At 62.5% G+C, this 57,671-nt stretch carries 41 protein-coding genes (1 of these 41 running past the window's edge); 16 read left to right on the forward strand and 25 right to left on the reverse strand.

The features are described from left to right. Positions 1-147 precede the first annotated feature (147 nt). From AB7F41_RS08450 to AB7F41_RS08495, 10 genes are all read right to left on the reverse strand, one after another. The gene (locus AB7F41_RS08450) at positions 148-1,338 is read right to left on the reverse strand and encodes an isochorismate synthase (RefSeq protein WP_428383125.1); all 1,191 of its coding nucleotides are present in this window, start codon (positions 1,336-1,338) and stop codon (positions 148-150) included. 64 nt (positions 1,339-1,402) lie between these two features. Further along, a complete protein-coding gene (gene entS / locus AB7F41_RS08455; RefSeq protein ID WP_428383123.1) occupies positions 1,403-2,809 on the reverse strand; it encodes an enterobactin transporter EntS in 1,407 nt (468 codons plus the stop codon). Beyond that, the gene (locus AB7F41_RS08460) at positions 2,806-10,011 is read right to left on the reverse strand and encodes an amino acid adenylation domain-containing protein (RefSeq protein WP_428383121.1); all 7,206 of its coding nucleotides are present in this window, start codon (positions 10,009-10,011) and stop codon (positions 2,806-2,808) included. Before AB7F41_RS08460 ends, entS begins: the two co-directional genes overlap by 4 nt. A 43-nt stretch (positions 10,012-10,054) precedes the next feature. After that, the gene (locus AB7F41_RS08465) at positions 10,055-10,279 is read right to left on the reverse strand and encodes an MbtH family protein (RefSeq protein ID WP_428383120.1); all 225 of its coding nucleotides are present in this window, start codon (positions 10,277-10,279) and stop codon (positions 10,055-10,057) included. Between the two features lie 4 nt (positions 10,280-10,283). After that, entirely contained in the window at positions 10,284-13,250 is a 2,967-nt protein-coding gene (gene fes, locus AB7F41_RS08470; protein ID WP_428383118.1) for an enterochelin esterase, read from the reverse strand. Between the two features lie 15 nt (positions 13,251-13,265). Beyond that, on the reverse strand, positions 13,266-13,550 hold the full coding sequence (locus AB7F41_RS08475; protein WP_428383117.1) for a hypothetical protein: 285 nt from the start codon (positions 13,548-13,550) through the stop codon (positions 13,266-13,268). Then, positions 13,547-13,834 carry a hypothetical protein gene (locus tag AB7F41_RS08480; RefSeq protein WP_428383116.1) on the reverse strand — a complete coding sequence of 96 codons (288 nt, stop codon included), beginning with the start codon at positions 13,832-13,834 and terminating at the stop codon, positions 13,547-13,549. The genes AB7F41_RS08475 and AB7F41_RS08480 overlap by 4 nt, the downstream gene beginning before the upstream one ends. Before the next feature lie 14 nt (positions 13,835-13,848). Beyond that, a complete protein-coding gene (locus AB7F41_RS08485; RefSeq protein ID WP_428383114.1) occupies positions 13,849-16,275 on the reverse strand; it encodes a TonB-dependent siderophore receptor in 2,427 nt (808 codons plus the stop codon). Between the two features lie 683 nt (positions 16,276-16,958). Continuing rightward, positions 16,959-18,359 carry a sensor histidine kinase gene (locus AB7F41_RS08490; RefSeq protein WP_428383113.1) on the reverse strand — a complete coding sequence of 467 codons (1,401 nt, stop codon included), beginning with the start codon at positions 18,357-18,359 and terminating at the stop codon, positions 16,959-16,961. Beyond that, positions 18,356-19,033, reverse strand: a complete 678-nt coding sequence (locus AB7F41_RS08495; RefSeq protein ID WP_428383111.1) for a response regulator transcription factor — start codon at positions 19,031-19,033, stop codon at positions 18,356-18,358. Before AB7F41_RS08495 ends, AB7F41_RS08490 begins: the two co-directional genes overlap by 4 nt. A gap of 932 nt (positions 19,034-19,965) precedes the next feature. On the opposite strand from AB7F41_RS08495, the gene AB7F41_RS08500 reads away from it, so the two are divergent. The 8 genes from AB7F41_RS08500 to AB7F41_RS08535 all read left to right on the forward strand — a co-directional run bounded on the left by AB7F41_RS08500 (position 19,966) and on the right by AB7F41_RS08535 (position 29,909). Next, positions 19,966-22,242 carry a TonB-dependent siderophore receptor gene (locus AB7F41_RS08500; RefSeq protein WP_428383107.1) on the forward strand — a complete coding sequence of 759 codons (2,277 nt, stop codon included), beginning with the start codon at positions 19,966-19,968 and terminating at the stop codon, positions 22,240-22,242. A gap of 114 nt (positions 22,243-22,356) precedes the next feature. After that, complete coding sequence (locus AB7F41_RS08505) at positions 22,357-22,692, forward strand: hypothetical protein (RefSeq protein WP_428383106.1); 336 nt, start codon at positions 22,357-22,359, stop codon at positions 22,690-22,692. A 9-nt stretch (positions 22,693-22,701) separates the two neighbouring features. Beyond that, on the forward strand, positions 22,702-24,141 hold the full coding sequence (locus AB7F41_RS08510) for a PepSY-associated TM helix domain-containing protein (protein ID WP_428406505.1): 1,440 nt from the start codon (positions 22,702-22,704) through the stop codon (positions 24,139-24,141). A 481-nt stretch (positions 24,142-24,622) separates the two neighbouring features. Next, on the forward strand, positions 24,623-26,635 hold the full coding sequence (locus AB7F41_RS08515; RefSeq protein WP_428384648.1) for a hypothetical protein: 2,013 nt from the start codon (positions 24,623-24,625) through the stop codon (positions 26,633-26,635). Between the two features lie 190 nt (positions 26,636-26,825). Next, on the forward strand, positions 26,826-27,695 hold the full coding sequence (locus AB7F41_RS08520; protein ID WP_428384647.1) for a xanthine dehydrogenase: 870 nt from the start codon (positions 26,826-26,828) through the stop codon (positions 27,693-27,695). A 17-nt stretch (positions 27,696-27,712) separates the two neighbouring features. Next, a complete protein-coding gene (locus tag AB7F41_RS08525; protein WP_428384645.1) occupies positions 27,713-28,321 on the forward strand; it encodes a DUF2478 domain-containing protein in 609 nt (202 codons plus the stop codon). Next, on the forward strand, positions 28,318-29,058 hold the full coding sequence (locus tag AB7F41_RS08530) for a YkgJ family cysteine cluster protein (RefSeq protein WP_428384643.1): 741 nt from the start codon (positions 28,318-28,320) through the stop codon (positions 29,056-29,058). Before AB7F41_RS08525 ends, AB7F41_RS08530 begins: the two co-directional genes overlap by 4 nt. Positions 29,059-29,069: 11 nt before the next feature. Beyond that, complete coding sequence (locus AB7F41_RS08535; protein WP_428384641.1) at positions 29,070-29,909, forward strand: hypothetical protein; 840 nt, start codon at positions 29,070-29,072, stop codon at positions 29,907-29,909. A 45-nt stretch (positions 29,910-29,954) separates the two neighbouring features. On the opposite strand, the gene AB7F41_RS08540 is transcribed toward AB7F41_RS08535, so the two are convergent. Genes AB7F41_RS08540 through AB7F41_RS08555 form a run of 4 tightly spaced genes read right to left on the reverse strand, consistent with a single transcriptional unit; the run spans position 29,955 to position 33,767 of the window. Then, entirely contained in the window at positions 29,955-30,683 is a 729-nt protein-coding gene (locus AB7F41_RS08540) for an ABC transporter ATP-binding protein (RefSeq protein WP_428384639.1), read from the reverse strand. A 44-nt stretch (positions 30,684-30,727) separates the two neighbouring features. After that, a complete protein-coding gene (locus AB7F41_RS08545) occupies positions 30,728-31,729 on the reverse strand; it encodes a FecCD family ABC transporter permease (protein WP_428384638.1) in 1,002 nt (333 codons plus the stop codon). Between the two features lie 3 nt (positions 31,730-31,732). Continuing rightward, a complete protein-coding gene (locus tag AB7F41_RS08550; protein ID WP_428384636.1) occupies positions 31,733-32,764 on the reverse strand; it encodes an ABC transporter substrate-binding protein in 1,032 nt (343 codons plus the stop codon). A 4-nt stretch (positions 32,765-32,768) separates the two neighbouring features. After that, positions 32,769-33,767 carry an LLM class flavin-dependent oxidoreductase gene (locus AB7F41_RS08555; RefSeq protein ID WP_428384634.1) on the reverse strand — a complete coding sequence of 333 codons (999 nt, stop codon included), beginning with the start codon at positions 33,765-33,767 and terminating at the stop codon, positions 32,769-32,771. 348 nt (positions 33,768-34,115) lie between these two features. On the opposite strand from AB7F41_RS08555, the gene AB7F41_RS08560 reads away from it, so the two are divergent. Together AB7F41_RS08560 and AB7F41_RS08565 are read left to right on the forward strand one after the other, a co-directional pair. Next, positions 34,116-36,479: a TonB-dependent receptor gene (locus tag AB7F41_RS08560; protein ID WP_428384632.1), complete on the forward strand. Its 2,364-nt coding sequence runs from the start codon at positions 34,116-34,118 to the stop codon at positions 36,477-36,479. A 347-nt stretch (positions 36,480-36,826) separates the two neighbouring features. Continuing rightward, on the forward strand, positions 36,827-37,858 hold the full coding sequence (locus AB7F41_RS08565) for an adenylate/guanylate cyclase domain-containing protein (protein WP_428384630.1): 1,032 nt from the start codon (positions 36,827-36,829) through the stop codon (positions 37,856-37,858). 159 nt (positions 37,859-38,017) lie between these two features. Here AB7F41_RS08565 and AB7F41_RS08570 read toward each other — a convergent pair whose 3' ends face one another. Next, complete coding sequence (locus AB7F41_RS08570; RefSeq protein ID WP_428406506.1) at positions 38,018-38,188, reverse strand: hypothetical protein; 171 nt, start codon at positions 38,186-38,188, stop codon at positions 38,018-38,020. 88 nt (positions 38,189-38,276) lie between these two features. On the opposite strand from AB7F41_RS08570, the gene AB7F41_RS08575 reads away from it, so the two are divergent. After that, the gene (locus AB7F41_RS08575; RefSeq protein ID WP_428384628.1) at positions 38,277-39,074 is read left to right on the forward strand and encodes a hypothetical protein; all 798 of its coding nucleotides are present in this window, start codon (positions 38,277-38,279) and stop codon (positions 39,072-39,074) included. A gap of 86 nt (positions 39,075-39,160) precedes the next feature. Here AB7F41_RS08575 and AB7F41_RS08580 read toward each other — a convergent pair whose 3' ends face one another. Continuing rightward, positions 39,161-42,190 carry a tetratricopeptide repeat protein gene (locus AB7F41_RS08580; RefSeq protein WP_428384626.1) on the reverse strand — a complete coding sequence of 1,010 codons (3,030 nt, stop codon included), beginning with the start codon at positions 42,188-42,190 and terminating at the stop codon, positions 39,161-39,163. A 652-nt stretch (positions 42,191-42,842) separates the two neighbouring features. On the opposite strand from AB7F41_RS08580, the gene wecB reads away from it, so the two are divergent. Both wecB and AB7F41_RS08590 read left to right on the forward strand, forming a co-directional pair. Next, positions 42,843-43,919 (forward strand): non-hydrolyzing UDP-N-acetylglucosamine 2-epimerase, encoded by a 1,077-nt coding sequence (wecB, locus tag AB7F41_RS08585; RefSeq protein WP_428384624.1) that lies wholly within the window; start codon positions 42,843-42,845, stop codon positions 43,917-43,919. Between the two features lie 105 nt (positions 43,920-44,024). Next, a complete protein-coding gene (locus AB7F41_RS08590; RefSeq protein WP_428384622.1) occupies positions 44,025-45,482 on the forward strand; it encodes a glycosyl transferase family protein in 1,458 nt (485 codons plus the stop codon). Between the two features lie 56 nt (positions 45,483-45,538). Here the strand turns inward: AB7F41_RS08590 and AB7F41_RS08595 are convergent, their stop codons facing one another. Further along, positions 45,539-46,675 carry an NAD(P)/FAD-dependent oxidoreductase gene (locus tag AB7F41_RS08595; RefSeq protein ID WP_428384620.1) on the reverse strand — a complete coding sequence of 379 codons (1,137 nt, stop codon included), beginning with the start codon at positions 46,673-46,675 and terminating at the stop codon, positions 45,539-45,541. 148 nt (positions 46,676-46,823) lie between these two features. Next, complete coding sequence (locus tag AB7F41_RS08600) at positions 46,824-47,489, reverse strand: class I SAM-dependent methyltransferase (protein ID WP_428384619.1); 666 nt, start codon at positions 47,487-47,489, stop codon at positions 46,824-46,826. Between the two features lie 497 nt (positions 47,490-47,986). Between AB7F41_RS08600 and nikR the strand changes: the two genes are divergently transcribed. Continuing rightward, positions 47,987-48,454: a nickel-responsive transcriptional regulator NikR gene (gene nikR, locus AB7F41_RS08605; protein WP_428384618.1), complete on the forward strand. Its 468-nt coding sequence runs from the start codon at positions 47,987-47,989 to the stop codon at positions 48,452-48,454. Between the two features lie 138 nt (positions 48,455-48,592). On the opposite strand, the gene AB7F41_RS08610 is transcribed toward nikR, so the two are convergent. Beyond that, on the reverse strand, positions 48,593-48,820 hold the full coding sequence (locus AB7F41_RS08610) for a BrnA antitoxin family protein (RefSeq protein WP_428406507.1): 228 nt from the start codon (positions 48,818-48,820) through the stop codon (positions 48,593-48,595). Between the two features lie 34 nt (positions 48,821-48,854). Beyond that, positions 48,855-49,295 (reverse strand): BrnT family toxin, encoded by a 441-nt coding sequence (locus tag AB7F41_RS08615; RefSeq protein WP_428384614.1) that lies wholly within the window; start codon positions 49,293-49,295, stop codon positions 48,855-48,857. Between AB7F41_RS08615 and dnaG the strand changes: the two genes are divergently transcribed. After that, the gene (dnaG, locus tag AB7F41_RS08620) at positions 49,294-51,204 is read left to right on the forward strand and encodes a DNA primase (protein WP_428384612.1); all 1,911 of its coding nucleotides are present in this window, start codon (positions 49,294-49,296) and stop codon (positions 51,202-51,204) included. The two genes, AB7F41_RS08615 and dnaG, sit on opposite strands and share 2 nt — an antisense overlap. A gap of 205 nt (positions 51,205-51,409) precedes the next feature. Continuing rightward, positions 51,410-53,425: an RNA polymerase sigma factor RpoD gene (gene rpoD, locus AB7F41_RS08625; protein WP_428384610.1), complete on the forward strand. Its 2,016-nt coding sequence runs from the start codon at positions 51,410-51,412 to the stop codon at positions 53,423-53,425. 6 nt (positions 53,426-53,431) lie between these two features. Here the strand turns inward: rpoD and AB7F41_RS08630 are convergent, their stop codons facing one another. The 5 genes from AB7F41_RS08630 to AB7F41_RS08650 form a co-directional block, all read right to left on the reverse strand. Next, on the reverse strand, positions 53,432-53,647 hold the full coding sequence (locus AB7F41_RS08630) for a hypothetical protein (protein ID WP_428384608.1): 216 nt from the start codon (positions 53,645-53,647) through the stop codon (positions 53,432-53,434). A gap of 4 nt (positions 53,648-53,651) precedes the next feature. Beyond that, the gene (locus AB7F41_RS08635) at positions 53,652-55,148 is read right to left on the reverse strand and encodes a S8 family serine peptidase (RefSeq protein WP_428384606.1); all 1,497 of its coding nucleotides are present in this window, start codon (positions 55,146-55,148) and stop codon (positions 53,652-53,654) included. Positions 55,149-55,222: 74 nt separating this feature from the next. After that, positions 55,223-56,527, reverse strand: coding sequence for an MFS transporter (locus AB7F41_RS08640; protein ID WP_428384604.1), 1,305 nt, complete (start codon positions 56,525-56,527; stop codon positions 55,223-55,225). Between the two features lie 8 nt (positions 56,528-56,535). After that, positions 56,536-57,213, reverse strand: coding sequence for a DUF1345 domain-containing protein (locus AB7F41_RS08645; RefSeq protein WP_428384602.1), 678 nt, complete (start codon positions 57,211-57,213; stop codon positions 56,536-56,538). A 49-nt stretch (positions 57,214-57,262) separates the two neighbouring features. Next, positions 57,263-57,671 carry the end of a polyprenyl synthetase family protein gene (locus AB7F41_RS08650; RefSeq protein WP_428384600.1) on the reverse strand. Its footprint extends 524 nt past the window's final position, so only the last 409 of its 933 coding nucleotides appear in the window; its start codon lies off the right edge, out of view — the gene reads right to left on this strand; its stop codon occupies positions 57,263-57,265.

Genomic DNA, 57,671 nt, shown 5'->3' on the forward strand with positions numbered 1-57,671 from the left:
ATTTGAAATGTCGATCGCCGCAAAACCGCGCGATCGGGGGGGGGGCGCGCCGGCGCGCGGACTGAAAAAACTCCGTCCGCGGCGCGCCGCGCCAATAGCCCTGTTCGCGATATTTTCGGACGAACGCTTCGGGCCAGGGGGTGAACTCTATTGGCATGGAGGGCGCTCGCCGGTCTCAATGCCAAAGGCGCGCAGCATGGTCCCGAGCTTGGCTTCGGTTTCCGCCCATTCGGACTCGGGATCGGACGCCTCGACGATGCCGGCGCCGGCGAAGAGTCTGATCGTATTTTCCCTGACCGTGCCGCATCGAATCGCGACCGCCCATTCGCCATTGCCCTCTGAATCGCACCAGCCGACCGCGCCGCTGAAAACGCCGCGATCGAATGGCTCAAGGTCGCAGATCAGCGAGCGCGACTCGGCGGTGGGCGAGCCGCAAACGGCGGGCGTCGGATGCAATCGACAGGCAAGTTGAAGCGCCGACGTCTGCCGGTTCACAAGCTCGCCGGTGATCAAGGTCGAGAGATGCCACATCGTCGGCGTGTTCATGAGCGCCGGTTCTGCGGGCGCGGTGAGCGCTTTGCACACAGGCTCCAGCGCTTCCTGTATGTCCTCGACGACGAGCCGGTGTTCGAAATTGTCCTTGTTCGACTGCAGAAGGCTGCGACTCGCGAGCCGATCCTCGTCCGGATCCTGTCGGCGTTTCGTCGAGCCGGCCAAAGGATTGGAATGAATAGAGGCTCCATCCTTGCGGATCAGCAGCTCGGGACTGGCGCCGAGCAATATGGAGCCGTCAGCCAAAGGCGCCTTGAAATGATAGCCGCTTGGATTTTGCTTCACCAAGGCGCTCAAGATCGTCGCGACGTCGATCGGCTGCGCCAGCTCGATTTCGAGAATGCGCGATAGCACGGCCTTGGACATTTTCCCGGCGCGAAAACTCGCAATGGCGCGCGTGACGGCGTCCTTGAAGCCATCCTTGTCGGGAAGGCTGCGCATGCCGAGCACGATGGGCGCTTGATCAGCGCGCCGCGGCTCGAGCATCAGCGACTCTCTTGCGAAACGCGTATAGCTCATCGGCACGAACAGAGAGCAAGGCTGACGTATGTCGAAAGGAATGGCGCCCGCAACGATGGGATTCGTCTGTCCCGCCTGACGCGCGCGGCCGATCGCATCCTGCACCTCCGCCTGAAGGAAACTATCGGAATGCGCCGCCCCGCACGCCGACATGCAAATCCTCTCGGCGACCCCGAACGCCCGGATGCTTTGATGGGGCGATGTGAACAGGAAGGTGGAGTTGGCTTCAATAGTCGAAACTGAAGGAGCAAGGTCAATCGCATTCATGCCGCACCTCTATCGCTATCGATGTCCCATTCTTTCAAAACCGCTTACATGCGCTGAATGCGCATCAAGCTTCCTGTTTCCCAAGCGTTGCTGAACCCGGCTGCCGGCCTTCGTCGGCGGGCGGCGTCGGCATCTCTTCGCGTCGCTCAACCGAGGCGTACCGCAGGGAGCGAAATCCGATCGCCATCGCGCCGCACGAAAGGAGCGCGAAAAGGCTGAAAATGAGAACGGCAGACAGCGGCGCAAGCGCGCGACTGAGGAATCCAAGCGCGAGCGCGCCGACAGAGTCGCCGGTCACCGCCTGAGCGGCCCACAGACCATTGACGCGCCCCAACAGCTGATCCGGCGTGTGGCGTTGAACGAGCGTGAACTGCAGAAGCGACGCGATTGAGCTCAAGTAGCCGAAGACCGCGAGGGCGCAGAAGGCCATGAACGGATCGTGCGCGATTCCGAGCGCGCCGAGCGCGACGAAGGCCCCCGCGCCGCTCGCCAGCAACAGCGCTCCGGACCCGGCGAAGCCGCCAAGCCAGCCGCTCGTCAATGCGGCGAGCGTCGCGCCGAGCGGCGCGGCCGAATACATGAAACCGACGCCCGACGGACCAACCCGGTAGACGTCCTCGCCCAGCGCCGGCAATAGAATGCGAACGCCAGCGCCCAGACTGACCAGCGCGCCCACTGCGACGACGGCGCCGACGAGCCGATTGACGAAGAGATATCCTATGCCCTCCCCCAGCGCGCGCAGCGGATGCTGTGGCGCGCGTGGAGCGGGAGGCATCGGCGGGAGTCGCGTGAGCTGAGTGATGGTGATCAGAGCGCCAACCGTCGCCGCGACATAATTCCATCCGACGCCGACGGCCCCAATGACGATCCCGCCGATGGCGGGAGAAAGTATGCCGCCCATGCGAACGGTCAGCATGTTGAAGGCGCCAGCGGCGGCAAGGTTTTCGCGACCGACGAGAAAGGGCGTCGCGGCGAGCAGCGACGTCACGCCCAGAGCGCTGAAAAAGCCGTCCCACAGGGCCAACACATACATCGCCAGCACGGACGGCGCGGCGCTGAAGCCGTTGATCGCAAGCGCCGCAAAACCAAGGCCACAGACAGATCGCGCAAAGAGAATGAGCTTGCGTCGATCCCACCGGTCCGCGAGCACCCCGCCCGCCAACAGCCCGGCCAAAGCGCCGCCGCCGCTGAGCGCCATGGCCAATCCGACTTGCATGGGTGAGCCGGTCAAATTCTGAATTTGAACCGGCACCGCCACGGTCAGCAGCCCGAGCGAAAACACCGACAGCGTTCGCGCGATGACGATGGTGCGAAACGGCGCGTTGTCGCGCAGCAGGCTGAAATCCAACAGCAGAGACGATCGACTCTTGGGGGTGCCGGCGTCCGCCGTCTTACGACAGGAATTTGAGGAGCCGCCATCGGTCTCATTATGCGTCTCAGGCGACGCGCGTTCGGGGCGCCGAGCGTTCATTGCGCTCTCCCCCTCGCCTCTCTGTCGCGCAGCAGGCCATTGAGAATCGGTCCCAGAGCCTGCAAGGAGCGCGGAGAGACAATGTCCGTGTGGGCGCAGTCCAGGTCAACGACCTGGAGCTGCCCCACATAGGGACGCCAGGTTTCCTGGACGTCCATTCCGAGCGGCAAGGTCCGCTTCGCTACGAATAGCGTTGCCGCGCCGGGATAGCGCGCCGTCTTCGCGGTGGAGAGAAGACGCACTGAATCTTCGTAATTCCTCATGATATGGCCGAACATCTCGACCTTCTCCTTCGCCAGAGCCGAGTCGAGAGCGTCTTTGGAGGCGTTCATGAACAACGCGCGCTCCTTTTCAATTTCGCGCTCTTCGTCTTCCGTCGGCGGCCTGTTCCAGTCCTGAATTTCCGGGGGATAAGTGTCGAGCAAGCCGAGGAATTCGATGGCGTCGCCTTCTTCGACAAGGCGCGCGGCGATCGCCTGGGCCACCACGCCGCCAAGCGAATAGCCGAGCAGCCGGTAAGGCCCATGAGGCTGAATTTTGCGGATCGTTTCGAGATGTCTCCTGCAGACGTCGTCCATCGTCTCGCAGGTCGCGATGACTCCGTTCGGCCGCGGCGACTGCAGTCCGATCACGGCGCAATCGCCTTCGAGATAGCGCGTAAGGACGCTGAACTGCCAGGAGAAGCCGGAGGCGGGATGAATGCAGAAGAGCGACGCGCCGGCGCCCGAGCGCAGATTCAGCACTTCGCCGAAACCGGCCTTTCGCTCTTCGCCCGCCTGTTCGTCGAAGAGCGTGCGCGCAAGGCGCTCCACGCTGGAGCTGACGATGATTTCTCCGACGGAAACAGGAATTTTGAATTCAGTTTCCAGCTCCGCGGCGAGCTGCATGGCGAGCAGCGAATGTCCGCCGAGCGCGAAGAAGTCGTCGTCAGCGTTGACCTCATCCACGGCGAGAACACGCGCGAAGATCTCTGCGAGAGTCGTCTCGATTCCCGGGAGCGGCTTGCGGCCCTGACGCGGATGCGTCTCGCCGGGCGCCGGAAGCGCGTTCCTGTCCAATTTGCCGCTGGCGTTAAGCGGGAATTCCGTCAGATGGACGACGGCCGTCGGAGTCATATGCCCAGGCAGTCGACGCGATAGCGCGCTACGCAACGCTTCGCCATCCAGCTCCATATCCTTCGCCGGAACGACATAGGCGATCAACTGGCGCTCATCGGCGCCGCCGCCCACACGTTCGCCGGTCGCTCGCGCAATGACTGCGGCCTGCGCGACGCCGGGCTGCTCCAGGAGCACGCTTTCGATTTCGCCCAATTCGATCCGCTGACCGCGAATCTTGATCTGGTCGTCGACTCGACCAAGATACTCCACCGTCCCATCGGTCAGGCGACGAACGATATCGCCCGTTCGATACATTCTTTCGCCGGCGGCGAAGGGATCGGCGACGAAGCAGCTGGCCGTCAGCGACGGGCGATTGAGATAGAAGTCGGCGAGTTGCACGCCCGAGAGGTAGAGTTCGCCGGCGACGCCGATCGGAGACGGCCGCAGCCAAGCGTCGAGAACCCGCAAGGCGGTGTTCCAGACGGGCCTGCCGATGGGAACGCTCGCCGCTTCATCTGCCACCTCTGCGCCCGCTCCGCAGGCCTGCTGATAGGTGACGTCGACGGCCGCCTCCGTCGGACCATAGAGATTATGCAGCGGCGCGCGGAATATCGTCTCATAGGCGCGGACCAGTTCCTTCGACAGAGCTTCGCCGCTGCAGAAGACGAGACGCAGGCTGCCGCAGTCCGCTTTGCCGGGTTGCGATTTCGTCGTCGCGACGAAGGTCGCGAGCATCGACGGAACGAAATGCATGACGGTGACGCGATGATCCTGAATGAGCCGAAGCAGCTCGCGCGGATCGCGATGCGCGTCCGGCGGCGCGACGACGAGGCGAGCGCCGGTGATCAGCGGCCAAAAGAATTCCCATACCGAAACGTCGAAACTGCTTGGCGTCTTCTGCAGAACGACGTCGTCCGCCGTCAATCGATACTCATGCTGCATCCAGCGCAAACGATTGACGATCGCCTTGTGCGAGACTGTTACGCCCTTCGGACGACCGGTCGTGCCGGACGTGTAGATGACATAGGCCGCATCTTCCGGGCGCGGACCAACCGTCGCTTTCGGAATCTCACGGTTCGGGCCGTCCAACAGCTCTTCGTATACGAGCAGCGCGCCCATCCGCTCAAAGCGCTCCTGTTGCTCTCGCGTCGTGACGATCAGACGAGGTCGAGCGTCCCGCGCCATGTCAGCCAGACGATCATCGGGATAGCTGGCGTCGAGCGGCAAATAGGCGGCGCCGGCTTCCTGCGCCGCCATCAGCGCGATGACGAGACGAACTGAACGCGGCAGCGCAATTGCAACGATGTCGCCGGCCGTTACGCCCGTCGCCGTGAACTTGCCCGCCAGCGCCGACACCTGCCGTCGCACCTCCCGGTATGACAGCGTATGGGCCTCGTCGACCAGCGCTATGGCGTCCGGCGTACACTGCGCCTGGTCTTCGAGCAGCTCGCAAAGGGTGCTCGGATGCCTTTCAACCTTCGTATTGTTGACGCTCGCGAGCAGCTCTTGCTCCTCGGGGAGCAGTAAATCCATCACGGAGAGCGGCGTGTCCGGATGGTCGACAATCTGTTCCAGCAGCCTCACGATGCGGCGCGCGATACGCTGAGGCTCATTTACGCCTTCACGATATTCGAGTCGCAGCTCCAGCCCGCGTCCCGGCAGAACCATCAGCGTCAAGGGATAATGCGTGTAGCCGCGGTTGCGCGCGCCGACGCATCGGAGGCCACCAAAGTCAGCCGCGAACAGGCTGGCGTCTTCCGGATAATTCTCGACCACGAGCAGCGTGTCGAACAATGTTGAGACGCCGCACAGCCTTTGAATTTCGCCAAGACCGACGCCGTCATGCTCCAGCAAGCGGATTTGCTTCTGCTGGACATTCTCAAGCTGTTCGAGGAGCGGCCGATCGGGCCGCAGCTGCAACCGGACGGGCAGCGTGTTGGTGAAAAGTCCGATATGCGCGTCGACGCCCTCGACGGCCTCGGAACGACCCGACATCGGCGATCCGAATACGACGTCGTTGCGGCCGGTCATCGTTGCGAGGAAAGCGCCCCATACGCCTTGCATCAGCGTATTGAGAGTGAGGCCGCAGGCGCGGCGCAACGTCTCGAGCTCTTCCGCGAACCCTGGCCGGAGGCTGAGCGGCAGCTCATGAATGGCGCCGAACTCCTTGGAGCTTTCAAACAGCAATGTCGGCGCTACGCCCTGCAGCGCCTCTCGCCAGGCGAGACGCGCGGGCGACGGATCGCGATTCGCCAGGCAACGCACGACGGTCGGGTAATCCGGCGCGAGAGGCGGCGCCACATGGCCGGCATAGGCGCCGAGCAGCTCGCGCAGCATGATCGTCGACGACCACCCGTCGCCGATCAAATGATGCGAGCAAACGAGCAGCGCATGCCGGTCAGGGGCGAGACGCACGAGCGTCGCATGCGCCATCATCCGCCCCTCGGACTCCGGGCCAAGAAGATCTCGATCAAGCTCTTCCCGTTCGAGACGATCGAGCTCGGAGACCTGCTCCTCTGCGCTGCAGGCGTCGAGGTTGCAGCGCTTCCATGGCCAGAGACGCACGCCTGAATCTTCGTCGATCCGCGGCAGTATCTGCAGCGGCGCGCCGTGTTGAACATCGAAAATCGCCGCCAATTGAGGATGGCGACGGAGCAGCGTCTCCAGCGCATCCCTCAGCCTTTCGACGTCAAGGGGACCGTGGAAATCAAAACGGGAAATCGCGTTGTAGCGGCTCGCCCGCTCTCCGAGCCGCGCATGAAACAGCAGCCCTTCCTGCAAAGACAAAACGGGCAGTACGGCGTCGATCGGTCCGTGACGCTCACGCAGCGCGTTGAGTTCCGCGTCGCTGATTTCGGTCGCTTCACCTGCAGTCGTGGGCGCCGCTTCGGAGTGTGACGCGAGGGCTTGCGCCATGCGCGCGACGCTGCGGCATTCGAAAATATCTCGCGGACGCAACAAGGCGCCGCGCCGCCGCAGCGCCGCACAAAGACCGATCGCCGAAATGCTGTCGCCGCCGAGATAGAAGAAGTCGTCGTCGGCGCCGACGTCATCCACCCGCAAGATGCTGGAGATGAGTTCAACCAGCATCGTCTCCGGTCCTGGAAGCGGCGGACGGCTCTTCGGTTGCGCGGCTTGGGACGGATCAGGCAAGGCTTTCCGATCGAGCTTGCCATTGGCGCTCAGCGGAAAGTCCTGCAACGCCACAATTGTCACTGGCGTCATATAGGCAGGAAGACGCTTCGCGAGAGACGCGCGCAGCGCTTCGCCGTCGATTTCGTCGCCTGGCGTTGCGGGCGTGACATAGCCGATCAACTGGCGCGCGTCGGAACCGAGCGCCGACGATTCGGCGCCGCCGAGAATGCGGGCGACGACGGCCGCCTGCCCGACCCTGGGCTGCTCCCGCAAGGCGCTTTCGATTTCGCCAAGCTCGATTCGTTGGCCGCGAATCTTGAGCTGATCGTCGCTGCGGCCAAGATATTCGACCGCGCCATTGGGAAGCCAGCGGGCGATGTCGCCCGTGCGATACATGCGTTCGCCGTCCGCCTCGGGGTCGGCGACAAAACGTCCTGCCGTCAAAGACGCGCGGCGCCAATAGCCCTGGGCGAGTTGCGCCCCGGTCAGATAGAGATCGCCGGCGACGCCGATCGGCGTGGGACGCAGACGCGCGTCCAATATGCGCAAGCCTGTGTTCCACAGAGGCCGGCCGATCGGCACGCTCGGTCCCGGCGCCGATGCGAGCGCCGGCCCGAATGCAGGCTGATAGGTGACTTCGACCGTGGCTTCGGTCGGCCCGTAGACATTATGGAGCGGAGCGTGAAACAGTTCCTCGAAAGCTTCGGCGAGCTCCCTTGAAAGGGCCTCGCCGATACAGAAAACGGCGCGCAGACTCGCGGCGTCGCGCTTGGCGTTCGCCCTGCCCCGCGCGCCGGCGACAAACGCCGCAAGCAACGAGGGCACGAAATTCATCGTGGTGACCCCATAGTCGCGAATGGCGTGAAGCAGAGCTTCCGGGTCGCGATCCACATCTTCCGGCGCCATAACGAGACGCGCGCCGCATGTCAGTGGCCAGAAGAACTCGCCGACCGAGACGTCGAAGCTGCAGGGCGTCTTCTGCAGCACCACGTCGTCGGCGCTCAGCGCATATTCGTCCTGAAGCCAGAATAGGAGATTGACCGCCGCGCCGTGAGAGACCAGGACCCCTTTCGGCTTTCCCGTGCTGCCTGAAGTGTAGATGATATAGGCCGGATGATCGGGCGCGCACGCGGTCCTCGGCGTAAAGCAACGCTCTTCGACGTCATGCGCGAGGTCGTCAAAGATCAGAACCGGACCCATCTCTTCGAACCGGCTTCGCAGCGTCGCGCTGGTGACGATCAAGCGCGGCGCTGCGTCCTCGACCATATAGGCGAGCCGTTCGTCGGGATAATTGATGTCGAGGGGCAGGTACGCGGCGCCGGTCTCCAGCACGGCCATGATGGCGAGGCTCAGGTGAACCGTGCGCGGAAGCGCGATCGCGACATGGTCCCCGGCGGTCACCCTGGCGTCGGCGAGCATTTGCGCCAGTCGGGAGACATTCCGCCGAACCTCCCGATAGGTCAGCCGACGGTCCCTATCGACGAGCGCCGTAGCATCCGGCGTCTTCGCGGCCTGTGCGGCGAGCATGTCGCGCAACGTCAGCCGCGGAACCTCCTTTGCCGTGGCGTTCGCCGCCGCAATCAGCGCGCGCTCGTCTTCGGTCAAGAGTGGCGCCGCCGCGATCGCGAGGTCGGGATCTTCCGCAAAGCGCTCGACGAGACCGGCGAGCCTCTTCGCATGCAGCTCCAGTTCGTCTTGCTGATAGCGGTCGCAATTCGCGACGAGGTCGATCGTCAGCCGGTCCTCGTCGACATAAAGGTCGATCTCCATATCTTCGACGGGTCCTGACGCCAGCTGATGCGTCACGCCCACGACGCCGTCGAAATCGAGCCGGTAATCGAACATTTTGAGATTGAGCATCGGCCCGTAGAGCGCGCGGTCCGAACCGACCAATCCGAGATCGCGCCGAAGCTGCTCCGCCTCATAACGCTGGCGCCGGCGAACCGTCTTCAATTCCGAAGCGAGCGCTCTCGCGGTCTGCGCCAGCGACATCGATGGATCGAGGCTCAGCTGTATGGGCAGGACGTTGACCACAGGACCGACGGCGAAAAGCGCGATGGACCCCATGCGCCGCATGAAGGGCATGCCGACTGTCAGTCGCGCCGCGCCGCTCATTCGATGCAGATACGCAAAGACGGCCGCCATCGCCATTTCGACGCCGGCGACGCGAACCGCAGCGCCTTGCGCCTCAAAGGCGGCCATAACCCGCGACGGAAAGGAAACTCTGCGGCGCAACGGCAATGAGAGATCCGCCGCCTGCGAGATCTTTGCGCTCGGCTGCGACAATGCGATCGGGGCCGGGAGATCGTGCGCGTGGTCCAGCCAGAACAGGCGATCCGTCTCCTGCGCCTTCGAGCCCTCGTAAGATTGATATTCTTCCACCACCTCGGCGAAGGAGACGAAAGGCGAGTCGCCGATGGGCTTGCGCCGTCTCAGCGCCGTGTAGACTTCCGCGATCCGCCGCGCGATCGCGGTGAAGCTGAAACCATCGACCATCAGATGGTGGTAGCGCTGATGCCAGAACCACCGTTCGCCGTCCGATGTTTCGCCAAGACGAATCAGAATATGGCGATAGAGCGAAACGTCGCCGTCAACCGGCAAGAATGACGACAGATCGGCGCGCATGAATTCAAGCGCCGCGGCGTCCGGATCCGGCTCTCCGCTCAGGTCAACAACGTCGGGTTCAGGCAGATCCGCCGCATTTCGGCGCTCCGGAATGATCTGCGAGAGCCGGCCGTCCTTCTCGACGAAGCGCGCGTGAACCGTGTCCGCCTCAGCAAGGCCGATGCGAATGGCCTGGCGGAAAAGTTCGACATCGACCTGGCCGTTCAACTCGACATATTGCGCGACGATGAAGGCGTTTCGCGTGGAAGAAACCTGATCGCCCATCCAGATGCCGGGCTGCGCAGCCGTGAGCGGAAGCTCAAGTTCATTCGACAGGGAAGGCCGCGAAGGCGAAGCCAGAAGCACAGTCGTTCCTTTCAACAGAACATGCCGCCTATGAGAATGCCGGTCAGCGTGAACGGGAGGCGTCTCGGAGCGATTGCGGACGCATGTCGGTCCAATGCTCATCGATAAATTTCAGGCAGGCGTTTCGGTCGCTCGGACCGAACGACTGCCGCCAGCCTGCCGGCTCCGGCGCGAATGTCGGCCACAGACTGTGTTGGCCTTGGGAATTGACCAGAACGAAAAACGTCAGGCTGTCGTCGTCGAATGGATTCTGCTGAGCGTTGTCCATTTGCTCACTCCGTCGCATTTGAAACCGCCAACGCCGAAACGTCCGGCTGCGTCGCCGCCGCACGCGCCGAGGCCGCGCAATGATCGGCCAGCAGAAAGGACAGTCCGTCGAGCAATCCGCCGCGCCAGCAGAGCGGATCGTGACCGCCCGTATAGATGCGGCAGCGGACGTCATGCCCGGCCCCGGTGAGCGCCAGATGGATGCGGTCGCCTGCTGGCCGGATCACTTTTTCGAAGCTGCCAGCCTCGAGAAACACGCGCAGAGGAGATGATGAACTTTCGCTGTTTTCGATGAGACTGGCGATGATGTCCGGTGTATCGTCCGGCGGGAGCGGCAGCTGAGGACGCGAGCCGTCACGCGCGTAATCCCCCGGCCACCAAAAGGAGCCGGACTGCGCAAGCACGCAGCCAAAGCGCTCCGGCGCGCGAAGGCCGGCAAAAAGCGCCGCGAGCCCCCCGAGGCTCTGCCCGGCGATAACGGTCCGACGCGGGTCACGCACGCAAGGCGCGACGCGGGCCACTAACGGCAGCAACTCGTGCTGAACAGCCTCGAGAAATGCGTCGTCACACGCGAGTTCCCGCATGCGCATGTCCGCGTCGAGCGAGTCGATGAGCACATAGACGCACGGCGGCAGCAAGCCGGCCTGCGTGTCATTATCCAGAGCCGAAAAGATGGGCATCGCCTCGGCCCAATATTGTCCGTCCAGGAGCAGGACAAGCGGCAGTTCGCGCGCGCCAACCGCTTCGCCGGTGCGAAAAATCCAAATGCGGCGAGTGTTGCGCAGCCGCGCGCTGTCCCACGAGAGTTGACGCAGTCGGCTCGGATCGGCGGCAGGCCGATTTTTGCGATCGACGTCGCGCCACGCCCTTTGGAACGGCGCCTTGGGAAGATGGACGGCGGAAAATGGCTGACCACGCAGGCCGACATGACAAACGCCCGGATTCAACGGATCCGTCTGTGCGCGCGTCAACGCCGAGCGCCACCATTTCCTGATTGCGACGTCGCTATCTGGGCGGCCCCCGCTCGGCGGAAGATGTTCGTCGTCGACAGGAATGAAGCTGTAACTTCCGCGCCAGTCGGCTTCGACCTCGAAGGACCAATGCCAGACATCAGAGTCGCCAATCCGCTCTAGCGAAACAGGACCGCCGCCATGGTGATCGGTCACCGAGCAGACATCGATAAAGACGCTTCGCGTCGTCGAACGCGTCCTGTCGCCTTGCGGGTCGCGCCACAGGAATGAGACGCGCGCGCGGTCCTTGCCTGTGGTCGAAATGATCGGACATCCCTCCGCAGCGACTCGACGCCACCAACGATCGGATCCAACGTTGTTGCCGAAACGCGTCTCCAACAATTGCCGGCACGGCGTCGTTATCTCGCGGGCCTTCTCGGCCGAGCCGCGCGGCGCAGCCCATACGCTGTCCGCCGGTCCAAATTTCACGCGACGCGCAGCGGCGATCGCCATCCAGACGAAGGACAAGGCGGCGCCAAGCGCGACAAGGTCGACGCCGAGCGCCGCCATGCTCGCCGAGGGTTGCAGACGGAGCGCAGGCAAGATCCAGCTCGCCAGCGTCGTAAGCGGGATCGCAGCCGTCGCAAGCGCAGCCAGCCAGAGAAGCTCAACGCTCGCCCGGGCGCCCCCTCTAATGAAGGACCAGAGGACGCTCGCAAGGAATACGGAGTAGTAGACGCCATTGTGCCAGGCGTCGATGTTCGCGACGCGGCCGTTCGCCCATTTCGCCGCCACGATCGAAATGGAGATCGCGCATATCGCGCCGAGGCAGACGCCGACCGTGGCCGAGGACAACATGCGCGTCGATGTCTTCTGATCGACAGGCCCGCCATTGCGCCGCTCGGTTCGCCGGCGCGACTCGATCCAGAGCAAATTGCCGGAATAAAAGAGAAAGGCGCCGGCGAGCCCGAGCAGAAAATAGCAGGCGCGGACGATGTCGCCGCCGAACGTCGCGAAATGCAGCGCGAAGAACGTCGCGACGACGCCCGTCCACGTCCCCTCTTTGCCGGGCAGATAGTCGGTGTTCGCAATCTCTCCGGTGACCGGGCTGAGGACCGCAAACCCCTTGCCTCTCGTCATATATCTCGTGTCGTATCCCCAAACCTGAACCGACGCGCCGCGCGAACCGGCGCTCCGATAGCGCATCTCGACCGGGACGAAACTCGGCGATGTCGCTTTCACCCGCTCGAGCAACGCATCGACGGGCTGCATGGGCGCGGGCCCGTCGTCCTTCTTGATCGCGGTGAACGGATTGCTCGCGCCGATGACCGATTTCAGACCGCCGTCATAGACGACATGATCGAGCGCATCGTAGAGTTGCTCATGCAGACAGAAGACGACGGCCGTGAGCGCGATGACGATGTGGAACGGAAGGCTGACGACGCCAACGACATTATGCGCGTCGAGCCACATCCGCTTGAGATTTGGACCGATACGAAAGGCGAAGAGATCCTTGACGAGCGAAGGCAGAACGATGATCAGCCCTGAGACGAGAGCGACGGCATAGACCGCGCTCACGACGCCCATGATCGTTTCGCCAATGTCTTTGGCGCCGGGAATGCCGGCGGTCCGATGAATATTGTCGACGAAGTCGGCAAGGCTCGACCGATCTGACCGAGAGAGTTGCAAGTCGCCTTTGGGAGAAAGATCCGCAGACCAGGGCGCCTTATCGTCTCTGGTTTTTCGCCATGTGAGCCGCGCCCAAAGATCTTCGGTCATCCCCAAATGGAGCGTGAATTCCTTGGCTGCGTCGGGGCGCGCGGCAAGCGTGCGCGCGATCAGTTCATCCGACTGCGCGAGCGGGGTGAGCCGGACCGGCGCCGGCGTTGCGACCCAGCGCGCGAGCGGCTCCGCAAAAACCGTGATGGAGCCGGCGTAGAAGGCGATGAACAGAAACATCCCGGTCGTGATGCCTGTCCACGTGTGAACAACCTTATAGAGTCGAACAACGTCGCTGCGCATCGTGCGTTGTCCCGATTAGCGAAGGAAATGACGACAGGCGAACAAACCGGCGTAGGCGATGAGATTGCCGGCGCCGAGCCAGAGCCAGGCGCGCACGCCGCTGGAAAAAAGGAAGCAGAAACTGAGCGTCGACAGCCAGATCGGCGCGATGAGCCACATCACGATTTGAAACTTGTTCGGCGCCGTCAAGCCGCCGGGACTCAACCAAGCGAACAGCCCTGCGAGCGCGATCGCCAGGCTGAAGCCTAAAATGGCGCCGGCCGATGTTTTGCTGAACCAGTCGCGTCGAATCTGACTCATGGCGCGTTTCCGATAACGGTTCGCAGCGCCGCCAGGCACGGAAAAGCGATGAAAAGAAGCATGGTCAGCGCGAGCGTCGCGAAAATCGCGGTTGAGAGCTCAACCGTCTGACGCCACAGGAGGGCGCCAAGAAGCAGCGACGCCGCGCCAGCGACTCGACTCGGCCATGCCGGCAAGGCGCGCGACAGCCAACCTTGGTTTGGCGCGCCGAGATAGAGGCTGACGGCGCCCGTCGCGATGGCGATGCAGGCTGCGAACTGCAGGGTTGCGGCCGAGAGGTTCATCGTCCCCTCCCGTCTCAGAAGTTGAAGGTCGCGGAAAGCAGCACTGTGCGCGGCGCATCGAGCGTGGCGTAACCATCGTTGAATGCGCCGGACCAGTAGCTGTGGTCGAACAGATTGGTCACATTCGCCCGCAGCGTCATGTCCGCGCCGTAAACCTTCGTCGCGTAACGAACGCCGGCGTCGATACGCGCCCATTCCGGAATGCGGTACCAGTTCAGCGAGTCGACATAGAGGGCGCTCGTATAGACGACGCGGCCTTCCGCGGTCACTCCGGTAAGATAGGGAAGATCCCATTCGCCATAGAAGTTCGCCTGCCACCGCGGTATGCCGAACGCGTTTTTTCCGGTCGTTTTTCCGTCCGCGCTTTGCGTGATGACGCCGATCATATAGGAGACGCCGCCCAGCACGCGGACGCCCGGGATCGGTTCGCCGAAGACGTTCCACTCAATGCCCTGGTTGCGCTGCTGGACAGGCTTGTAGGAGATCAGGCCGTTCGTGGTCACGGTGGCCAGCGTCGGTTGCGTGATCTGGTAGAAGCTCAGCGTATTCGCAAGAATCCCCAGATCGAGCTTCGCGCCGGTCTCGATCTGTTTGGAGACGAATGGCGCAAACGACTCATTGTAATTGGCTGCCGCCGGATTGGTGACGCGCAAGCCCTGAGTGAGCCCTTCGATATAGTTGGCGTAAAGCGACAGTCGGTTGTCGAACGGCTTGACGATCAGCGCGAAGGCCGGCGAGAGACGATGGCTGTCATAGGAGTTCGTCTCCAAGCCCGTATTGGCCTGGAAGGTCTTGGTCATAACGCGCTGGCTGCGCAATCCGCCGATGAGCTGAATGCGCTCGTCGAAGGCCGATATGGTGTCGGCGAAGGCGAGACTCGCCAGATAGGTTTCGCCCGTCTTCCTCGGATCGGTGGTGAAATAGGGTTGGCCAGCGCGGAACGCGGTGCCCGGAATGAACGGCGGCGGAGGCGCCACCGGCGGCGTGACAGGGAGATAGATGTTGGAGCTGTAAGGCGAGACAAAACCGAATTCGGAGCTTTGGCTGAATTTCAGCGCCGAGGCGCTCAGCACGAATTGATGACGCAGCGGCCCCATGTCGAACTGCCCGCGCACGCCGCCCTGCGTCGACAGCGAGTTGGTGTAGCCGCGCAGATTGACGATTCGGGCTCGGCTGTAGTTGCCGAGCGGGTTGACGCCCGCCGCCTGAGTTCCATTGGTGAAGCCGAAGTTTCGGCTGTCGAGAAAGCCGATGCCCGCGAATACCGTGACGTTCTTGGCGATGTCGAGTTCGCCGCGGGCCTCGATGGCCGCGTTCTGGAACCGGGCGTTCGAGCCGAGAAAGAGATTCGTGCTTGCGCTCGGCGCGGCCGCCACGCCAATGCCGCTGAAGCTCGCCATGAAGGCGCTGCCATTCTTGAAGATTTCCTGGGTGTGATAGGCGTCAAGCGACAGCCTTACGCGCTCTTCGCGGAAATCGAGCCCAAGCGCGTTCACGCCCCGCACTTTCCACTGATCGTCGAGCGCGGTCTCGCCGCTCCGGAAGACGCCGTTGTAGCGTATGCCGAACTGATTGCGGTCGCCGCCGCGCCGCCCCACGTCGATATGCGTCCCGAACTGAGAACTCGACGTGAAATCGCTGCTGACGCTGGTGATTGGCGCGTCGCCCGCATGTTTGGTGACAAGATTGATCGAGCCGCCGACCGCGCCGAACGGCGCCATGCCGTTGAGCAGCGCGCCTGGGCCTTTGAGCACTTCGACGCGCTCAAGGAACTCTGTCGGCACATGCCCGTCGGGCGCGAGGCCATACATGCCATTGAGCGCGAGTTCGCTGCCAAGCACGGGAAAGCCGCGGATTCTGAAATTCTCGCGAATGTGTCCCGCTGACGTGGTCATGCGAACGGAGGGGTCGTTCTCCAGCACATCCTGCAACGTGCGCGCCTGCTGATTTTCGATGAGCGCCGACGTGTAGCTCGTCACGTTGAACGGCGTGTCCATGAAGTCGCGATTGCCGAGCATGCCGAGCCTTGCGCCGCGCGCGACCTCGCCGCCGGCGTAGGCCGGCGGAAGATTGCCGATCTCGCCAGTCGGCGGAGACGGCGCAACGCTCGGCTGACCGGACAGCAGCGCAGGACCGGCCTGCGGCGCTGCGGATCGCGTCCCGCGATTCGCCCCCGCGACATGCGGCCTCGGGCCGCTTGGACGCGCGCTCGCCCGCGCGCCCGACGCGACCGGGCGCTGCGGCTGTTGCCGCACTTTGGCTTGCGGCTTTTCGTGCGGCGCGTCGACCGTCACCGGAGGCAGCGTTTGGGAGTTCTGCGCCTGCGCCGGCGCGATCTCGAAGGCGGCCATGATCGGCGCGCCGAGACTGCAAACAAGCAGGGATTTTTTCCCGATGGCCGGGAAATCGATGCGTGACAGTCGGGAATGATTCTCGGTCATTCTTGCGCCTTTACTGTTTTGCAGCGCGAATGGACGCGGCATGTGAGGCGAACATAGCTAGGCTATGCTTAGACGGTCAATCAAAGTACTCATAAATCAGAATTCTTCTATTTCATGTGTGGTACTTTTGCTATGTATTATTTGAATTTATTCTCATTCCAAAGTAGCAAGCATCGCATTTGCTTAAGATGTAATCGAGATGGCTGGCGGACCATCAATGTGATGCGTAGCGAACGAACAGACTCCAATCGGACGTTTTCGTGCTGCGCCGCCGCGCTGGCCCTCCTGGGCCATTTCGATGGAATTGTGAGCATGGCGGAGCGCGGCCGCTGATCGCCGACGCCCCGACGCCAGCGCGCGCGGCGTCGGGCGCTTGGCGCGCTGATCGACCGCCGTCGATGGCCGAAGGGAAGACGTTAGAGCCGCACGCCGACGGACGGTCGGCCGAGAGCGGCGTATCCGGGCCGACCGGCAGGCGACGGTTCGACATTCCTGTGCGACGTCTGGGTCGACGCGCGTCGGCGCAATTCCCAAAAGGCGCCGCCGGTGCGTCGTTGGGGGGGTCTAAGCTTTCCCGAACAGCGCGTCCGGCGCCGAACAGGCGATCGCGCTCGACGAATCGACACGCCGCATCAGGTCCGCGAGCAATAGGCAGTGAAAGAGCCGATCGACGGATCCGGCGCTTAGCGCGCGGCGACGGAGTTTGCGGTCGGCGTCGCCGCAGGGCCAACGCGCGGCAGCGAGACTTTAAATGTCGCGCCGCCGCCGGGCGTGCGATCCACCCATATCTTTCCTTGCAGCTTGCTGACGAGCTCCTTGGCGATCGCCAAGCCAAGCCCGGCGCCCGATGCGCCTTCGCTCTTGCGCCAAAACGGCTCGAAAATCGTCTGGCGATCATCTTCGGCGACGCCAGCGCCGTGATCGATCACCTCGATCGTCGCATTCTCATCGATTCTGATCGCCACCGAGCCGCCGGGGGGCTCGGCGCGAAGCGCATTGTCGATCAGATTGGCGATAACCGCTTCGATCGCGCCTTTGTTGCCGCGAACCAGGACGGCGCCTGAGGGGCCCAGATATTCGATTTCACGGCTGTCCCGGATCGCGAGCAATGCGGCGTCGTCGACCATCGCCCGCACCAGGGCGGCGACGTCCACAAGTTCGTCCAGAGGCAAGGTCTGCTCCTCGGCGCGCGCTTCGGCGAGCAGCTGGTGAACGATATGGGAAATGCGCCAAACATCTCGCCTGAGCTGGAATTCGAAATTCGGTTCGCGCGGCGCGTCGAGGCGCGCCGCCAGCACGGCGACTGGCGTGCGCAGTTCATGGGCGGCGTTGGCCGTGAACAGTCGTTGCCGTCGCGTTCCCACGTCAAGTCGATCGAGCGCTTGATTGATCGCGCCAACTAGCGGCATCGCCTCGGTGGGGACGACATCGAGACTCAACCGATTTCCTAGAGTGTCCATATCGATGAGCGAGGCTTCATGAGCGATCTGCCGCAGCGGCAAAAGCCCGTTTCGCACGGCAAACCATGCGGTCGCAGTGGAAAGCACGACCGCCATCGCGAAATAGGCGGCGAGCACTTTGATGTCGAACGCCCAGGCGTCGATCAGATCGTTCCATTGGAATTTCTGCCCGTGCACCGCGACATGCAGCCGTCCGAATTGCGTGTTCATCGGCGCCATGAATCCCTCGGGCGCAAAACTGTCATCTTCAGGAAGCGCAAAATGGACATGCGTCGGGCTGATGCCGACGACGGGAGTCAGAATGGAAACCAGCGCCGGGTCTGATCCGGGCAGCGCCTGCTTCAATTTGTCGAACACGGCGATACGCATATGGGGCGCGCGACGGACCTCGGACAGGAGTTCTTGCGTCGGCGTAATGCGGACGGTGCCGTCTCCATCCGCAGCAAGCGACGCGATCGCCTGCCGTTGCGCGCGCGAAATCGCCAGCGAGTCCCATGACGACGGAAAAACGCCGATTCCCGCCATCGACAGCGCGGTCGAAATGATCCAACCGCAAAAGAAAGCAAACAACTGAGCGATGAGAAGATAGCCGACGACGCGCGGCGCGAGAGGCAGCGACTTCATGGACCCTTCTCCGCGAGCAGATACCCTCGCCCGCGCACTGTATGAATTTCCACCCGCGCCTCGAACTCCGACAGTCTCCGGCGAAGCCGGGAAACGATCGTATCAAGAGCCGTCGCCATGACGTCGTCCTGGAATCCATAAATGTCGGTGAGCAGCGACTCGCGCGACGTGACCCTGCTCACCCTCTGCATGAGCGCTTTCAGCAGCATCAGTTCCCGACGCGAGAGTTTGATCGCTGCGCCGTTGATCAAAACGTCGTCGGTCTGAAGGTCGTACGATAACGATCCGACGACGATCGGCGGACGCGCGTCGCCGCCGGGCCGCCGCAAGCAGGCTCGAATGCGGGCGACGAGCTCCTCGCCTTGAAACGGCTTTGTCAAATAATCGTCGGCTCCCGCATTCAAGCCGGAAACCTTGTCGCCCAACGCATCCAATGCGGTGAGCAGAATCACCCGAATTCCGGGCTGCGCCTGCCGTGCGGACTTTATGATCGACGCGCCGTCGCCATCGGGCAGCCTTCGGTCCAGGAGAAGCAGGTCATAGGAATGTTCGCGTAGCCCTTCCAACGCGCAATCGATCGACGCAACGACATCGACCTGAAATCCAGAATGAGCGACAAGCGACGCCACGAGGCGCGCCATTTCTTTCTCATCCTCGATCAGCAAGATCCGCATCCGTCATTGCTCCGTGGCGCGCAGCTGCAACGCTCGACCCGCGCGAGGCGCGTTCAACTGTGGCTCAAATGCCACATTTGCGGACATTTGCCAGCAACAAACGCATTGACAGGCTGCTGAAAGGTTAGGGCGGCTATCAATGGAACGCAAAGATGGCTGCGACTTGGGGATGAAAAGGGCGCCGAAAGATGAGCCGCGTTTCGAAATCGGGAAATGCGATCCGGTTCGGGTGCGCCGTCACATCGTCCAGCGAGTCGGATCGACGCGCCCGCTCAATGCCCTCGTGCGGCGCGCTGCCTAAAATGCTCGCGAGCGCTCGGGCCTGTCGTTTGTTCGCGGCCTGGCTGCAAATAGCGGCCATCTGCCTTTTTCTTGCAGCGAGCCTGCGCGCCGATGCGGCGCCTGTCGGAATTCCAGGCGTTGGAGACGGCTCAGTCGCGCCCGGCGTCGCGTCTTGCTATGCGCTGGGGGATGGACAAGCTCCAGCGCATGGGCGGCAAGAGCACGTTCAGTGCTGCATTTTCTGCAAGACGAGCGGCCGTGATTTATCCGCTCTCTTTTTGGGCGCCCTCTTCAGCGTGGCCTATGATTTCGCGCCGGCGACGCACGCATATGTCGTCTACGCCATTGCGCATGAACCGGGCCCTTCGGACTTCGGTTGGACAAGCGCCTGGTCGTCGCGCGCGCCGCCTTCTTTCCTCTGACCGGCTCAGCGCGGCCTTCAGGCAGGCCGCATCCCCTTCTCTTCCGTCCAATTCGAAATGCGGCGAAAGCCGCGTCAGAGGAATCGCATGTCTATCGGCTCTCTATTGCGCGGCGTTTCCGCCGGCGCCGTCGCTCTCGTATGCTGGTCATCAGTCTCCGAAGCACAACAAAGTCTGCCTACGATCGATATCGGAGGCCGCACGACCGGAAAGCCCCAGCGCGCGCAATTGTCGAGGGGCGCCGCGACAGGCAATCCGCAAGGCGCCGTCTCACAACCGTCCCAGGGCGAGCCTCAGCCGCTCCTGGGGATTCCGCGTCGGCAGGACAGCTACGTCGTCAAGACCACGACCACCGCCTCGAAGATGGCCATTCCGGTCATCCAGCTTCCCGCCTCGGTAAAGGTCGTGCCCGCTGAAGTGATCCAGGATCAGAGCGTCACGGACATCAAAGGCGCGCTTGAAAACGTCAGCGGCGTGCAATCGGCGCAGACGCAAGGCGGCAACGCGTCCTTTACCCGTATTCGCGGCTTCCTGACGCCGCGCATCTTCCGAAACGGCCTGTTGGCGGTGTCGCCGACCAACTTTACCGATTTCGGCACTTCGAACATCGAGAGAATCGAAGTGATGAAAGGACCAGACGCGATGCTCTATGGGCGCAGCGATCCTGGCGGACTGATCAACCTCATAACGAAGCGCCCCGTCGTCAATCGGATCAACTGGGTCCAGCAGCGCATCGGCAAGTATAATGACTATTTCACCGAATGGGATTCGGCCGACGCGCTGACCGACGACAAATCTCTCTTCTACCGGTTCTCCGGCGGCTATTTGAACACGGGCGGATTTGTTGATTTCAGCCGCGCCGAGCGCGTGCACCTCAATCCGAGCGTCGCCTGGCATCCGACTGAAGATACGACCTTCGTCGCGGACGTGGAATATTACAAGCAGGATTACCGGCCCAATCTCGGCCTGACCGTCAATCCCTTCAACACCACGCGGCCGACGGACCTTCCGGTTTCACGCAACTTTGAAGGGCCGCACGTGCCCTTGTCGACCAATCGCAACATCTTTGTCGGATCGGAGCTCACGCACCGGTTCAACGACACCTTCACCTTCAAGCAGCGGTTTCTGGGGGCGTTCCTGCATCATAATGACGCCTACTCCGGTCGGTCCGGCGTCGACGCGATCGGCAACGTCCTGAAAATCCCCTTCAGTCAACAGAACGACTCGGACGTCTACGGGACCAATTTCGATCTGCTCGGGCATTTCGACTTTCTCGGCGCCCATCACGACACGCTGCTGGGATTCGACTATCAGCACGTGCACTCGATCTACGGCAATCAGGGACGCTTCTTCCCGACGAATCCTTTGTTTACCGTCAATATGTACTATCCCTGGACCAGCAACGTCTACAACTGGATCCCCACAGGCTTTTATAACTGGCAAAGCGTATATGACCGGCCGCGTTTCCTGAACGATCGGCAGGCGAACGTCTCGAACCAGGAAGGCTTCTACTTCCAGGATCACATTTCCTTTTTTGACGGGAAAGTGCACATTCTCGGAGGCGGCCGCTTTGACTGGTTCTGGCAAGGCCAGGCGCGAGGCGCCACCGGCGACCTGGCGGAAACTTACATCTACACTCAACCCTACAACATCAATCCCTTCGCCACCGGCAATCCCTTTTCTACGGCCAATCGGCAATACACTTTCTTTGCGCCCACGCGTTTCGACTCGGCTTTCAGTCCGCGCGTCGGACTCTTGGTCCAGCCCGTTCCCTGGGCGAGCTTTTACGGAAGCTGGACGCAGGCCTTCGGGCCCAACGTCAACGCCTCGGTGGGCGTTGACCAATTCAATCGGCCCTTCGCGCCCGGAAAGAGCGAACAGATTGAAATCGGCGCGAAGGCGGAATGGTTCGAAGGACGTCTGTTGACGACTCTGGCGTTATACAATCTCACGAAGACGAATATTCCCGTTCGCGACATCACGTCGCTGGATCCGACCGCGGTCGTCCTGGTCGGCGCGGCGCGCAGCCGGGGCATAGAACTCGACGCGACGGGAAAGATTCTCGACAATGTCAGCCTGATCAGCAGCTTCACCTATCTCGACGCGCGCGTCACCCAGGACAATAATACGGACCCGGCGACGACCACGCTCGGACGCCGCCTGATTGGCGTTCCTCGCTATCAGGGCAGCTTCTGGGCGAAATGGGACATCAAGGAAATTGCCGAACTCGGTGGGTTCAGCCTCGGGTTTGGCGTCTTCGTGGTCGGCAACCGCCAGGGCGACGATCAGAGCACCTTCCAACTGCCCGGCTATGTGCGGCTCGATGCGATGGCCGCCTATAAGCTTAAGGTCATGGGCAGTGACGTGACGGCGCAGCTCAATCTGCGAAACCTCGCCAACACCCGATATTTCGAATCCGCGGACAACAACTTCACCACGCCGAAATACAGTATCTACCCAGGCGCGCCGTTCAATGCGATGGGCACGATCAGAGTCGCGTTCTAAAGCGGCGCCGCCGGCGTGCGGCGTCGCGCAGCACAGATGTCGGACGCCGTTTCAGGACGGCGCCGACGAATCGACGGCGTTGTCATTGCGCGCGCGCTCCTTGGGAGAAAGCACATGATCGCATCCGCAAATCCGGCGTATCCGTTCCTCGATCGGCTGCGAAGGAGCCTGCCGGCCGCTGCGCATGCGCGACAGCCGCTGCTTGGCTACCTGCAATCAAAGCGAGTCATCGGCTCAACCTCGTCGACATTGCGGATCGTCAACGTCTTCCTCAATGGATACGATGGAAATATCATGTGCCAGTTCGCGATCGAGGGCGATGCGCGCGCACGTGTGTTTGTCGCCCCGCTGTCGCAGCTTGCGCTGAACAGAAGGCATCCCGCCGCACGCAAGGCCGCGAAGGCGATCGATCGTTACGGACGCAGGTTGGGCGCCGCAGCGCGCGCATAGGAGGCCAATATGCTGACGACTGGCGCCTCGCCGGACAGGATGACGGAGAACAAGCTCGACAGCGCCGCCCTCTATCGAATGATCTGGCGGTGGCATTTCTACGCCGGGCTCTTTTGCCTCCCGTTCGTAACGGTCCTCGCCTTGTCCGGAGCGGTCTACCTCTTCAAGCCGCAAATCGACGCCTTTTTTGACCGGCCATACACCCATATGTCGCTCGCTGACCCGGCGCGGAGTCTTGACGATCAGGTCGAAGCGGCCCTCGCCGCCGCGCCGCAGTCTCGCATCAAAGGCCTTGAACTGCGATACGACCCGGCGGACGCGGCGCGCGTTCACATGGTGGACGCGCAGGGCCAGGAACAGCGCGTGCTCGTCCGCCCGGACACGCTGCAGATCCTCAGGGTCGAGGCCGAGAAATGGCGTCTTTCGACGCTGATGCGCGACATTCACGGATCCATGCTCCTCGGCGACGCTGGCGCAATCGCGCTCGAACTTGCCGGCGCCTGGGCGATTGTGATGCTGTTGACGGGGCTCTACCTCTGGTGGCCGCGCAATTCGATTGGAATTGGCGGCGTATTGTACCCGCGCAAGGGCCGACCGTTTTTGCGCGATCTGCACGCGGTGACCGGACTCTATGTCTCGTTCTTCGCCCTGTTTCTGCTTGTCTCCGGATTGCCCTGGACAAAGGTCTGGGGCGAGGCGTTCCGTTGGTCGCGGGGAGTCACGCCACAGCAACAAGTCAAAATGGACTGGACCACGGGGCCGAGTTCGGCGAAGGCGCAGCGGGTGTCGGCCTATCAGGCGGCGCCCCAAATATCCGCCGAGGGCTCCAACGAGCATGAAGCGCATGACGGACATGCTGGCCATGCAGACATGACGCAGGGTCCGTCGCCTGAGCGTATCGTGGGGTTCGACCAGGTCGCCGCGGTGGCGCGAGACGCGCATCTCGCCGAGCCCGTGCTGCTGGCGCCGCCGTCTCCCAAGAACCCGAATTGGCTGGTGCGCTCACAGTCGCAAAATCGGCCGCTTCAGGAAACGTTGCATGTCGACCCGACACGCTTCGATGTGGTCAAGCGCGAGGATTTCTCCGGCAAGCCGCTCATCGACAAGGTCATCGGCGTCGGCGTCGCGGCGCATGAAGGTCATCTGTTCGGCGTCGCCAATCAGCTGCTCGGCCTGTTCACGGCGATCTCTTTCCTGACGCTGGTCGTGACGTCGATGCTGATGTGGCTGAGGCGACGCCCGGCGGGCGCTTTGGGCGCGCCGCCGGCGCTCGCGACGCCGCCGCGTCTCGCCCCCGTTCTCATGATGTTGATCCTCGCCTTAGGGGTGTTGCTGCCGACGTTGGGGGCCTCGCTGATCCTGGTTTTCGGGTTCGAAGCGATTGCGCGCCGCTTCTTGCCGGGCGTCTCATCCTGGCTTGGGCTGACGCCGCGCCCCGCCCGCGGTTGATTTGGTTCAAATCGCCGTCAAGGCTGGGCTGGCGTCCGGCCGACCCTTCGCGTGTTTTGGCGGCGCTGCCCGCCGAAAACGAAAATACCAATGAATTCAGTCGTTAGCGATCAGCGCGAGCGGAGCCGCGCGACGCGAAAAAAGTCGCGGTCGCCTTACGTCCGCCTCGTTGCGGCGCCACTTTGACCCTCGTCGGGTTTGACGGCTTTCGCTTGTCGCCTGGTTAAGTCAGTCGCGCATGACGTCGCGCGCCGCGCCTCTCGCTACGAAGCGGCACATGCGCAGACATGGACAGAGCGTCAGTCACCCGCGAAGTCGATCAGCGTTCCATTCTGCGGTCATCGCCTGCAAGCGTGTGAAATAGATGTCAGGTCTGGGACTCTGTGGCGTGTTTTCGTTCCGCCTGAACGACTCTATGAACCTGTCGCGACAAGACCTCGTCGGACGCCGTTTTCGTTGAGGAAACGAGAGAGGATCGAAGATGTTTTCAACGCGCCCATTCGCTGCGTCATTGCCGATCGCAGGCGTCTTTTTGGCCTTTCTGTTCCCGTTGTCGCAGGCCCAGGCGCAAAATTCGAGCGCCTGTGACGACGCCGATGTCGCCGTCCTGGCGTCGCCGATGGCGCCCTGGAAAGGCGCGCCGTTGCGCGTCCTCGTCGCGGCGGAAAAGCCCTTCGACGGCGAGCTTTCGCTGATTGCGCCAGATGGACGCGTCGCCGCGACATCGCGCCCGCAACGGGGCGGACCGCCCTATGTGTGGTTCGCCGAAGTTGCGTCGCCGGCCGCCGGCGCATGGCGCGCGACGCTCACCCGCGACGCCGCTTCGTCCGCATGCGGCGCCGTTACCAAGGACATCGCCGTGAGCGCGCGCAAGCCGTCGGCGGCGCACGCGGCGGAAGGCCGCGTCTGGCAGCTGAACGACACATGGAGCCGCACGACGGAGAATCTGTATTCGGCGTGGATCGCCAAGCTTTTCGACGCGCCGCTTGAAGCCGAGCAGTCCTGGAAGGCGTGGCACGAAGTGATGCGCGATCGGTCGCGCAACGTCCTGTTCAATCATCTCGGGCTCGGCGAAGACAAGGTCGCCCTGTCGCTCCGTCCCGACTGCGCCGATTTCGTCTACTTCTTGCGCGCCTATTTCGCCTTCAAGATGGGCCTGCCCTTCGCCTATTCGAATTGCTCGCGCGGCTCCCGCGGATCGCCGCCGCGATGCTATGAGCGATTCGACATGCTGCATCCACAATTGACCCGACCCGCGCCGCCGCCGGAACAGGCCGTTGCGTCCGTCGCCGCGCCGCCCTCCCCTGCCCCCGTCGCGGCGCCGCCCAGGAACTTCCTGCAGCAGCTCTTTTCCCAGCCTCAGCAGGCCCAGCCGACGGCGCCGGCCGCGCCGGTCGCCGCCGCGAAACCGCCGGCGCCGAAGCGGTTGGGACTCGTGCCGGGATTTGGCGCATTTGTGCGGGCCGTGGGCGACGTCGTCCATTCCGGTTCCGTGCGGACATCGGCGAACACCGACAAGAACGACTTTTACACCGTCCCGCTGACGCAGGAGACGCTGCGTCCGGGGACGGTCTACGCCGATCCTTACGGGCATGTCATGATGCTCGTGCAGCGCGTTCCTCAGACCCCGGACTCCGCCGGCGTCTTTCTTGCGGTCGACGCCGAGCCTGACGGCAGCATCACGCGCAAGCGATTCTGGCGCGGCAACTTCCTGTTCGCGAACGAGCCCGCGCTCGGCAGCCCCGGCTTCAAGCGCTTCCGGCCGATCGTCCATGAGAAGGGCGGCGGGCTACGGGCGCTCACCAATGCGGAGATCGCGAAGAATCCGCACTACAGCGATTTTTCTGTCGAGCAGACGCAGCTCGACGCCGAGGATTTCTACGATCGCATGGACGAGGTGATGTCGCCCGAGCCGCTCGATCCGGCGCGCGCGATGATGGCGGCCATCACGGCGCTCGACGAGCAGGTGAAGACGCGCGTCACGGCGGTCGAAAACGGCCGGAAGTTCCAGAAGGGCGGGCGCGGCGAGGCGTCGATGCCCGACGGTCCGGCGATCTTTGCGACCAACGGGCCGTGGGAGGATTTTTCGACGCCGGCGCGCGATCTGCGCCTGCTGATCGCGATCGATGTGGTGCGCGGATATCCCGATCGCGTCGCGCGGCGCAGCGAACGCTATGCGATACCGTTTGGCCAGAGTCCGGCCAGCGTGAAGGCGCAATTGCAGAGCGCGCTTGCGAGCGAACTCGCCGCGCGCAAATTCTCCTATACGCGCAGCGACGGCTCCGCCTGGACGCTCTCGCTGAAAGACGTCATCGACCGTTCGGCGGACCTCGAGATGGGCTACAACCCGAATGACTGCGTCGAACTGCGGTGGGGCGCGTCGGACGGGAGCGAAGAGGCGGCGACCTGCACGCGACGCGCGCCGGACGCGCAGCGCTCCAAGATGTCGGACTACCGCAACTGGTTCCGCGAACGCCACTGGCCGCACGCGTGAACCGGACGCATGGCCGACCGCCGCTCTTGAGCTCGGGAAATGGAATGTTGTTTACTTTGTTACAATTGTCGCTCAGTAAACGGTTCCGGAAAAACTCGGCGGCGCAGGACTGCCTTGAAGCACGCTATATACTAAAATAACATATCGGTGGCCCGGGAATTGCTCGTCCGCTCCGTGAGGAGTCTGGGCCATGGCCGACAAGCGCGCGCATAATTTCCTGACGAGCGGAGCAGATCTGTTCGCCATCGTTCTCGGGACAAATGAAATCGCCTCGGCGATTGCGGTCCGCCTCTGCTGGGAGCGCTATCGCGTGGTGATGAGCTACGACCCTTTCCCGCCAGTCATTCGGCGCGGAATGGCGTTCCATGACGCGCTTTATGACGATCGCGCCGACGTCGACGGAATTGTTGCGCGACGCGCCGAAACGGCGATGGAGATCGTCGACGCGCTCTCTGCTCCGGGAAGCGTCGTCGTCACGCACCGACAATTGACGGACATCATCACGCTGAAGTCGCCGACGGTCATCGTCGACGCCAGAATGCAGAAAAGCCGGACGACTCCGGACCTGCGTCGCCTCGCGCGGCTGACCATCGGCGTCGGTCCGGAGTTCGCGGTCCATCGCAATTGCGACGTTGCGATCGAAACCCATCCCGCCAGCACCGGCGCGCTCGTGGAGAATGGCCAAACGAGGCCCGGCGACGGCGTTCCGCGGACGCTGGGCGGCGCCGGGCGGGAGCGTTTCGTCTATTCGACCTGCGATGGCGTCTGGCGGACCCCGCTCGACGTCGGCGCCCTGGTTTTCCGGGGCTATGTGCTTGGCTATCAGGATCGGGTCGCCGTATGCGCGCCAATGGACGGCTATCTGAGAGGCATCGCGCGGGACGGAGCCTACGCGCCCGCAGGCGTCAAGCTCGTCGAGATCGACCCGAGGGGCCGCGCGGCGTGCTGGACGGGCAGCGACGGGCGCGGCGACAGGATCGCCGAGGCCGTCGTTGCGGCGATCGTAAAAACGCCGTCGCGAAGCCGCGTGTTGAAACGGGAACTCTCGAAATTCCACTAGCGAATCTGGAGGCGTAGATGGACCGGCCTGCAAAACGCATCGCTGCGCTTCAGGGCGCGACGAGTCACGAACTCCAGGGCACGCTTTCGGCGTTTGCGCGAGAGCTCCAGTCGCGCGGGTTCCGCGTCGCCGGGGTTATCGAGCAGTCGGCGTGCGGCGTAAGGGGAGCCTGCAAGAGCCTCAGCGTGAAAGACATCGCCTCGGGTGAAACGATTCCCATTTCGCAGAAGCTCGGCGCCGGATCCGAGGCGTGTAATCTTGATCCGGGAGGATTGGCGGTCGCGTGCGGACTCGTAGAACAGGCGATCGACCGCGGCGTTGACGTGGTGGTGCTGAGCAAATTTGGAAAGCTGGAAGCCGCGCGAAGCGGTCTGTGCGACGCCTTTAGAGCCGCCATCCTTGCCGACATCCCGGTCATCACGGCCGTATCGGCGCCTGTCTCGCAGGATTGGGATTGCTTTGCGGGCGGGTTGTCGGAATATGTCGAGCCCGATATCGCGGCGCTGGCGGCATGGTGGCGCGCAAGTCATGCGCGCAAGTCATGCACGCAAGTCATGGCGGCGGGAGCGTCAGGCATTGAGCGGGCGCCGCGGCGACCATATTTATCAGCCTATGGCGGAGCATGACAGTGAGCCGAGACAACAGCCCTTCTGACTTCTTCAGGGCCACCTCGCACGCCTTTGGCGAAACGATTGGCTCCCGCCGCGGGCGGCCGGAACTCGTCGCCCTGCTCTGCGCCCAAGCTTTCGATGGCTTTACGCAAAATGTCGCGATTCAGGCGGAAGGCGAACCAGCGCTCGCCTGCCATGGAGAATGCGCGGCGTGCTGCCGCCTCCGCGTCACCGCAACCGCTCCGGAAATATTTCTGCTCGCGCGCTTCGTCTCCGTTAACGCCGCCGCCTTCGCTGAACGCGGCGTCATGCTGCTCAAGCGCATCGCCGACGCCGACCAGGCGATCGGCGGACTGTCCGAGGCGCAGCGCATGTCGGCCCAATACGCCTGTCCGCTGATCGAAGGCGACCTATGCATCGCGTATAAGGTGCGTCCGCTCGCTTGCCGCGGTCACGCGGCGTTTGACAAGGCGTTATGCGTCGCCGCCGCGCGCGGCGAAGCCGTTGAAACGCCCGTCTCCGCGACGCATCTCTTTGTTCGCAGCATTGTCCAGAACGCCTTGATGGCGGCGCTCCGGCGCGCTGGGCTGGCCTGGGGGCTCTACGAAGTCAACGGCGCTCTGAATTGCGCGCTCTCTGCGCCGGACGCGCTCGAACAATGGATCTCCGGACAAGATCCGCTGGCGCGCGCGCAAATTGCGGATTTCGATCTTGTCGAAGCCGGCGCCCTTTTCGACGCCGTGGGCGCCTAAAGGCAAAGCTCGTGATCAAGGACAAGACGATACTGGTCTGCGGCGTTGGCGAAGAGGCGTCGGCCACGGCGCGTCGCCTTTTCGGAGACGGCTACGCCGTTGTGCTGCATCGATCGACCGCGCCACACGTCTTGCGTCGCAGGATGTGCTTCGCCGACGCATGGTTTGACGGCGGCGCGAATCTCGACGGAATCGAAGCGCGGCGCGCCGACGTCAGCGCGGAATTACTGCTCGGGCTGCGCACCCGGGAATTCATACCCCTGCTGAGAGGCTCGTTTTCCGAGATCGTCGGTCGCTGGCCGTGGGACGTCATCATCGCCGTGCATGAAGAAAAGGAGCTGCCGCCGCCGTTACGGCCGCTCGCCGACGTCACGATCGGACTAGGATCGCATTTCAGCGCGGGCGTTGATTGCGATCTGGTCGTCGAAACGGAGGGGCCAGATCCTGGCGCGATCCTGCGGCAGGGCGACCCGCCGCGGCGCCGGAGCGCGACGACGGCTCAGCGACGACCTGAGGCGTTGATTGTGACCGCGCCGGCGGCAGGCCAGTTTCGCAGCAATTTATCGATCGGCGCCTTCGCCGAGCCAGGCGAGTTGCTCGGCTCAATCGACGAAATTGAGATCCGCGCGCCGAAGGCCGGCCGCATTCGCGGCGTTGCGCGCCAAAAGCGGACTTTCGGCGTCGGCGCTCCCCTCGTCGAGATCGCTTTTTCGCCGACGGCGCGCTTCGTCGGCGTCAGCGACAGAAGTCAGCTGATCTCGCGCGGCGTCTCTTTCGCCGTCGAGATGGAGTGCGAAGGGTCGGCGCAAGGGCCGATCGGAAATTGGTGGTCGAACCTGAGCGCCGAATAGGCGACGCGCTCCCGCTCGAGGGCGCGCGCTGACGCCGTCAGGACGCTATTCGGCGCCGATGCGCGACGCGGCCATGTCGTCGGCGTCGACCTCGACGCCATAGATGCGTTCGATCATCGCCAAGCTAATAACCTTCCTCGGCGCATCATCCGCAATGATCTTGCCGTCGGCGAGGACCGCCACGCGCGACGCGATTCTCAAGGCGTGCTCGGGATGATGCGTGCTGAAAAGAATGCCGCATCCGGCCTTGGCCAGCTCGACAAAAAGACGCAATGCCTTTGTCTGGTACCCGTAATCGAGACCGGTCATGGGTTCATCCATGACAAGGATCTGCGCGCCTTGCGCAAGCGCCCGCGCGATCAACACCAGCTGGCGTTCGCCGCCCGAGATTTCGGTATAGGGCCGCGTCGCAAGCGACGTGATTTTGAGCCGAGCAAGGATTTCTGAAACAACCGCCTCGTCTTGCGCGGTTGGCGCCGAAAAAAGCCCGGTCGACGGCAGCCGTCCCATCATGACGACGTCGCGCGCCAGATAAGGAAACGGCGCGACATGCGCTTGCGGCACATAGGCGACTCGCGTCGCCAACGCGCGGGGACTGAATGCGGCGATTGGCGCGCCATCGAACAGGACCTCGCCACGCGTCATTTTCTCCAATCCGAGCATCACGCGAAACAGCGTGCTCTTGCCGGCGCCATTGGCCCCAAGCAGCGCCACGATTTCTCCCGACGCGACGCATAAATCGGCGCCCGCGAGCACAGGACGGTCGGCACGCATAAGATGGATCGCGCGCGCCTCAAGCCGCGCCGAAAGGCGCGCGCTCACAGCCACGCTCTCCGGGCATGCCGCAACACCAGCACGAAGCAGGGGACGCCGAGCAATTCGGTCACGATGCCGATGGGGATTTCCGCGGCTGCGATGCTCCGGGCCAGACAGTCCGCGAGAATGAGGAAAGTGGCGCCGAGAAATGCGCTTGCGGGCAGCAAGCGGCTGTTCACCGGTCCAAGAAGCAGGCGCGCGGCATGGGGAACGACGAGACCGACCCAGCCGATCATGCCGGCAAGCGCCACCGCGAGCGACGAGGCGAGCGTCGCGACGGCGATGACCGAATAGCGGACCCGCTCAACCGGCACGCCGAGCGCGCGCGCCTCATCGTCGCCCATCGACAGCGCGTCGAGCGCGCGTCCCAGGAACGCGAGCAAGACGATTCCAACAAGCATCGGCCCGGCCGCCAGGCTGATCTGCGAAAGGTCGAGGCCGCCGAGACTCCCCATAAGCCAGTAAACGATGGCCGGAAGCTGATCGTTTGGATCGGCGGCGTATTTCATGATCGACAACAGCGACGTGAAGAACGCGCCAGAAATCATGCCGCCGAGAACAAGCATGACGATCGAGGCGCGGCCGAAAAGATTGGCGACCAGAACGCCGATCGTCACCGCCGCGACGCCAAAGACGAAGGCGCTCGTCTGCACGACGAACCAGCTTCCAGACAGGAGGATGCCAAGCGCCGCGCCGAAACTCGCGCCGCCAAGCACGCCGAGGATGCCCGGCGAAACCAGCGGATTGCGGAATACGGCCTGAAACGCCGCGCCGGACGTTGAAAGCGCGGCGCCGATCAATGCGGCGGCGAGAACGCGCGGCAGCCTGATCTCGATGAGGATATTGAAGATCAGGTCGGCGCGCTCTTGCGGCATGGCGACAGCGCCAACCTGCGCCCCAAGAAATGCGACAAGATCATAAAGCGTCAACGGATAGCGCCCGATCGTCAGCGATGCGATCGCGACGAGCGCCAGCGACAAAGGCAACAGAAAAAACCGAGTCACGCGTCAGTTCATGATGCGCGTGATGTCGCCGTCGTCGATTTCGACGCCGAGAAACAGCTTGTAGAATGTCCTGGCCTCAGCGTTCAGGTCGAAGGCGTAGCGCGATGGGTAAAACAGATTCGCGAGCCATTGCACGCCGAGCGCGCGCATATAGCTCGGCGGGCGATCAAGCCAGTTGAACGGCGCATGCGGCACGTAAACGACCCGTTTCTGGGCGACCGCCGGCACATTCCGCCAATTCGCATTCGTCAAGACGCCTTTGGCGAAGGTTCTGTCCTGCGCGAGGATCAAGTCAGGCTTCAGCGCAATGACCTGTTCGAGACTGATCTTTTCCATGCCGACATGCGTCGATGACGCGCAGTGGCGGACATTGTCGCCGCCGGCAAGCGTGATCGGTTCGGCATGGAAGCTCTTGTCGCATTCGGTCGCGAGGCCGTCCGGGCCTTCCGCATAATAGACTCGCAGGCGCTGCGCGGACGGAACGACGTCGACCGCCTTGGCGACGCGCGCCTGCGCCGTCTCGATGTAGCGCGCCAGCTGCTCGGCTCTATCCGTTCGATCGAACAGCGCGCCGAGAAAGCGGAATGCGGCCGGATATTCGGCCAGCGTGTCCAATTTGATGAAGACGACGGGCAAGCCGATTTTCGCGAAACTGGCCTCTGCTTTGGCCGTGTCGACGAAACGATCGAGCCAGGCGATGACAAGGTCTGGCCGCCGGCTCACCACTTCTTCCGGATTAAATTGGCGGCCCATGCCCGCCTGGCTGCCGAGCGCCGGCAGCGCCGCGACGTCCTTGCGCAGAAGTTTCGGTTCGTTGGTTGCGTAAGGCGTGTTGAGCCCAATCATATAGTCGGGCGCCAAGGCGTAAAGAAGCAGGGTGACAGGCGGGGAGGAGCCATAAACCTTGGCGATCTTGTCCGGAATTGTCACATGGCGCCCCGCCATATCGACAATCTCGCGCCCTACGGCCGGCCGCGTCACGGAGAGGAGAGCAAGCGCCAGGACGGCGATCGACCATGATTTCATATCGACCATGATTTCATAAAGCCTGTTCCAGTTTCGCCGCAGTAGGCAGATAGGGACGGATGTGGTTGGCGAAATCGTCGAGGGCGCGCAGGTTTTTGTCGGCCTCGAGCGACGTGGGTTTGAGCAGCAGCGAGCGGAACTGCGTCTGCTCATGAAGCGAAGCGATTTTGTCGCGCAATTCGTCGAAGCCGCCGATGAGCGATCGCTCGATGATGTCGTCGGGATCGAAATTCGCGCCGCTTTCGCCACGCGCGAGAAAGATTCCGCGCATCCGCTCGGAAAAGCGCCTGATGAAGGGCACGGCTTCCGACAAGGCGGCGGCGCGCGTCGGCGCGCCGTAATAGAAGCGGGCCAAAGCAAGACGCGGATCTGCCGAGGGCGCCGCCGCCCGATAGGCGGCGACAAGCTGCACAATGCGCTGCAACGGTATCGGCGACGCGCCCATCACGCCAAAGCCGCGCCGCGCCGCATATTCGATCGCCGCCGGGGTCGTCGTCGCGACATAGGTCGGAATCGGAGTCTGCACGGGCTTCGGCGCGAGCGCGACATCGTCGACTTTATAATAGTCGCCGGAAAACGTGACGCGCTCCTCGTATAGCAGCCGATTGACGAGCTCGAGCGCCTCCAGCGTCATGTCGCGCGTGACATCCTGCCCCGCGAGGAAATGCTTGTTCTGCAGAGCGAAGGGGCCGCCTTTGGCGACGCCGAAATCAAAACGTCCCTCTGACAGCAGGTCGATCGTCGCGACATCTTCAGCGACGTGAATCGGATTGCGGAACGCGAGCAGCACCGCCGCAGAACCCAGGCGTATCCGGGTGGTGACGCCCGCCAGATAGGCGAGCAGCGCCAGGATCGAGGGGCTGGCCGCGTCGGGATCGAAATGATGTTCGGCGATCCAGGCTTCGTCGAAGTCGAGCGCCTCGGCGCGCCGAACCAGTTCGGTCTGCGCCGCATAGCAGAGCCGGTAATCGCTCCTTGGATTCTCATATGTGCAGAAAACGCCAAATCGCATATGGGCCGCCCGCCAGACGCTATTTAGATAGAACACATAGCGATGGATCAATATCTTTCGCCCAGCCGATCGACAAGCGCAAATATTTGGCGCGTTCGCCGTCAGACGGCGGCGCGCCCAGGTTTACAGGCCATTGCGGCCACGCGTTTTCAGCGCGACCGAAGAGAGACGTGCGCGCGCGAATAGAAATTAGGCGACATGCCCATGCCGTCGACAAATTGTTGCAACGCCGCAACACTCAGAATTAATTGGGTTTGCGGCCACATCAGACCATTGCGGCGCAGCCCCAGCTATCGTTGTATATATATCATATATAGCGCATCCCGGATGCGCGGCTGGGGACGTCAAATGACTCGCATCCTGAAATCTCGCAAACGCAATGTCGGCGCCGTCAAAGCGGGCGTCTCGGTCGTGACCTTGCTGCTCCTGCCACAGGGCGCGCATGCGCAGACCAATCTGCCGCCGATCACCATCGGCGCGAATGGCGCCGATGGCGAAGGCGGCCCTGAGTCGACGCCCGCGCCGCAGCGAAGCGGCCCAACGCCGAAGCGAAGCCCCATCATCGGCGTTGTCCCGGACGCGCCGTCCACGACCTATCGCGTCGACACCCGCGGCATTCAGCTCGCCACCGGCGGCGGCGGCACGAATCCAATCCGAGCCGTCGGCTATCTGCCGTCGGTGGACGCGCCGGCGATCGATCCTTACGGGCTTGCAAATCTCCCGGGCAGCTTCAAAGGCATACGCATTCGCGGCGAAGTCAGCCAGCACGGCAACAGCATCACGCTCGTTGACGGACTGCCCATCAACGGGATCAATCCCGGCCCAGGCTCAACGATGATGATCGACAGCGAAAATCTGTCGAGCATCGACCTCTACCAGGGACCGGTTCCTTCGAACGTCAATTCCTATTTCACGCTGCCCGGCGTCATCGATACGCGAATCAGATGGAGTTCCGACAAATTCGGCGCGGAGGCCTCCCAATCCGTCGGCTCGGCGAGCTTTCTTCGCACCTTCGCGCGCATGGATTCAGGCGCATTCCTGAACGGAACGACCAAATTCTTCCTGTCCGGCTCCTGGACGGATGCGCATGCCTGGCGCGGACCCGGCAAGTCGCCGCAAGGAAAATCCGGATTTGCCGTTGGCATTGAGACAAAGCCCACCGACTTTTTCGAGGCCAAGGTCTTCGTCGCCAAGAGCAACTACAACGCAAACACATACGCCGGGCTGAACTACAATCAGGTCCGCTTCCTCGACGCCAACCGCTTCTATAATTTCCTGCCGGTTTCCCGCACGGTCCGCTCGTGGGCGGTCAACTACTACAATTACAATATGCAGTCCTTCGACTCCTGGACCGCGCTCGGCGAATTCACGGTGAAGCTCAACGATGTGACGCGGCTCGTCGTGAAGCCTTATTATTTTCGGGAGGACGGATTCTATCTCGACGGCATGGCGAACGGCATGGTTCGCAACTGGCTGATCAATCATGACAGCTTCGGCGTCACCAGCGAGTTTCAGTCCCGCATTCTGGAGACCGACATCACGGTCGGCCACTGGTATGGCGTGCAGAATCTGCCGGGACCGCCGACGGCCTGGAAGATGTACGCGCCCAACGTTCTTGGCGGTTTGACCAATCCGAACTGGGCGATCCTCAGCCAGCAGACCGGAGTTCATATCAATAATTCGGCCTATGGCGTCGCTTCGCGCAATTTCGGGCCGCTGCGCGCCACCGGCGGCGTGCGCTACAATTGGGAGACGATGGCCGGAATCGACGCGCGTACGGCGACGGGCCTCGGCGCATATCCCTATGACATGGCGCTTGCCCTGTCGCCCAGCGTCATCCCGTTACGGAGCGTCAGCAGCTTCACTGTGGGAACGTTTCTGCCGTTTGGCGCGCTGGCCTATGACGTCACCGAGAATTTGCAGCTCAAAGTGAGCGCCGGCGGCGGCTATGGCGGACCGTCTTTCGACGTTTGGCCCGCCTATCAGCAAAACAGCGCGACCTTCCTGAAGAATGGAATCACCGCCAATCAGGTTTGGCGGGCAATGCGGCCGGAAACATCCGCAATGGTCGACGTCGGCGCGAGATGGACGTTCAATGAATGGTTCGGCATGGGGTATGTCCAGCCGACCGTCTATTACTCGCGCAATCACAACAAGTCGGTCGTCTATGATCCGGGCATTGGAACGTCCTACGGACAGAATGTCGCCGAAAGCGAAAACTACGGGGCGCAGGCGATCGGGCAAGTTTCGCCGATCGAAGGAATCGACCTCTTCGGTTCGATCGGCTATCAGCGCGCCGTCTTTGTTCAAGACCTGCCCACCTTCGCGACCGCGTCGCTGCTGACGCGCTTCAACAATCAGGTGAAAGGGCGGCAATTGCCGGACGTGCCCTACTGGATTTCGACGGTGGGCGGCAATCTGCACGTCTTGGACTTCGTCTTTACGCCGATCGTCCACATCGTCAGCTCGCGTTTGGGCGATACGACCGGGCTTCAGCCCATCGCCGGCTATGCGACGCTCGATCTCAATTTCGGCTATGAAAAGAAATTCGCATTCGGAACGCTGAACGCCAGTCTCGCGGTGCTGAACGTCTTCGATACGGCCTATATCGGACAGATCAGCAACGGCTATTATCAACAGACGTCGAACTCGGGAATTTACTATCCGGGCGCGCCGCGTACGGTGATGGCGAAGGTCGGATATCGCTTTTAAGGCGCAAGCGGAGAATGTCGGCGAGCCGGTCTGATGGCCGGCTCACGCCCTCCAGGCGCGCGTCGGGGATCGATCAGCCGCCGCCCACGTACGGCGGATCGACGCGCGCCAACTGAGCGCGCGCATAGCCGATTCTTACCCGCTGATGATCGCAGCGCAGGGGTGGCGGACGCCAATTTTCGTCTCGTCATACAGGACGAGCGATCGCTGCGGACGGATACAATGGGTTGATCCGTTCTATTTGTCATCTTCTTGACGACAGCGGACGCGCGGTCAAAATTGCGCGGATTGATTTGCGCATGCGATAACGCGTGCGCCGGCACCCTCAGCTCGATCGAAAGACCCCCATGGCACCTTCGCGCAACCCCGGACCTCCGCTCCTACTCAGGGTGGCCAAGTTCCTGCTGGGACTGCTGAGCGTCCTTCTGCTCATCGCGCTGGCGGCGATCCTGCTTCCGCTCGTCACGCCCTATTTCAAACATGCGGGGTCCTACCGCTGGATCGAATATGTTGAAGCCTTTGACGCGCGATTGATCCGATGGATCAAGTCGGTCGTCCCGACGAATTTTAAGGGCTATGAACTGGCACGTTGGTTTATCGTCGGGGGGATTCTCGTCGCACGGATTTGGGTCGACAATTTGCGACGCAAGATCTCGACTGCAATCTACCGCACCGCGCTGCAACGCGACTTCGAAGCGCTGCAGTCCGCGGCCCCCGCGGGGGCCGACGAACGGGTGCTTGCGCCGGTCAAGGAAAAGATGAAGTCGATGGACGCGCGCAGCGCCAAGAGCCGCGCGGAATTGCTCAAAGTGATGGCGGAAGCGAAGCGGCAGTTGGAGTCGATGGGCCGCGACCTCGCCTTCCTGTCGATCGACGTGGTCGACTCGACGAAGATGAAGCTCGGGGAGGATAAGACCTTTATCGAGCATGATTTTCGTGAATATAAAGATCTTGTCGACGGCAAGCTCCGCAGCAACGGATCGCTGAAAGCGGCCTGGACCCCGGACGGCGTCATGGCCTGCTTTCCAACAACCGACGCGGCGCTGAAAGCCGCAAAGGACGTAATCAGCGGTCTCGACGCATTCAACGCAAAAGTAAAAATGATCAGATCGAATTTCACCGTTCGCTGCGGCATCAACGCCGGGCACGTCTATTATGACGAGCAGACGCCCATGGAGGAAATGAGCGACCGCGTCATCGACATCGCCGGCCATATGCAGAAATATGCGCTTCCGGGCACAATCGCTTGCGCAAAGCAGATCATCGAGCCGGTGCAGCAGCGTGGAGGCTTCAGCGACGCGGGCAAGGTTGTCGACGGCTATGAGGTCTACCAGTGGACCCAGGCAGACTGTTTGCAGAACGAGCCGTCAACATCGTAACGCGAAACTCCGCGAAGGTCGCAGATGTTGTCTGCGGACCGCTCGGCTCCCCAAGGACCGGAGCTTCGTCCCGAGGCGCGCGCTATATAGCTTGAGCCCTCGCGCTGCGCCTTCGGACCTGATCAAGTCATTCGTTACGCCAAGCTGGCGAAGAATCGTTTAAGTAGTGGTCAGACTGATGCTTTTCCGTGGTCGGGCCTTGATGGCCTTCTTCTTGAACTCGTTCGCATTGGCGTCGATCTCATTGGCCGCCGCTGAGGAAGCGTCGACGTCCGCGCACGCGAATGCGCGATCTCCCGGCGCAGCCCTCTCGGCGAAGCCGACGACCATCAATCCGGGTCAGCCGGCGACTTTGGCGTTTTCCCTGACGAAGGCCGGTTTCTGCAGGGGGTCGAGTCGCCCGCACGATCGGAATTTTGTGGTCCGCAACCGGTCGGGCAATCTCGTCGTGCGACCGGCGCGCACGACGACCTATACGATAAGATGCAAGAAGGGCAGAGCGTCGACGTCTCATCGCGCCGTCGTGACGGTGACGCCGGACCATATCGTCCATTCCGAGACATTCGACGGCGCGGTCCCACACGCCCCTGAAACCCAGATCGGAGACGGCGAGTTTCTCGCGCCCAATTGGAAGTCGGTTTACCACGGCTTTGGTTCGAATTCGGTCGTCCGCCTGTTCGATGGCCAGGCGCTATCGATACGGCCGAAGGAAGCGACGTCTTCGAACGAAACGCACGCCGGTCTGATCAACGGACCGTTTCCTTCCTCGCCGATCGACCTTCGCGGCGATTTCACCATTGAGGCCTCGCTTCACACAGAACAGCAGTTGCGGCGCAATGATGCGCCAAATCCCTGGGAAGTGGCTTGGCTCTTGTGGGACTATGTCGACAACAGGCATTTTTACTATTTCGTTCCCAAGCCGAATGGCTGGGAACTCGGCAAAGCTGACCCTGCTTATCCAGGCGATCAGCGCTTCCTGGCGTCGGGAACTCGACCGATTTATCCAATCGGGCGTCGATATCTCGTCAAGATTGTTCAATCCGCTGCGCCGAATGCGACGACGCTCTCAGTCTTCGTCGACGGCGTTCCGCTAACGACCTTTACTGACCGGGAAAGGCCCTATTCAAACGGCCTCATCGGACTCTATTCCGAAGACGCTCTCGTCTATTTCCATTCGGTCGTTCTCACGATTCCTCGCGCTGCGGCGTCGAAATAGCGGCTCGTCTCGCGCGCGGCGCAGCTGCGAGCGGGGGTCCTTGCGCCGCCGCGCCGCTCAGAGCCGGACCGCAAACAGATGCGGCGTCAAAAAGTGATGGCGATCGTTGCGTTGAGGCCGCCTTGACGGCGGCTCTCGCCGAAGGGGAACAGATAGCCGAATTGCGCTGTAATGATGCCGTCAAACGCCCGATAAACATCTCCGCCCAACCAGGCGCGCGCGACCAGCGCCGGACCCGCGCCGAAGGCGAACTGGCGGGTGTCGGCGCTGTCATATGTCCCCATGCCCATTCCGGCGGCCCCAATCACGACGCGGGAGGTGGCGTTCCAGTAGGAATAGCCCAGGAGACCCACGGCGTTTTGCAGATAGCGATGCTCTCCGACCCTGTAGGTGCCGTAAGTGGCGAAGCTCGTCAGCGGCTGCCAAGCCGTCTCATGAGGATAGCTCATGTTGGTTGGTTCAATCGCGCCCGCCGCTCCTGCGCTTGACGTGCTCGAGTAAGCGAATCCGCCGTAGCCATAGCCCCATGACAAGGCCAGCTGATTGAAGGGCGCGTTTGTCGTGAAATGGTGCTGCCATTCGGCGCTGACCGAAAAGTTGATGCCGTCGAACGGTCGAAGGCGCAGGCCGAGCCGCGAATAGCTCTCGGTGAAGCGCGTCTGGTCCTGAGACCAGAAACCGCCGATCAATGTTTCAAGACCGAATATGTACGGCAGGTGTCGACCATCGAACCGCATGACGGTTTCGAAACTCGGTTGCATCTGATACCCGCCCCAGCGCTTTCGCCGATCGGCGATGCCGCTCATGACGACATTCGTGCGGACGCTGGAATCCGCCTCGACGATCTGCGTTTTGACCACCTCCTGATCGCGCGCTGGACGCGCGCTGAGCGATGGATCGCTCGACCAGCGGTCGATCGCTTCCCGAAAGAACTGGGACTCTTTCGACCGATCGACATAGACGCTCGCATAGCCGGCGCTCAGCAGCACTTCGCCTTTCGGATCGAGCGCAAGACTATTCTCAAATGCGTCGACCGCTGAGGCGTATTCCTTTTGACGCGCGTAAAAATTGCCGAGCGTCGCCCATCCGGCCGCATAGCGGGGATGTTGCTGCGTGAACCCGACGAGTTCGGCGCGCGCCTGCGTCACATCTCCCTGTTTTTCGTAAGCGAGGGCCCTGGCGCTCGCGATTTCGAGCTCGACCGCCACCTTTTGCGCAGGAGGCAAGTCTCCGCGCGCGAGCGCTTTTACAAAATCCGCATACGCCCCGTCGCCATCCCCGAGCGCCTTACGAAGATAGGCCCTTTGCGCATAGGCTTGGCCACTGGCCTTGCCGCGCGCGATCAGCGCGTTCGACCTCTTCAACGCCTCATCCGTGCGTTCGAGCCCTGCAAGCGCGGCGATCGTCACGCGAAAAACGGCTTCATTGGCGCCCGGGAACGCCTCGGCCGCCCGCCCGTAACGCAAGGCGTTCGCCCAATCCTGCGCGGACGCCGCCCTGAACGCCTTTTCGGCGACGAGCGTGTAGCGCGCTTCATTGAGCGCCCGCGCGACATTGAGCTTTTGATCGGCCGGAAGGCCATATTTCAAAGCCTGCTCGAAGTCTGCGGCGGCGCCGCCTACATCGCCGGCCTGACGGCGCAGGAATCCGCGCTGCGCGAGAACGGCGGCGCTGTGCGGGACAGACGCAAGGTAGCGGTTCGCTTCCGCAAGCGCCTCAGCTTTGCGTCCCTGGCGAAGAAGCGCGGACAAGAGCAGGAGGACTGGCGCTTCCGCCTTTGGATCAAGGCTGCGCGCCTCGCGCGCGGCGTGAACGGCCGCGTCGAACCGACCGAGCTTCAACGCATCGTAACCGTCGTTGAGCGCCTGTTGCATCGGCGTCTGCTCCGCGCCGGCCTGCGCGACGCCCGATTCGGTTGCGTGTTGCGCTTCCGCAATCGCGAGTTTCAGCCTCTTCTGTTGCGCAGGCTCGAGACCCGGCTGCGCGAGCGCAGCCCGGAAGTCCGCGATGGCGCCGCGCAGATCGCCGATGGCGCGCCGGCTGTAGCCGCGCTGTGCGAGCAATGCCGCGCTCGGGGCGTTGTCTTTGATGAAGGCGTCGGCTTCCTTGACCGCCGCCTCAGCCTGCCGAGAGCTGTCCAACGCCGTCATCAGCGCAAGCAACGGCGCTTCGGATTTTGGATATTTCACGCGAAGCTCGCGCGACAACTGCGCCGCGCGAGCGTAATCGCGCTGAGCGATCGCTTTATAGACCTCAGCGAGTTCGGCTTGCACAATGCTGTCCTGCTCAGCCTTGTTCGCCTCCGCCAGCGCATCGCGCAACCGTTGCGTTTCGCTTGGCTCGACGTCCGGCGCGGCGAGCGCGGCTTGGAAATCCGCTGCCGCGCCTTTCACGTCCTTCATGGCGCGACGCAAATATCCGCGCTGCGCAAGAAGGCGTTCGCTGGGCGTATGTTCCGCAGCATAGCGATTCAGTTCGTCGAGAGCCGCTTGCGAGCGGCCCTGTCGGCTGAGCGTCTCGGCGATGAGTCGGACAGGAGCTTCCGCTTTTTCATCGATTTGGCGCGCCGCGCGCGCCTTCTCCATCGCCTCGTTCAACCGGGACTTGTTGAAGTCGTCATATGCGCCTTCCATCGCCAGGTCGAAGAGCGCGACATTCGCCGCATCGTCCTGCTCCTTGGTGAGCGCGCCGCTCTGTCGCGCGCTGCGCAAATCCGTCTCGGCGCCAGCCAAGTCCTTCAGGCGTTTGCGCAAATGACCGCGTTGGGCGATCAGCGTGGGCGAAATTTTGTGTGAGGCGCCGAAGCCGTTGATGACGTCAACCGCCTCGCCAGCCTGTCCCAATTTGTTCAGAACATCGGCCAGCAGGCGGACCGGCATTTCATAGTCGGGCGCGAGATCTCGCGCGCGTTGCGCGTATTTCAGCGCGCCTTGGGGATCATTCTTGGCCAGATGCGCGAAGGCTAACGCAAGCTCCTGATAGCCGGGCGCGCCTGGCGGCGGCGCCTCGCGCACGACGTCGTCGCTCGCCGCGTAACCGGTCGCGGGCGGCGCGGCCAGGAACGCGAGAGCCAGGAAGAGGTTCGTTGCGCAAGGCCAGCGGAAATCGCGTCCCACGATCGCGCTCCATCGCTTTAAAAAAAACTGAATTCGGACCGAAACTCAAACGCAGGACGACGCGAATCAAGGACGCAACACGTTGTTTTTTATTATCTGACGCCGGCATTAAAGCAAATTCCCGGCGCCGCCGTTTCAGAATGCGACGACCCAATCTCGATTTGGGCCACCCGACAGCCGAATGCTTCCGACGACAAAATACAGCGACGCGCTCTCAGTGCAGGAATAACGTGGAAAAATAGATATTTAATGCATGCGACAACTCGCCGCTCCCAATTGGACGGCCGTGGCAAGCGACCTGCAGGAGAGAAAACCAAATGCAACTCATGGCGTTAGTGCTCGTTTTATTTTCACTGGTCTCCGTAGCGAGCTTCGTTGGAGCGCTATTCTTCGGGACAGCCGGGGCGATCGCGCTTGTGGCGCTAGGTTTGCCTATCTCTTTTGTCGGAATAGCGATTTTCATAGGACGATGAAGATGTCGGATTATTAATTCGACGACTCAAGGCTACTCGACTATACAAACATCTGAACTCGGTAACATAGAAGAGCTGAAATGAACCAACTGAGCAACACAAGAATAAATGGCCTTCGCGCAACGAGTTCAAAGCTTTGCTGCCTATGCATCGTCGGAACAAGACCTGAAGCCATCAAGATGGGGCCCGTCATCGCCGAACTCAATCGTTCGGATTGGGCTTATCCCCACGTCGTGACGACCGGCCAGCACGCCGACGTCGTCGAAGACGCGCTGCGCGACTTCGGCGTCGCGCCCTCGCGCCGACTCGACCTCGAACGCCGAAACGGCTCGCTCAACGAGCTTTTCGGCAAGGTGATCGGGGAAATGGATCGCGTGATCGACGAGGTTCAACCCGACTGCATCATCGCCCAGGGCGATACGACGTCGGTCGCCGTGGTGTCGCTCGCCGCGTTTCACAAGAACGTGCCCTTCATGCACATTGAGGCGGGCCTGCGGACCGGGAAGCTCAACGACCCCTACCCGGAAGAACTCAACCGGCGGATCGCCGGGCTGGCCGCGGCGATGCATTTCGCGCCGACCGCCGCGTCGCTCAACAATCTGTTGCGCGAAGGCGTCGATCCCGCCGACTGTCTCGTCACCGGCAACACCGGCATTGACGCCTTGTTGCAGACCGCCGCGCGCCCGTCGCCTGCGCCGCAAGGATTTCCAAATCTGCCCCGCGTCATTCTCGCAACGGCGCACCGGCGGGAAAGCTTCGGCGCGCCGATTGAAGACGCGCTGCGCGGCATCAGAACCGCCGTCGAACAGAACGACGACCTTGGCGTTTATTTCGTCACGCATCCTAACCCGCGCGCGCATGAGCCTGCCCGCCGAATCCTTGGCGGCCATCCGAGGATCTCCGTTGTCGACGCGATCGGCTATGCGGATATGGTTGCTGCGCTGAAGATGTCCTGGATTGTCGTCACCGATAGCGGCGGCCTCCAGGAGGAAGCGCCGGCGCTCGGAAAGCCCGTGCTCGTGCTGAGGAACACGACCGAACGGCCGGAGGCGGTTCGCGCCGGGGCGGTTCGCGTGGTCGGCACGAATACGGCCTCGGTCGCGAACGCGATCTCGCAGCTTCATGACGATCCGGAGCTTTACGCCCGCATGTCGGTCCCGGTATTCCCGTACGGCGATGGCCAGGCGGCGAAGCGGATCGTCGCCGCGATGCGTGCCCGCTTGGAGTCCCCAGTTCAAACATTATCGGCCGCCTAGGCCGCCGCGCTGCGCCCTTGCCGACTCGCGCGGCAGGGCGCAAAAGAACGTCCGATGCGCCCTCAATCTGTCGACATGCAGGGTTGAAGAGCTTAAGGACGAGCGATGCTTAGCCTGACCGACGCAACCGTCGCCTACGTCGACGCTCTCGTGCGCCTGTTCCTTATTTTTGGCGTCGCTATTATTCTTTACAGCCTCGACGACGTCTTCGTGGACAGCGTCTATTGGCTCATGAGATTATTGGGATGGCACCGCGCCGAAATTCCCGAGCTGCCTGAGCAAGCGCTGCTCGAACGTCCGCAGCGGCCGCTGGCGGTCATGGTGCCGGCCTGGCATGAAGAGGCCGTCATCTATGAAATGCTGAAAACGAACGCCGGTTATTCCGCGACGACGGTCTTTTTCGTTGGCGCCTATCCGAATGACCCCGCGACTCAACGGGAAGTGCTCAGGGCGGCGGCGGAACGGCCGGAGAATATTCGTCTCGTCGTCGGCCCGCATGATGGACCGACGACGAAAGCGGATTGCCTCAATGCGGTCATCGCCGCCATCGGCGAATATGAGAAAGCCTCAAACATCCAGTTTGCGGGATATGTGCTGCACGACAGCGAAGATGTGATTCATCCGCTGGAATTTCCGTTGTTCAGCGCCCTGATCTCTGAATTCGATTTCATCCAGATTCCGGTATATTCATTCCGGCGCTCGCTTCTGCAGATGACGGCGGGCACCTACATGGACGAATTCGCGGAATTTCATAACAAGGATCTGTTTGTCCGACAGCGTTTGACGGGCGTCGTGCCCTGCGCCGGCGTGGCCGCCTGCTTCAGCAAGAAGGCGATCGAAACCTTGCGCGTCTGGCGTCAAGGCGAGGTGTTTGATCCTGTTGCGTTGACGGAGGACTACGACGTCGCTTTCGCGATGAAAAATCTCGGCCTGCGGTCGGCGTTCGTTCTCAACAAGGCGCCATATACGCTCGACATTCCGCAGGGGACCTATGAACTGCAACGGATCGCAACGCCGCTCGCGATCGCCACGCGAGAACATTTTCCGAGCGAATACCGAGCCGCGTACCGGCAGCGCGCGCGCTGGCTTCTGGGAATCGGCTTCCAGGGAGCATCGAAGCTCGGCTGGGGAAACACCCTGACCGAGGCAATCTTTTTTCTGCGCGACCGCAAGGGCATCTTGTCCGGAATCATCGCCGTCATCGCCTATTTCCTGGCGTTCAACGCAGTTGCGATCCTTATTCTTGGAAGAGTGAGCGAAGTGTGGCGCATCGCCGGCTATGCGATGCTCGACCCGACCCTACGGGTGGTGTTTTTCATCAACATCTGCTTGCTCATCAACCGGCTCATCCAGCGAATGATTTTTACGGCCTCGATCTATGGAGTCGGTCAGGGTCTGATGGCGGCGCCGAGGGTCATTTTCTCGAATTTCATCAACTTCTCCGCCGCGCTGCGCGCCCTCTATATTTACATTTGGCGCCATAAGATCTGCGGGAAACCGCTGAGCTGGGACAAAACGAGTCACACCATGCCGGGCCAGATCGTCGAAACCGTTCAAACTTAGCGCACGCGCGCATTCACGAGGGCGACCCCCGCTGCCGGTTCGTCAGGACCGCAGGTTCAAGTGATCCGGCGGATCGCCGCTTCGGGAACACGAGTCAGGCTCGCGATGACCCGAACGCTGGACGGAAAGAGCGACGCAAGCCAAATGATTGCGTCCTGACCGGCCGAATGTCTGAAGAACAAGCCGTTCAGCGGCGTCGAGAGGCGCATCTGCCTTCTGACGATGCGGCTGAAGCGGCGGTGAAAGTCATGCGACGTCGCGCCTTCGAGAAACATGTTCGCCGCCAGAACCGCGCTGCAGCTGGCCATGCCCATCCCGTCGCCAGTGAAAGAGGGAATCACCGCGATCTGATCGCCGAGCCGCCAAAGACCCTGGGGATCGTTCAGCGATGGACTGTGCACAAAACCGTATGGGATGCGACTGATCGCCAGCGGGCGGTCGAGCAGCGGTTCCGCGCCGTCCAGATAGTCGGCGACATAGTCCGACTCTCTGCTGAACTGCTTCAAGACGCCGTCCCAGGTTCCGCCTGCCTCCGCAAACCTGCCTTCGCTGATCACGAAGCAAAAGTTGACGTGGTCATCCTCGACGAGCATCAGCCCGAGATAACATTCCCTCAGCAGAATGAGCTCGGTGACCCATCGCAAATGCTCGGTCTTTTTCCTGTTGAAGCGATAATACATCTTCAAAGCGAGGTAATCGCTTTGTCGTCCAGACGCCGCGCGCTTGACGCCGCGCAGATCATGCTTTCCCGTCGCAAGAAAAATCGTGCGCGTCGGCGCGACGCCTTCGGAGCCGAAGGAGACGATGAAGCCGCCGTCATCCGATTGCTCGATGCGCCGCGCCGTCTTGCCGCGGATGACATTCACGCCTGAATCCGCCGCATGTTCGAGCAGGGCCTCGTCCAGGGCCTTGCGCGACAACGCCAGCGCCGGAAACGGCAGTGGCTCGTCAACGCTGCGCGCGCCGCGCACCAGTCGCACCCGTGTGATCGGCCGCGCGCCGAGATCGGCGGGATCCGCCCCGAGCGCGCGCAAATTTGCGCTGACTTCTCGACTGAGAAATTCGCCGCAGATCTTGTGGCTCGCGGACGATGAGCGCTCGTAGAGATCGACGCGCCGACCGGCGCGGGCTAGAGCAAGGGCCGCCGTGGCTCCCGCGACGCCGCCGCCGATGATCATGCTTGCATCCGTCACGGCGCGACTCCTTTCCAAAAACCCGCGCGAAGCGCGCTCGGGACGAATGGGGCGATCGGTTTAACTTTGAGAGCGCAGCGGAACGTTCTGGCGCGATCGTCTCGTGATTTGGCGCGCCGGCCGGACGCGGGAACGACGGCGCGCATGGTCACCGAACATCGGCCCGAGGCGCGTTTTCACGGGCGAGGGTCGATCGGCGCGCCGCGAAGCAATGCGTGAAGGGCATTTCATAGGTTTCATCGAGAACCCAGCCGTTCGGACTCGGCCATAGCTTCGATAAATCCCGACCGTTGAAGCCGGCGCGCACGCTCGTCTTCGCATCCCATTGCGTGACGTCGTTGCAGCCGATGACCCAGACCAGGCTGCTCGCCAGAAGCGAAAAACGGTCGCGTCTGGGCTCGCACGCCGCGAACAGCGTCGTGCGCGCCGCCGCCAGTTCGAGCAGGCGGGCGAGATCCGGATTCTCGAAATGATGCAGAAAGAGATTCGCGGAGATGATGTCGGTTTTCGCGGCGTCGTGCGAAAGGTAATCGAAGACGTCGGCGACGATCCTCTCGACCCGCCATCCGATCGCTTCAAACGCTCGGCGGGTTTCGTCCGACAATATGTCCTGCTGATCGAGCAGGCGCGCCGTCACGCCCGGCCATTTCGGCGCCAGACGCCGTGCGACGCCGAGCATCAACGCCCCATCGCCGGATCCGAGATCGAGGATGGTTTTCGGCGGCCGATCAAAATGGCGGAGAAGCAGCGTCGCCATGATCTTGCTTTGCAACATCCAGCGATTGATGCGTCGCAGGTCGCGCCGGGACCGCATTGCTCGTGGATCGTCGCCGGGAAGTGAATCCAAAAGTTCCGGATAAACTGCGCGAGCGAGCCCAGTCATTTTCGCTCCTTCCTTCTGTTGCGCTGAGGCGCAAATTCGGTCCTGAGCACAACTTCAAATTGAAACTTCGAAAGCAAACAGTTTATGAGCGGCCCCGGGGCGGCGTGCTTGGGCCAATTTGTCTGCGGCCACGGTCGCGGTTGAGCCGTTCAGACGCCGCGATTTTGATGCGCTGCAGCATCCCCTTGCCGACAACGCTTCAGTTCAACAATCGTTGCACTCAACGAGAATTTTTTGCTCGGCGGAATTCTCTGGCCTAGCCGCTCCAAGCTGGAATAGGCTCTGATGGCGGCGGCGCGCTTCAGAACCTGCGGTCCGGACGCTGTTGGCGGCATATGCCCCTTGGCGTAAGAAACCTGAGGTCGCGCTTGCGATCTTTCCCGTCGATTGGACCGCCGGACCGAGGCGCGGACAGCTGGAGCCGACATATGCAGCGCGTGACCATAACCATCGACGAAGAGCTGATGAGCGCGCTCGATCAGTATATGGAGACCGGCGGCCACCAAAATCGCTCGGAAGCGGTGCGCGACCTGGTCCGCGCCGGACTGCTCAAAAGGCCGGAGGCCGATGACAGCGCCCGTCACTGCGTGGCGGCGCTCGTTTATGTCTACGACCATGAGACCCGACAGCTGTCGAAGCGGCTGATGAATGACCACCACTCTCACGCCGACATGTCGATCGCGACGCTGCATGTGCACATGGACGAAGCGACCTGCCTCGAAGTGTCCCTGCTCAAAGGCCAAAAATCGGATGTCGAACACTTTGCCGGCCATGTGATCGGCGAACGCGGCGTGAGATATGGGCAGCTTGTCGTCCTGCCGTCAGATGTCGATCAACGCGACGCGCTCCCCCACGATCATCACCCGGCAGGCCGGCACGCGCATTCCTCAAACTAGCGCGCTCCTCCACGCCTAAAGGTCCCTGTCGCCGAACAACGCCCCTGTCGACAAGCGTCGCCACAGGCTTCAGCAGGGTGCGGAGCTTTGAGCGCGGCTGGACGTCGCCGCGCTGCAAGGCATGCCGGAAGACCGCGTTTAACCCGTCTTGCGCTGCTTTACATAGCTGCGCAGGACGGCGTTGATGCGGCGCTGATAGCCGGGGCCTTGCGCCTTGAAATAGTCGATCAGGTCTTGGTCGAGGCGGATCGAGATGGCCTGTTTTTTTGGCGGCACGACGATCTCTGCCTTGCTCCAGTCGATCGGGTCGAATTCCGCCCAATCGGGATCGCTTCCGATAGCGGCGTCGATTTCCGCGTCGGTCATTTCTCGCTTCTTTGTCACCCGGCGCGCCATCGCCTCATGATGTGTCGCCGATGCGATCTTTGTAGATTTCACGCTCATACTTTCTCGCCATCCTGGCCGAGATGATCCGAATGCGGCCGTTTCGTTCGGTGTAGATCACGGCGATGATCCGACCCTGCGCCCTACCAAGCGCCAACCACCGCAGTTCGCCGGAACGATCAGAACGGAGCCTCAGGAAGGGCCCCTCGAACAGAGCCGTAGCCTCCTGGAATGAAATACGGTGATTTTTGCAGTTCGACTCGTTTTTATCAGCTTCCCATTCGAAGCCATTGCTGATCCATGTCGTCATATCTCTGGCCGCACATCGATGCGCGGCGCAGCAGGCCACGACGCCGGAAATGCAATTGTATATACATAACTTTCGATCATCAAGACGCTTTCTCGCGGCGCCTCGCGGGCGTCTATGGTAAATCTTGCTCAACGGCTGGCCGAACATGCGCTTCTCGCCTTCCTTCCTCGATGAAATTCGGGCGCGCGTGCCCGTCTCCGAGGTCGTGCGCCAGAAGGTGAAGCTCAGGAAGGAAGGCAAGGAGTGGCGCGGCCTGTCGCCCTTCAACGCCGAGAAGACCCCCTCCTTCTACGTCAACGACCAGAAGATGCGCTGGTTCGACTTTTCCGCGGGCAAGAACGGCAACATTTTCGATTTCGTCATGGAGACCGAGGGGCTCTCTTTCCCTGAGGCGGTCGAGAGGCTGGCGGCGCTCGCCGGCCTGCCGCTGCCCGTCGAGACCAAAGAACAGCAGGAACAGGATCGACGGCGCGCAACGCTTGGCGAGGCGCTGGAGGCGGCCGCCGTCTTTTTCGAGAAGCAGCTCGCCGGCCCGGCGGGACGCGAGGCGCGCGCCTATCTCGACCGCAGACAGATTTCCCCCGGCGCCCGTGACCAATTCCGCCTCGGCTTCGCGCCGCCGGAACGCCATGCGCTGCGCGATCATCTCGCCGCGAAGGGCGCGAGCGTCGAGACAATGATCGAGGCGGGGCTGCTCGTCCACGGCGAGGACATCGCCGTCCCCTACGACCGGTTCCGCAACCGGGTGATGTTCCCGATCTGCGACCGCGCCGGCCGCGTCATCGCCTTCGGCGGGCGCGCCCTGGACGCCGACGCCCAGGCGAAATATCTCAATTCCCCTGAGACGCCGCTCTTTCACAAGGGCGCGACGCTCTACAACCTGCACAACGCCCGCAAGGCCGCGCATGAGACCGGCGCGGTGATCGCCGTCGAGGGCTATGTCGACGTCATTGCGCTGGCCGCTGCGGGCTTCGCCAACGCCGTCGCCCCGCTCGGCACAGCGCTGACGCCCGAACAATGCGCCCTGCTGTGGCGTCTCGCCGAGGAGCCGATCCTCTGCTTCGACGGCGACAAGGCGGGACTGAAGGCGGCTTTTCGCGCCGTCGATACGGCGCTGCCGCTGATCGGACCCGGCCGCTCGCTGCGATTCGTACTCCTGCCCGGCGGCCAGGATCCCGATGAACTGCTGCGTTCAAGCGGCGCTGAAGCGCTTGCCGACTGTCTGAGCCGCCCCCTGCCGCTCGTCGATCTCCTATGGATGCGCGAGACCGACGCGGCGCCGCTCGATACGCCCGAGCGCCGCGCGGCGCTTGAGCGGCGGATGCGCGAGATCGTCGGCCTGATCGGCGACGACGACCTGCGACGCCATTATCTCCTGGAGCTCGCGCAGCGGCTGGACCGGCTCTTCGGCCGGGACCAGGGCAGGCCGTTTCGACGCGCGGACGTCTCGCGGCGCGGACCTGGGCCGAACGGGCGGCGGCGCACGCCAGACGACGCGCCTTTGACGATTGGTCCCGCATTGGCGAATTCGCCGCTGTTTCGCGGCGTCAAGGGCGGAATCACCCCGCGCGAGGCGCTTATCCTGCTGATATTGATCAATCATCCGGACCTGATCGATGCCCGTGCGGAGGATCTGGCCACGCTTGATCTCGAATCCGCCGACGCCCGCGCCCTGCGCGACGCGCTGCTGCGATTCGCCGAACGCGGCCGGGACGACAAACGAGAGCTTCGCCCGTTCCTGACATCGCTTGGGCTTGACGGAACCGTCGCCAGGCTCCAGGCGATGCCGGCCCATTCGACGCTATGGAGCGTGCGCCCGGACGCCGCGGCGGCCGACGCCGGCGAAAGCCTGCGACAGGCTTTCGCCTTGCATCGCAGATCATTGGCGTTAAATAGAGAGTTGCGCGCGGTGCAAGCAATGCTGGCCGACAACCCTAACGAGCGGGATTATGCGCGGCTGAAGGATATTCAAGCCCAGTTGTCTGCGCTAGATGGCGCAGAAGCAGCGGTGGAAGGATATGGAGCGCTTTCCGGCCGGCGGTCGCGCAGTTTATGAATTCGACGCGGCTGACGCCGTAGCGAAGAGGGGATGATAAGCGCGCCGCGAGAGGCGGTGCGAAGGTTTTTTGCGGTCGGTCGGTTTTCCTGCCAGCCTGCCGCGCCCTGGCTTGAAGAGGGCTCCTCTCAGGCTTTTTAAGAAAACTTGCGCCTTGCCTGGTTCGGGGGGAGCCGATCCAGGGCGAGGCGCTTGGAGCTTGTGGATGGCGAAAAAAGACGAAGACAAGGTCGAGAACGAAACCGCAGCGACGACGGAGGCCTCCGACGGGCCGCTTCTCGATCTCAACGACGCCGCCGTCAAGCGGATGATCAAGCTGGCGAAAAAGCGCGGCTTTGTCACCTATGCCGAGCTGAACGCCGTGCTGCCGTCCGAGGAAGTGTCGTCGGATCAGATCGAAGACGTTTATGCGATGCTCTCGGAAATGGGCATCACGGTCTCCGAAGGCGACGATCCGGACGACGTCGAATCCGAGGAGCAGAATTCAGAAGAGGAAGAGTCCGAAGGCGGCGAACTCGTCGAGAGCCCGCGGGCGACGGCGGTCGCGACCCGCGCCTCCGAACCCGCCGATCGCACCGACGACCCCGTGCGGATGTATCTGCGCGAGATGGGCTCGGTCGAGCTGCTGTCGCGGGAAGGCGAAATCGCCATCGCCAAGCGCATCGAGGCCGGGCGCGAGGCGATGATCGCCGGCCTGTGCGAGAGCCCGCTCACCTTCCAGGCGATCATCATCTGGCGCGAGGAGCTGGAAGCCGGCAAGGTCCTGCTGCGCGACATCATCGATCTCGAGGCGACCTACGCCGGACCTGACGGCAAGGCGGCGAAGAACGCCGAACCCTCCCCGTCCGCCGACATGGCGCCGGCGACTGCGCCGCGCACGCCACCTGCTGGACTGGGCGAGGAAGCCCCGCCGGCGGAAGAGAATTTCGAGGAAGAAGACGACATGGAAAATTCCGTGTCGCTCTCCGCGATGGAATCCGAACTGAAACCGAAAGTTCTCGAAACTTTCGCGCGCATCGCCGACGCATACAAGAAGTTGCGCCGGCTGCAGGATCAGAACGTCGAAAACAAACTCAAGAACGAGACTCTGACGCCTGCGCAGGAGCGCAAATATAAGACGCTCAAGAAGGAAATCGTCGCCGACGTCAAATCGCTTTCGCTGAACCAGAACCGCATCGAAGCGCTCGTCGAACAGCTCTACGACATCAACAAGCGGCTCATCGGCTATGAGACGAAGCTCCTGCGGCTCGCCGACAGCCACGGCGTCATGCGCGAAGACTTCATCGACAAATTCCACGGCTCCGAGCTCGATCCCAAATGGGTGATGCGCGTCGCCAAGCTCGGGTCCAAGGGCTGGAAGGAATTTGTCGCCGCCGACAAGGATCGGATCAAGGATCTGCGCGCCGACATTCACGCGCTCGCGACCGAGACGGGACTGGAGATCTCCGAGTTCCGCAAGATCGTTCACATGGTGCAGAAGGGCGAGCGCGAAGCCCGGCAGGCCAAAAAAGAGATGGTCGAGGCCAATCTGCGTCTCGTGATCTCCATCGCCAAGAAATACACCAATCGCGGCTTGCAGTTCCTCGACCTCATTCAGGAAGGCAACATCGGCCTGATGAAGGCGGTGGACAAATTCGAATATCGCCGCGGCTATAAATTCTCGACCTATGCGACGTGGTGGATCCGCCAGGCGATTACCCGCTCGATCGCCGATCAGGCGCGCACGATCCGCATTCCGGTGCATATGATCGAGACGATCAACAAGATCGTGCGCACGTCGCGCCAGATGCTGCACGAGATCGGCCGCGAGCCGACGCCGGAAGAGTTGTCCGAGAAGCTCGCCATGCCGCTCGAAAAAGTCCGCAAGGTCCTCAAGATCGCCAAGGAGCCGATCTCGCTCGAGACGCCGATCGGCGACGAAGAGGATTCGCATCTCGGCGATTTCATCGAGGACAAGAATGCGGTGCTGCCGATCGAGGCGGCGATCCAGTCGAACCTGCGCGAGACCACGACGCGCGTTCTCTCGTCGCTGACGCCGCGCGAAGAACGTGTGCTGCGCATGCGCTTCGGAATCGGCATGAACACCGACCATACGCTGGAAGAAGTCGGCCAGCAGTTCTCGGTGACGCGCGAGCGCATCCGCCAGATCGAAGCGAAGGCGCTGCGCAAGCTGAAGCATCCGTCGCGGAGCCGGAAACTGAGAAGCTTCTTGGATAATTGATCGCCGCTATTGCGGCTCTCGTTTGGGAAAGCTCGTCTCGGGCGAGATAATCCAGTCTGGAAGTTGTTTTCGCAACTTCTCTATTGCGACGTCGTCCGCTTCGACGAGCGCCGCCCGCGCAATTTCATGATCGACGACACGGACCCCGCTCGTCGCGGCGATACGGCCGAGATCGGCCGCCGGCGGCGCATCGGCGTTAAACAACAGGACGAAGCGTTTCATCGCTTCAGACCGAAGGCGATTGTGGCATCCCGTAGCCTTCGAAGTTCAATCCGAATCCACGGCGCGCGCAATTCGTTTGCAGCAGACGTTCGATCGCATCGGAGCGCGCGCGGTCGCGCGGCATGCGCCATACGTCGGGAGATTGCGATGGGAGGCACGCCGCCGCGCCGGCGACCACCGGCGCGGCCATTGACGTGCCGCTGAGCGGTCCGACCTTGTTGTTGGGCAGCGTCGAGATGGCGCCGACGCCGGGCGCGGTCAGCGCGATCTGCGGCCCGACATTTGAAAAATGCGCGATGAATTCGGATGGATCCGCCGTGGCGTAGGGCGGCGAAACAATCTGCAGTTCTTCGCTGGAGCCGAACGGGAACGTTCCCTGACGGCCCATGGCGGAAACGGGGGTCGCGCCTGCATAAGCCGCGGGATTTTCGACGCCGCCGCGGTACGCATTGCCTGCGGCGACGACGATGAGCATGCCTTGGTTGCGGGCGTCCATGATCGCTTCTCTGACGATTTCATCGTCCGGGCCGCCGCCAAGGCTCAAATTAATGATGTCGCAACCGTCCTCGGCGGCGAAAATCATCGCCTTGAGCAAGGCGTAATTGCTCGCGCGGATCGAGTCGCCGCCATAGACGCGATAGGCGTTCAGCTTCACATGCGGCGCGACGCCCCGGACGCCCTGAAACGTCGCGCCGGTTGCGCCAATCAGTCCCGCAACATGCGTGCCGTGATAGCCGACGTCGGTCGTTTCCTTCGCTGGTTCGCCGGTGACGGTGTTGCGTCCTCCGATGAGGTTGAGATCCGCATGCGGACCGCATCCTGTATCGATAACGCCAACCGTGACGCCCGCCTCGCTCCGGAAATTCGTGTGCGCAAAGTAATAGCGCACGCAGTCGACATAAGGGAGCGTGAGCGGCGGCGCGACGACTGGTATGACGCCGCTCGCCGGGATGTTGAGGCGATAGCCGCTCCAATATCCCGAGCCTGGCGCCGGCGTCGCTACGATACGCTCGATCATCGGCGCGGGCGACGACAAACGCACGCGTCCGCTTGCGTCGGTGACGCCCTCGGTTCTCAACCGGCTGACGAAATCCCAATAGGCCACGACCTGGCAGCCGGCGATTGCGCGGCCGGTCGCCGCATCGGCGACCGTGACCTCGAAACGAAATTGAGAGACGCCGCTTCCCCTGAAATCTATGAAGCCGGCCGATGCGTCCATGGGTTGCGGCAAGGCGTAAAAGACTTCTTTCACCGCCCGAACCGGCGATCCCGACGCGTTCAGTCTGGCGGCGGCGTCCGGTTCGAGGTCGACAAGCTTCGGACCATTATCGGCGACGGTATCGACGACCATCGCATTCGCGCCGCCAAACATGTCGAGTTGGACCGAGACAGGTTGTTGCGTGCTGCGCACACTCGGAAATCGCAGGAGCGCCTCGGTTCCGGCGCGCCTCGAGCCGGCGACGCCGCGTTTTGGAAGAATAATATATCTTTCGGTCGCCATTCCGGCCTCCAGACAATGAACTTCTTTCAAATCGAATATGAAACCATGCGATCCGTTCGCTTCGCGTCAGGCCGCTAGCGCCCGATCTCAATCCGCGAAGTCTTCTTCGTATCCGGCATCGTCGCGTAAACCGCCAGCGACACAAAAATCGCGGCGCTCGCGTAATAGTAAAACCAGCTTTCATGCCCCTGCGCCTTGAACCAGAGCGCCACATATTCCGCCGAGCCGCCAAACAGCGACACGGTCGCCGCGTATGGCAGCGCCACGCCGGTGACCCGGATCGCCGCCGGGAACAGTTCCGCCTTCACCACGGCGTTGATCGACGTGTAGAGCGCGACGATCAGCCAAGCGCAGCAGATGAGGATAAAGGCCGTCCAGGGATCGCGCATCGTCTGAATGGTGGACAGCAGCGGCACGGTGAAGATCGTGCCCAGCACGCCAAAGGCGATGAGCATCGGGCGACGGCCGATGCGATCCGAAAGCGCGCCGTAGATCGGTTGCAGGAGCAATGCAAACAAAAGCGAGCCAGCTGCGATCCACGTCGTCTGCCGGTCGCTCAGGCCGGCGGAGAGCTTGAGGAACTTCTGCATGTATGTCGTATAGACATAGAAGGCGATCGTGCCGCCGAGCGTCAGCCCGACGACGGTCGCCGTCTCGCGCTTATGCGCGAGCAGCGCAGCGAGCGAGCCGCGCCGCCGTTCGGCGCGGGACGCATTGAAGGCCGGCGTTTCCGCAAGATCGCGGCGCATGAACAGCGCCACGACCGCGAGCAGCGCGCCGAAGGCGAAAGGGATGCGCCACCCCCAAGCGCGCAGCGCCTGGGCGTCAAGCGCGACATTCTGCAGGATCAGCAGCACGCAAAGCGCGAGCAGTTGTCCGGAAATCATCGTCACATATTGAAAGCTCGAATAGAAGCCGCGCCGCTCGGGATGCGCCATCTCAGCGAGATAGGTCGCGCTCGAACCATATTCGCCGCCAAGGCTGACGCCTTGAACGAGACGCGCGAAAAGCAGCAGCGCCGGCGCGCCCACGCCGATCATGGCGTAGGTCGGCGCGAAAGCGATGAGAAGCGAGCCAAGACACATCAGCAGCACGGACAGCATCAGCGCGATACGCCGACCGCGCCCGTCGCCGATGCGTCCGAAAAGATAGGCGCCGATCGGCCGCATCAAGAAGCCGAGCGCGAAGACGCCCGAGGCCGACATCATCTGCGCGACGGCGTCGTCGCCCGGAAAAAATGAATCGGCGAAATACATCGAAAACGCCGAATAGACGTAGAAGTCGTACCATTCGACGAGATTGCCGATGGAGCCGATCAAGATCGCCCGCAATCGCGCGGCTTCGCTCTTGATGTCGATCGTTGCTGTCGGTTCGCGCATATGATCCTTCAGACCAGTTGGCTGGCGACGTTGACCATGAGCGCGAGAATGGTGGTGTTGTAAATAAAGGCAATGACGCCATGCGTCGCCACCAGGAGTCTCATCGGCGAGGAACAGGTATCGACGTCGGCCGTCTGAGACGCGACGCCAATGACATAGGAGAAATACAGAAAGTCAATGTATTGCGGCATCGTGGTGTTCGGGAAATGCAATCCGCCTCTTGCCGACGGCGGCTCGTCGCGATCGCGCTCCTCCTCGAAATAAAATTCATGCGCATAGTGGAAGGCGAACGTCAGGTGCAGAAACAACCAGGAATTCAGCACCGTGACGATCGTGAGCGCGACGGCTGCGCCCTTTTCCAGGCCGTGCATCGCATTGACCGAGCCGAGCTCGATGACGACCGCGCCGAACGACGCGGTGGCGATCGCGGTCGTCAACAGCAGCATGACGAAGCGTCCCTCGTCGAGACGCTGCGCGCGTTCGCGGATCGTGTCATGCGTCGCTCTCGAGATGAGCAGGTAGACAAGCGTGAAATAGCAAAGAGCGACGACGTTCCAGGCGACGAGCGCGCGCGCGATCGCCTGCATTGACTGCGGCAGAAGAAAGCCGACCAGGAGACCGAGCGCGAGGCTGAGGAAAAGCTGTGGCCGACCGCGGATGATCCGGACAGGCGCGAGGAGCGCCACGGCGAATCGTCGAATCCTGGATAGTCGCCGCCGCCGCATCCGCGACCTCTCAATTGCGCCGCGCGGCGACGAAACGGGCGGCCTCCGCCAATATATCGGTTCCCGCGCCCAGCTTTGTATCGCGCAGCGCCGCCGTCGCCTCTTCGACAAGCGCGTCTCTTCGCGCGCGCGCGGCGTCGAGACCGAGAAGACCGACAAGCGTCGCCTTGCCGCGCTCGGCGTCCTTGCCGGCGCGCTTGCCCAGCGCGGCGCTGTCGCCTTCGGCGTCGAGAATGTCGTCGGCGATCTGAAACGCGGCGCCAAGCGCTTCTCCATAGCGCGTCAGCGCGCGCGCTTGCGTCTGCGATGCGGCGCCGAGGATGCCTCCGGCGTCGACCGCGAAGCGCAACAGGGCGCCGGTCTTCATCGCCTGCATCTGCAAGGTCTCGTCGAGCGTGAGCGGCGTCGCCGCGGTTTCG

Source organism: Methylocystis sp. (genome assembly GCF_050251305.1).
Taxonomy (GTDB): domain Bacteria; phylum Pseudomonadota; class Alphaproteobacteria; order Rhizobiales; family Beijerinckiaceae; genus Methylocystis.

Coding starts and splice junctions, on each gene's coding strand:
- AB7F41_RS08550 (WP_428384636.1), bottom strand. CDS start 32,764: ATGGTCGATATGAAATCATGGTCGATCGCCGTCCTGGCGCTTGCTCTC.
- AB7F41_RS08490 (WP_428383113.1), bottom strand. CDS start 18,359: ATGAAGTCGCTGCCTCTCGCGCCGCGCGTCGTCGGCTATCTTCTCATC.
- AB7F41_RS08475 (WP_428383117.1), bottom strand. CDS start 13,550: ATGAGTCAGATTCGACGCGACTGGTTCAGCAAAACATCGGCCGGCGCC.
- AB7F41_RS08555 (WP_428384634.1), bottom strand. CDS start 33,767: ATGCGATTTGGCGTTTTCTGCACATATGAGAATCCAAGGAGCGATTAC.
- AB7F41_RS08640 (WP_428384604.1), bottom strand. CDS start 56,527: ATGCGCGAACCGACAGCAACGATCGACATCAAGAGCGAAGCCGCGCGA.
- AB7F41_RS08485 (WP_428383114.1), bottom strand. CDS start 16,275: ATGACCGAGAATCATTCCCGACTGTCACGCATCGATTTCCCGGCCATC.
- AB7F41_RS08525 (WP_428384645.1), top strand. CDS start 27,713: ATGGACCGGCCTGCAAAACGCATCGCTGCGCTTCAGGGCGCGACGAGT.
- AB7F41_RS08530 (WP_428384643.1), top strand. CDS start 28,318: ATGACAGTGAGCCGAGACAACAGCCCTTCTGACTTCTTCAGGGCCACC.
- AB7F41_RS08610 (WP_428406507.1), bottom strand. CDS start 48,820: ATGACCGACGCGGAAATCGACGCCGCTATCGGAAGCGATCCCGATTGG.
- AB7F41_RS08540 (WP_428384639.1), bottom strand. CDS start 30,683: ATGCGTGCCGACCGTCCTGTGCTCGCGGGCGCCGATTTATGCGTCGCG.
- rpoD (WP_428384610.1), top strand. CDS start 51,410: ATGGCGAAAAAAGACGAAGACAAGGTCGAGAACGAAACCGCAGCGACG.
- AB7F41_RS08520 (WP_428384647.1), top strand. CDS start 26,826: ATGGCCGACAAGCGCGCGCATAATTTCCTGACGAGCGGAGCAGATCTG.
- AB7F41_RS08600 (WP_428384619.1), bottom strand. CDS start 47,489: ATGCGGTCCCGGCGCGACCTGCGACGCATCAATCGCTGGATGTTGCAA.
- AB7F41_RS08515 (WP_428384648.1), top strand. CDS start 24,623: ATGTTTTCAACGCGCCCATTCGCTGCGTCATTGCCGATCGCAGGCGTC.
- AB7F41_RS08560 (WP_428384632.1), top strand. CDS start 34,116: ATGACTCGCATCCTGAAATCTCGCAAACGCAATGTCGGCGCCGTCAAA.
- AB7F41_RS08495 (WP_428383111.1), bottom strand. CDS start 19,033: ATGCGGATCTTGCTGATCGAGGATGAGAAAGAAATGGCGCGCCTCGTG.
- AB7F41_RS08505 (WP_428383106.1), top strand. CDS start 22,357: ATGATCGCATCCGCAAATCCGGCGTATCCGTTCCTCGATCGGCTGCGA.
- nikR (WP_428384618.1), top strand. CDS start 47,987: ATGCAGCGCGTGACCATAACCATCGACGAAGAGCTGATGAGCGCGCTC.
- AB7F41_RS08465 (WP_428383120.1), bottom strand. CDS start 10,279: ATGGACAACGCTCAGCAGAATCCATTCGACGACGACAGCCTGACGTTT.
- AB7F41_RS08480 (WP_428383116.1), bottom strand. CDS start 13,834: ATGAACCTCTCGGCCGCAACCCTGCAGTTCGCAGCCTGCATCGCCATC.
- AB7F41_RS08570 (WP_428406506.1), bottom strand. CDS start 38,188: ATGGTCGTCGGCTTCGCCGAGAGGGCTGCGCCGGGAGATCGCGCATTC.
- AB7F41_RS08630 (WP_428384608.1), bottom strand. CDS start 53,647: ATGAAACGCTTCGTCCTGTTGTTTAACGCCGATGCGCCGCCGGCGGCC.
- AB7F41_RS08590 (WP_428384622.1), top strand. CDS start 44,025: ATGCTTAGCCTGACCGACGCAACCGTCGCCTACGTCGACGCTCTCGTG.
- AB7F41_RS08565 (WP_428384630.1), top strand. CDS start 36,827: ATGGCACCTTCGCGCAACCCCGGACCTCCGCTCCTACTCAGGGTGGCC.
- fes (WP_428383118.1), bottom strand. CDS start 13,250: ATGCGCAGCGACGTTGTTCGACTCTATAAGGTTGTTCACACGTGGACA.
- wecB (WP_428384624.1), top strand. CDS start 42,843: ATGGGGCCCGTCATCGCCGAACTCAATCGTTCGGATTGGGCTTATCCC.
- AB7F41_RS08510 (WP_428406505.1), top strand. CDS start 22,702: ATGCTGACGACTGGCGCCTCGCCGGACAGGATGACGGAGAACAAGCTC.
- entS (WP_428383123.1), bottom strand. CDS start 2,809: ATGAACGCTCGGCGCCCCGAACGCGCGTCGCCTGAGACGCATAATGAG.
- AB7F41_RS08450 (WP_428383125.1), bottom strand. CDS start 1,338: ATGAATGCGATTGACCTTGCTCCTTCAGTTTCGACTATTGAAGCCAAC.
- AB7F41_RS08635 (WP_428384606.1), bottom strand. CDS start 55,148: ATGGCGACCGAAAGATATATTATTCTTCCAAAACGCGGCGTCGCCGGC.
- dnaG (WP_428384612.1), top strand. CDS start 49,294: ATGCGCTTCTCGCCTTCCTTCCTCGATGAAATTCGGGCGCGCGTGCCC.
- AB7F41_RS08615 (WP_428384614.1), bottom strand. CDS start 49,295: ATGTTCGGCCAGCCGTTGAGCAAGATTTACCATAGACGCCCGCGAGGC.